Here is a 56361-nt window from a genome sequence, read left to right as displayed (position 1 = left end):
CTCCCAGGGCGCGCATTCCCCCCATGCCCGCACAGACCCAGCCTCCCCAGGTCGGGCGCTGGCTGTGGACCTGCCGGGCCGGCTTCGAGCCCCACCTCTTCGAGGAGCTGGCCTGGGCGGGCATGGCCCCTCGCCTGCTTGGCGAGGCGCTGGTGGAGAGCGACTCCCAGCCCGGCCTGGTCCCCGCCTTCGCGCGCGCCGCCTGGCGGGTGGTCGCCGCGCTCCCCCCTGGCACCCCGGAGGCCCACGCCGACGCGGCGGCCCGGGCCATCCTCGCCATGCCAGGGGCGGGCCCCTGGGTCCTCCAGGCCTTCACGCCTGACACTCCCCGGGGCAACACGCTGGCGGCGCCCGCGGAGGCACTGGAGGCGGCGGTGCGCGCGCGACTGCCGGCGGAGCGGCTGCTCGAGGACACGGCGCGGGCCCGGGAGTCCGGCGCCCGGCTGGTGGCGCTGTGCGTGGCCCCCGACGGCGTGACGGCCGTGGGCGCCGTCTCCGCGCGGGAGGCGCTGTCCCTGGCCCCCGGTGGGCGGCGGCGGATGCGCCGGGAGGTGGAGTCCCCCTCCCGAGCCGCCATGAAGCTGGAGGAGGCGCTGGACGGGCTGGCCTTCGAGCCGGGACGAGGCGACGTCTGCGTGGACCTGGGCGCGGCGCCTGGCGGGTGGACGCAGCGACTGGTGGCCCGGGGCGCGAAAGTCGTGGCGGTGGACCCGGCGAAGCTGATGCCCGAGCTGGCCTCGAATGGCCGGGTGAAGCACATCCAGGAGAGCGCCTTCTCCTACGCCCCCGAGGAGAGCGCGGACTGGCTCTTCTGCGACATGGCGTGGCGTCCGCTGGAGGTGGCCCAGTTGCTGGCCAAGTGGGGGCGCCGGGGCTGGGCGAGCCACCTCGTCGCCAACATCAAGCTGCCCATGAAGGACAAGAACCCCGTCCTTCTGCGCGTGCGCCACACGCTCGTCGAGGAGGGCGGCTGGGAGGGGCTCACCGTCCGGCAGCTCTACCATGACCGGGATGAAGTGACGGTGACGGCCCACCGGCTGCGCTGACGGGAAGCCCCTGCGCGAGGACGCGCGACGCGCTAGAGATGCGAGCAAGATGCCCTACCCGCTCGACGACGCCACCGCCACCGCCCTCATCGCCCTCCACCCCTGGGTGCTGACCCGCAGCCCCCAGGCGCCCGTGCAGGCCGCCGTCGAGGTGCTCCTCCAGGCCGAGCAGGCCCGCCGAGGCCACCCGGACCCGAAGACGGGCGCGCTCCAGGTGCCCGCCCTCACCCAGGGCAACCTCCTGAAGGAGGAGTACGACTTGTCCACGCACGCGCACCATGACGGGTGGCGCGTGGGCGCGGTCATCGCCGACGTGAAGGAGATGATCTCCCTCAACGCCCGCTTCGGCTTCGCCACCGGCGACGCGATTCTGCGTGCCACCGTGGAGTCGCTCGCCGCGCAGTACCCGGGCGCCAAGGTGCTTCGCCTCCACCCGGACGCCTTCGCGGCGCTGCTGGTCCCCACCTCCCAGCTCACCGTCAGCGCGGACCTGGCCGGCCCCACCCACGAGCGCCTCTCGCGCGACGTGCGCCGGGTGCTCCCCGAGGGCACGCCCGACGCCGAGGCGCCAAGCTGGACGGTCAGCCTGCTGGAGGTGACGGTGGATTCGCCCTCGCACTGGCAGGTGCTGGGGCCGCTGCTCTGGGCGGAGCTGGAGCGCGCCCACGTCATGCAGCGCAGCGGTCGCGCCGATGGACTCCAGCAGCGACGACTCCGGTTGGATGCATCCATCCCCGGGCCCGCCACGCTCTCACGCTGAAGAAGGGAAGCAGGGCCTCCCAGGGGCGAGCCAGAGCGGCCCGACGTCCCTGGGGTCTGCTGGGACAGCCACGCTCCCGAGCCGGGCTCGGGAGGCACCACACTCCCCGAGGACTACTCCTCGAGGATGAACTTCCGCGGGTTCTGGGGGATGCCGTTGACGCGGACCTCGTAGTGCAGGTGCGGTCCGGTGGAGCGGCCCGTGTTGCCGACCGCGGCGATGAGCGCGCCGCGCTTCACCCTGTCGCCCGCCTTCACCAGCATCTTCGCCAGGTGGCCATAGCGCGTCTTGATGCCATAGCCGTGGTCCACGACGATGACGTTGCCGTAGCCACCCTCCAGGCCCGCGAACACCACCGTGCCGTCCGACGGCGAGAAGACTTCCTTCCCGTGGGGCGCGGCGATATCGAGACCGGCGTGCATGACGCGGTCGGCGGTGTACGGGTCCACGCGCTGACCGAAGTCGCTCGTCACCCAACCACGCGCGGGCCAGACGGACGGCGTGGAGGCCAGGAGCGACTTCTGGTCCTGGAAGTACGCCTGCAGTTCCTGGAGGCTCTGCTCCTGACGGGTGGCCTCCGCGCTCAGCTTGTCCAGGCGGCCCATCAGCAACTTGGGCGTCTCCGTCGTGGTGAGCTGGGTGAACTGGGTGTCCGTCGCCGGCACCTGGGTGCCCGCCTCCGGCTCCGTGGGACCCATGGCCAGGTTGCGCTGCGGATCCGACAGCAGCGTCATCGCCCGGAGCTTCTGGTCGAAGCGCTCCACCCGGTCCAACGTGGAGCCGATGTGCTCGATTCGCTCCCGCACCGACTTGAGCTGCGAGCGCAGCGTCAGGTTCTCCTCGCGGAGGATGCGGTTCTCGGAGGCGTCCGCCGCCACCTGGAAGTAGTGGATGCTCGCACCCGCGCTCAGTCCCACCACCAGCATCAACCCCATCCCCACCTGCATCAGGAACGAGCGTTGGATGGTGTACCGCTTCACCGGCGCGTCATGGTCCGGGATCACCATCAACGTGAAGGACTTTTTCGCCACGGGACAGCTCCCTGCTTGCGTGGGACATCCGGCGCCAGAAGCTAAGTCGCTCCCTGTCGCCCAACACCTCCCCCCACCGCCACACCCCGCCGACTTCGTCTCCGGGCGACGTCTGCCCGGATTGGAAACGTTTGGGCAGCTACCATTCAGTTTCCAAGAGTGTCAAGGTCAACAGTGACCTGACGCGGTGTTTGTCGGCCCCGGGGCCGGGTACCTCAGGGGGCGACCCGCACCACGATGACGGTGATGTTGTCGTCGCCGCCACGCTCGTTGGCGAAGTCGACGAGGCGCTTGGGCACTTCCTCGAAGCTCGGGGCCTGGGCCACCACTTCGTGGATTTCGCGGTCCTCGAGCATGTTGGCGAGGCCGTCCGAGCAGAGCAGGAACACGTCGCCGGGCTCGGAGACGAGACCCATCACGTCCACCTGGACCTCCTCTTCGAAGCCCACGGAGCGGGTGATGATGTTCTTGTACCGGGAGTGCTTGGCCTCCTCGGGGGTAATCATTCCGGCCTTGATCTGCTCGTTGACCAGCGAGTGGTCCTCGGAGATCTGCTGGATGAGGTCGCCCCGGATGAGGTACGCGCGACTGTCGCCCACGTGGGCGAAGAAGGCGTGCTCCTCGCGCACCACGAGCGAAATCACCGTGGTGCCCATGCCCGACAACCGTGGGTCTTCCTGCGCCGCCGTGTAGATGGCGAGACACGCCTTCTCCACGGCCGTGCGCAGGGCCTCCGGTATCGGTGAGTCCTGCAAGTTCGGCACGGAAAGGAACGGGTTGTCCTTGCCCTCCCGAGCTCGTCGGAGCTCCTTGTCGATGGTCTCGACGGCGATGCGCGACGCGGTACCGCCGCCGGCATGGCCGCCCATTCCATCCGCCACGACGTAGAGCTGGAGCTCATCGTCGATGAGGAAGCTGTCCTCGTTGTGATTGCGCTTCCGCCCGACATCCGTCAGGCCAGCGGAAACGACTTTCAGGCGGGAGGCCGCGGTCTGCCCTGCGGTGTTGGACACACTAATGATGCTATGTGAGACCCACCGATGGGGCAAGGACACGGATGACCTTGCAGCGCGTCAAGCCAATCTTCGGAGGCGGCCACGGGGTCCGCCCTCGGGTCCGGACTCCCTCCGAGTCCTCGGCGCCCCCAGGGAACGGTGGGCCGAGCGCACCAGGGCCTCCGCGGCGCCCAGGGCCTCCCGGGTGACCTCCACGCCGGACATCATCCGAGCCAGCTCCCGCGTGCGGTCCGCGCCCGCCGCCAGAACAGTCACCTGGGAGACGGTTCGCTCCGCCTTCACCGCCTTGCGGATGAGCAGGTGGGCGTCCGCGTAGGCCGCCACCTGGGGCAGATGGGTGATGCAGAGCACCTGACGGTGGCCGCTCACCTCCTTGATCATCCGCCCCACCACGTCCGCAATCGCGCCGCTGACGCCCGCGTCGGCCTCGTCCAGCACGTAGCAGCCACACGCGTCGCTGCCCGCCAGGGCCCGCTTCAGGGCCAAGAGCAACCGGCTCGCCTCGCCACCCGAGGCCACCTTCGCCAGGGGCCGCGCCGGCTCGCCGGGGTTCGCGCTGAAGTAGAACTCCACCTCGTCCGCTCCGTCCGGACGCAGCGTCTCCCCGGGCGTCACGCGCACCTCGAAGGCCGCCTTGCCCATGGCCAGGTGCCCCAGGCCCTCGCGCACCTGAGCGGAGAACTCGACGGCGCTCTTCGTGCGGGCCTTCGACAGCGCCCGGGCCGCCTTGCGCGCCCGCTCCTCCACCTTGCGCCGCTCCGAGGCCAGCTCCTCCAGCACCTCCTGGCGGTTCTCCAGCGTGCCCAGCTCGGTCTCGATTTCGCCGCGCTTCTTCAGCACGCCATCCAGCGTGGCGCCGTGCTTGCGGCACAGCCGCTTGAGGCCATCCAGCCGCTCGTCCACGTCCGCCAGCCGCGTCGGGTCAGACTCCAGCCCCTCCACGTACCGGTTGAGCCGCCGCTGCGCCTCCTCCAGCTCCGACAGGGCCGTGCTCAGCGACTGGGCCACCGGCGAAAGCGTCGCGTCGCACTTCACCGCGTCGTGCACCAGGCCCAGGGCCCGGCCCACCGTCTCCAGGGCCGAGGCTTCCTCCCCGGCCACCAGCAGCTCCGCCTCCGCGCCCAGGCGCTTGAGCTTCTCCGCGCTCGACAGCCGCTTGCGCTCGGCGTCCAGCTTCACGTCCTCGCCGGGCTCCGGGTCGATGCGCGTGATTTCGTCGAGCTGGAAGCGCAGGAACTCCGCGCGATCCCGCACCTTGGCCTCGTCCCCACCCAGGGCCTCCATGCGCGCGTCCACCTCCCGCAGCGCGGAGTACTCCCCGAAGTAGGCCGCGAGCGCCTCCTCCACCTCCCCGTACCTGTCGAGCAGCACCCGGTGCAGACCCGAGTCGAAGAGGCTGACGTGCTCGTGCTGCCCCGCGAGGTCCACCGCCCCCCGCGTCAGCTTGGCCAGCACCCCCACCGTGACGAGGGCGCCGTTGACGTAGACCTTGCCCCTTCCGGTGCGCCCCAACACGCGGCGCACCAGCACCTCCTCGCCCAGGTCTGGAAGGCCCAACTCCTCCAGGCGCGCGCCCAGCACCGGCGTGCGCGCGAAGACGCCCTCCACGGACGCCTCCTCGCAGCCGGCGCGGATGACATCCGCGTCCGCCCTGCCTCCCAGCAGCAGGCCCAATGAATCCACGAGGATGGACTTGCCCGCACCTGTCTCACCCGTGAGGACGGTGAGGCCGGCTCCGAACGCCACCTCCACCTCCTCGATCACCGCCACGTTCGAAATCCGCAGACCCAGCAGCACGCGCGCCCTCCAATGTCCGTACGACGGCCCTGGCACTGAACACCCTAGCAGGTCCCACTGACACTGCACAGGCGTTCTGGTCAGCCGCACGGATGGCGGGCGGGGGAGGCGGGGTTCCGTCGGAACCCCAACCATCCCCTCCGTCTCAGGTCTGGCTCTCGGTGAAGAGCTCCTGGATGTCCTGCTCGGTGAGCGTCCTCGCCATCTCGTCACCGTCACCACCGAGCACTCCGGCGGCGAGGTCTCGCTTGCGACGCTGGAGGGAGAGGATCTTCTCCTCCACCGTGCCGCGCGTAATCAGCTTGTAGCTGATGACGGCGCGCGTCTGACCGATGCGGTGCGTACGGTCCGTGGCCTGGTCCTCGACGGCCGGGTTCCACCACGGGTCGAAGTGGATGACGTAGTCGGCCGCGGTGAGGTTGAGGCCGGTGCCACCCGCCTTCAACGAGATGAAGAACAGGGGCGGTCCGTCCGGGCGGTTGTACTCGTCCACCTTGCCCATGCGGTCCTTGGTGCGACCGTCCAGGTAGAGGTAGCGCAGGCCCTTCTTGTCCGCCTCCTGCTTGAGCAGCTCCAGCATCTCCGTGAACTGGCTGAACACCAGGGCCCGGTGGCCTTCCGCCACCAGGTCCTCCACCAGCTCCATGAAGCGCTCGACCTTGGCGCTGGGCGGCAACAGCGTGCCCGGCGGCATCTTGAGCAGGCGCGGATCACAACACACCTGCCGCAGCCGCATCAGCGCGGCGAGAATCGACACGCGGCTGCGCTTGAAGCCGACCTTCTCGATGCTCTCGCTGACCTTGCGGCGGCTCTCCTCCATCACCTCGCGATAGAGGGCGGCCTGACCCGGCTCCATCTCGCACCAGGCGACGCTCTCCGTCTTCGGCGGCAGGTCCTTGGCCACCTCCGTCTTCAGGCGACGCAGGATGAAGGGCTGGATGCGCCGGCGCAGCCTGTCCCTCGCGGAGGCATCGTTCGCCACCTGGATGGGCTGCTCGTACCGGTCGCTGAAGCTGTCCGCGCTGCCGAGGAAGCCCGGCATGAGGAAGTCGAAGATGCTCCACAGCTCCGACAGCCGGTTCTCCAGCGGCGTACCGGTGAGCGCCAGGCGCGTGTCGCTCGGAAGCGACTTGCACGCCTGCGCCGTGGCGCTGTCCGCGTTCTTGATGTTCTGCGCCTCGTCCAGAATCACGAAGCGGAAGCCCACCTGGGACAGCTGATCCAAGTCCCTTCGCACCAGCGCGTAGGACGTGAGGACCAGGTCCATCTCCTTCAGGTCCTCGGCGCGCTCCTTGCGGTCCTGCCCGTGCCACACCATGACCTTGAGGCCCGGCGTGAAGCGCTCCGCCTCGCGCTCCCAGTTGGCGAGCACGCTGGTGGGCGCGACGACGAGCGACGGCTTGCGCCCCTCTTCGTTCGCCATCTTCTGCAGGAGGCTGAGCGACTGGACCGTCTTTCCCAAGCCCATGTCGTCCGCGAGGATGCCGGACAGGCCATGGCGGCGCAGGAACCAGAGCCAGGACAGGCCCGCCTCCTGGTAGTGCCGGAGCGTGGCATGGAGCCCGTCGGGCACCGCCACCTTCGGAACGCCCGCCGTCTCGCGCAGCTCCAGCATCGCCTGCCGCGCCTTCGCCTCCACCTCGGTGAACTCACCCAGGTCCGCGAGCAGGTCCAACGCCACCGCCTGATGCAGCGGCAGCCGCGTGCGAGAGCGCCCTGGCAGCGCACCCGCCTCTTCGAGCAGGTCCGCCACGCGCTTGATTTCGGCCGGGTCCGCTTCGGCGAACGAACCGTCCTTCAGCGGCACGAACTTGCGGCCGGAGTCCAGCCACATGCGCACCGCGCCCAGGTCCACCGCCTGGTCATCCGTGACGAACTCGGCGTCCAGGTCGAACCACTGCACGCCGCTCATGCCCACGCGGATGCGCGGCTTGAGCTTGGGGCGCAGCCGCACCTTGGGCGCCTGCACACCGAAGCGCTCCCACGCCTCCGGCAACGAGGCCAGTCCGCGCGCCCAGAACTCCAGCGCCACGTCGCCCGTCGCGTCGAAGACCTGCGCCTGCGGCTCGAAGCGCAGCCCCAGGTCCAAGAGCAGCTTGCCCGCGGCGCGCTCCAGGTCCTCTCGACGGCGGTACAGCTTGCGGCTGTCCCCGCCCACGCCACTGGCGTAGCCCAGGTGCGTGGCCGTGGGTGACACCGGCGCCGTCGTCTGCCCGTAGCGGGCGGCCAGTTGCACCTTCACGCGCTCCGGAGTGCCCTCGAGCGTCAGCACGAAGTGCGGCTCCACCGCCTCGTCCACCTCGATGTCGTCCGCCTTCAACGACATGCGGAAGCGCGGCAGGTGCGCGGCGAAGAACGTCAGCACCCGATCCAACTGTCCCGAGGGGAAGGACATGCTGGGCTCCAGCAGCCACTTGCGCAGCAGCCGGGGCGGGAAGTCGGGCTCCACGGGGTGGAGGTTCTGCGCCTGGATGACCCAGGTGCGTCGGCCCGACAGGATGATGACGTCCTTGAGCGAGTAGCTCAGCCCGTCCGGGAAGAGCAGCTCGATGCGCGCGGTGGCGCCGTCCGGCCGGGACTCCAGCCGAATCTGCGGACGGATGGGCACTTCCGTGTTGATGAGCGCAGTGCCCCGGTAGATGACCCGCCGCTGGCGCAGCAGGTCCATCGCCTCGCTCAACTCCTCGTCCGACAGGACGATGCGCGAGTCATAGCGATGCTCGTGACGGGACAACGCCATGAAGACGCGCTCGTCGGCCGGGGAGATGCGTCCCCCGGTCTGGAGGGTCCGCTTGACGTGGATGGGACCCTTGGTCTGCGCGTCCTGCCGACGCACGTCCACGACCCACTGGCGACTGCCCGAGTTCGTGTTCGCCGCCGTCAGCCGGTAGAAGAACTCGTAATCCGGCTGAGAGGACAGGCCCAGCCAGCTCTCCACCTTCGCGAGCGCCGGCAGGTTGACGGCGTCCACCGGGGGGCCTTCCGGCTCCACGGGGACTTCGTTGTCCACCACCTCGTTGTTGCCGTTGGGCGCGGTGGGTTCGACAGGCGTCGCCACCACCGGTTGAGGCCGGGGCGGCGGACGGAAGCGCGCGGCGTAGATGAGCGCGGCGGCCACCACATGCTTGCAGTGGGGACCATCGACGTTCCACGACCGACACGTGCAGGTGGACGTGGCTCGACCGTCTCCCAGCGCGAGCACGACTTCATAGCGCTCGCCCGTGGAGCCGGCGACCTGCGCGCGGATGTGGTCCCCTTCACGTTGGAGCCCGAAGACGCGGCGGGACTCAGCCACCTCGCGGCCCTGCTTGAAGATGGTGGGTTGGACTTCAGCCTTCAGGGCCCTGAGCCACTGGGTGTCCTGAGGAGGGAGGGCGTCTCGGATGTCGGCGGTGGATTGCACGGCTGGCACAGGCCCCTGGCTCCTAAGCGCCGGGGAACCCCTGCCACTAGCACAGCAAGAGGGCTCCCGCTCGCGGGAAATTTGGATGAGTCGGCCAGCGGAAGCAGCCACCGACATCAGGCTATGAGACCATCAACGCTCGCCATGGCCCGGACCGTCCGCCCCCGTGTCTTCGTGACCCGCCAGCTCCCTGGAGAGGCCCTCGGCCGACTGAGCAGGCACGTGGACCTGTCCGTCTGGGAGGAGGAACTGCCACCCTCCCGTGACGCCCTGCTGACCCAGGCGGCCCTCGCCGAGGGGCTCGTCACCCTGCTGACGGACCGGGTGGACGCTCGCCTGCTTGACTGCGCTCCAGGGCTCCGCGTGGTCAGCAACGTGGCGGTCGGCTACGACAATATCGACGTTCCGGCCTGTACCGGGCGGCGCGTGGCGGTCGGAAACACCCCGGGCGCCCTCACGGAGACCTCCGCGGACTTCGCCTTCGCCCTGATTCTGGGACTGGCCCGGCGCGTGGCGGAGGCGGACGCCTTCGTCCGGGCAGGCCAGTGGCGGACCTGGAGCCCCACCCTCCTCCTGGGCACGGACGTGTACGGCGCCACCCTGGGTATCGTCGGCCCTGGGGCCATCGGCTCGGCGGTGGCCAGGCGGGCCCGAGGCTTCGGGATGCGCATCCTGTACGCCAGCCGCGAGCCGAAGCCCGCGCTGGAGGCCCAGACGGGCGCCCGCCAGGTGGACAAGGCCACGCTCCTGGCCGAAGCGGACATCCTCACCCTGCATGTCCCCCTGACTCCCGCGACGAAGCACTGGGTGGGACGCGCGGAGCTGGCGGCGATGAAGCCGGGAGCGCTGCTCGTCAACACGGCGCGCGGCGGAATCGTCGACCAGGACGCCCTCGTCGACGCCCTTCGCGAGGGAAGGCTGGGCGGGGCGGCCCTGGACGTGACGGAGCCCGAGCCCCTGCCTCTGGACAGCCCGCTGATGACCCTGCCCAACGTCCTGCTGGCGCCGCACATCGCCAGCGCGTCACATGCCACCCGGGGGCGCATGGCCTCCATGGCGGTGGACAACCTGCTGGCCGCGCTGGAGGGACGGCGGCCACCCCACTGCGTCAACCCGGAGGTCTTCGAATGACCGCGCCCGCCGTGAGCATCCCCGACACCACCCTCGTCGCCGACCTGAACGCCCGCCTGCGAGACGTGCCCGACTTCCCCAAGCCCGGCATCGTCTTCAAGGACATCACCCCCGTGCTCGCCGACCCGCGCCTGTTCGGCCGGGTCATCAACGCCATGGCCGCGCCGTTCCGGGGCGAGCACCTCACCAAGGTCGTCGGAGTGGAGGCCCGCGGGTTCCTCCTGGGCGCCCCCATCGCCCTCGCGCTGGGCGCGGGCTTCGTCCCCGCGCGCAAGCCGGGCAAGCTGCCCCACCGCTCCATCGTCGAGCGCTACTCGCTGGAGTACGGCGCGGACGGCGTGGAGATGCACGAGGACGCCATCCTCCAGGGCGAGCGCGTGCTGGTGGTGGATGACGTGCTCGCCACCGGAGGCACGGCGGAGGCCACCGCGAAGCTGGTGAAGCGACTGGGTGGCGAGCTGGTCGGCTTCAGCTTCCTCATCACCCTCGACTTCCTCCAGGGCTACAAGCGCCTGGGGCACGACAAGGTGACGACGCTGCTGACGTTCTGACGGGGCGCGCCGACGAGCGGATTCGGCAAGTCCGAGCGGCCCGGGCCTCCATCCCTTCCCCGCCCGCCTGCTGCCGCGCCCCGGGCGCATGTCCACCTGAGGATGGAAGCCTCGTTCCACAGGGGGAGACATGCCCGAGGTGCGCTCCGCGGACGGTGCCCGCATTCGCTATGACGACGTCGGCCAGGGAGCGCTCACGCTGCTCTTCATTCCCGGCTGGTGCACCCGCCGCGATGTCTTCACCCCGCTCGTCCCCCTCTGCGCCGAGCGACACCGGGTGCTCAGCGTGGACCTGCGAGGCCACGGAGAGTCCGAACACGGCGAGGCTGACTTCGACAGCGGCACCGTGCTCGAGGACCTGCTCGCGGTGGTGGAGGCCAGCGGCGCGAAGCAGGTGGTGCCGGTGGCCATCTCCCACGCGGGTTTCTGGGCGTTGGACCTGCGGCGCGAGCTGGGAGCCGAGCGAGTCCCCCGGCTCGCCGTGCTGGACTGGATTGTCACCGAGCCTCCCCCTCCCTTCCTCGCGACGCTGCGAGGCCTGATGTCGGAGCGATGGGGACGCACCCGGGACGAGCTGCTCCAGGAGTGGACCCGGGGCGTGGAGAACGAGGCCGTCCTGAGCGCGGTCCACGAGGACATGCTCGAGTTCTCCGAGGAGATGTGGGCCCGGGCCGCGCGCGAAATCGCCGCCGCCTACTCGCGGGAGGGCTCACCCCTGCGCGCGCTCGCTGGACTGAGCCCCTCGACGCCGACCCTGCACCTGTACTCGCAGCCGGACGCGCACGACTACCTGGAGACCCAGGTGGCCTTCGCCGCCACCCATCCGTGGTTCCACGTCATGAAGCTGCCCGCCATCAGCCACCTGCCCACGCTGGAAGTGCCACAGCTCGTCGCCGTCGGAATCGAGGCGCTCGTCTCCGGACGCAGGACGGCCATCAGCACGAGCCACATGGACCTCGGCCCTCCGGGCTGACCTTCCCTCGCCACCCCTGGAGCGATTGACACCACCGCCTCGCCTGTTTATAAGTTGGTCACACAACCAATAAACAAGGCCATCATGCCCCGTCCGTCCAACACCGAGGAGCGCCGACAGCAAATCGTCTCGGGACTGCTGCGCGTCATGTCGGAGCGCGGCTACGAGCGGGCCTCGGTCAACGAAATCGCGAAGGCGGCGGGGCTGAGCCCGGGGCTGGTGCACTACCACTTCAGCGACAAGCAGGAGATCCTGCTCGTCCTGGTGGAGCAGCTCGCGGCGCGCGCTCGGGCGCGGGTGGCGAAGCGCTTTGAGCGACTCGCCGTTGACGACGCGCGCGGCCGCATCGACGCCTTCCTGGATGCGTTCCTCGCGACGGGCGCGGACGCGGACACGAGCGCGGTGGCGGGCTGGGTCACCATCAGCGCGGAGGCGATTCGGCAGCCGGAGGTCCGCGCCGCCTACGAGCAGGTGGTGCGCGCGGACCTGGAGCAGCTCGAGGCGCTGGTGGCGACGCTGGTGGGCAAGCGCAAGGCGCGGGCGCTGGCGGCGGGACTCTTCGCGGCGGTGCAGGGCTACTTCGTCCTCTCGGCCAGCTCGCCCGGACTGGTGCCGGTGGGCTCGGCGGCGAACACCGTGAAGCACATGGCCGCGGGCCTCCTCGACACCTCGGCGGCCCGGGAGGGCGCATGAAGACCTCCACGAAGCTGGGTCTGCTGTCGAGCCTCTATCTCTCGCAGGGCCTGCCGTTCGGCTTCTTCACCCAGGCGCTTCCGGTGCTGCTGCGCCACCAGGGCCTGTCGCTTCCGGCCATCGGCCTGGCCCACCTGCTCGCGTTGCCGTGGGCCCTGAAGTTCCTCTGGGCGCCCTTCATGGACCGGCACGGCTCCGCGCGCTGGGGACTGCGGCGCGGCTACATCCTCCCGTTGCAGTGCCTCAGCGCGGGCCTGTTGCTGTCTCTCGCGCTGCCCGAGTCCACCGTGGACACGCGCCTGCTGCTCGCGGCGGTGCTCGGCGTCAACCTGCTCGCGGCGACGCAGGACGTGGCCACTGATGGGCTCGCGGTGACGCTGCTCTCGCCGTCCGAGCGCGGCTGGGGCAACGGCATCCAGGTGGCCGCTTATCGCGTGGGCATGATTCTGGGCGGCGGCGTCATGCTCGCCGTGTTCGACAAGGCGGGCTGGCGTCCCACGCTCCTCGCCCTCGGACTGGTCTTGCTCGTCGCCACCGTACCCGTGGCCCTCTATCGCGAGCCCCCCACCGAGCCGTCTCCTCGCGCGAGTCTGGGCCTCGCGTGGTGGTGGCGCCAGCCCGGTGCCACGACGTGGCTCCTCCTGCTCGTCGCCTACAAGGCGGGCGAGGCGCTGGCCACGGGCATGCTGCGCACCTTCCTGGTGGACCGGGGCCTGACACTGACGGACATCGCGTGGCTCTTGGGCGGCGTGGGCTTCACGGCGGGCCTCCTCGGCGCGCTCATCGGCGGCAGCCTGGTGGCGCGACTGGGACGACGCCGGGCACTGCTCCTCTTCGGCGTCATCCAGGCCACTGCGGTGCTGCTGTACGCCCTCGTCGCCAGCTTCCCCTCGTCGATGACCTGGCTGACCGCCGTGTGCGCGGTGGAGCACGTGGCCAGCGGCATGGCCACCGCCACCCTCTTCACCGCGATGATGGACGCGTGCCGACCCGAGCACGCCGCCACCGACTACACCGTGCAGGCCTCGCTCGTGGTGCTCGCCACCGGCGCGGCGGCGGCTGTCAGCGGCTTCAGCGCGCAGGCCCTGGGCTACCCCGGCCACTTCGCCCTGTCCGCCCTGCTCTGCCTCGCGGGCACCCTCTACGTGGCACTCGCCTTCCACCCGTCCCGGGAGTTGACGCCCGGGATGCCCGAGGTGTCGTCATGACCATCGCCGTCTACGCAGGCAGCTTCGACCCCGTCACGGCGGGACACCTGTCCGTCGTCCGGCAGGCCGCGCGACTGTTCGGCCACGTCGTCGTCGTCGTCGCCATCAACCCCGCCAAGAACACCCTGCTCACTCAAGACGAGCGCATGGCCCTGGTGCGCGAGGCCGTGGCCATGCACCCCAACGTCACGGTGGCGTGGACCCAAGGGCTCATCGTCGACTACGCGCGGGACATCGGCGCCAGCGTCCTCCTTCGCGGCGTGCGCGGCGCCACCGATGCGCAGTTCGAGACGGAGCTCGCCCAGAACAACCGCGCCCTCGCGCCTGAAATCTCCACCCTCTTCCTTCCCGCCGAAGCCCACCTCGCCGAGGTGAGCAGCAGCGGACTCAAGCAGCGCGTCGCCCGAGGCGAGGACGTTTCGGCCTTCTGTCCTCCCGCCGTCGCGGCGAAGCTGCGCGAGCGACTCGACCCGTCCCTCCGGAGTCAGCCATGAGCCTGTCCTTCACTCCCCTGGGCGTCGGTGACGCCTTCTCCGCCCTCTACTACTCGTCCTGTCTCGCTGTGGAGGCGGAGGACCAGGTCCTCCTGGTCGACTGTCCCCACCCCATCCGGAAGATGATGCGCGAGGCATCGCTGTCCTCCGGCGTCCCGCTCGATGTGGACCGCGTCAGCGCCGTGGCCCTCACGCACCTGCACGCGGACCACGCGTCCGGACTGGAGGGCCTGGGCTACTTCTCCTTCTTCGTGCTCAAGAAGAAGCTGGAGCTGCTCACCCACCCAGACGTGGCCGAGCGCCTCTGGGAGGGCCACCTGGCCGCCGGAATGGAGTGCCTCATCGAGAAGAAGGGCGAGCCTCCCAACCCGAAGCACTTCGAGGACTACTTCGAGCACACGCCGCTCTCCACCGAGTCGGCCGTGCGGCACGGGCCCTTCCTCGTCGAGGCCCGGATGACCTACCACCACGTGCCCACCACCGCGCTGCGCATCCACGCGGGAGGCCGGTGCCTGGGCTACAGCGCGGACACCGCCTTCGACGAGGGCCTCATCGACTGGCTGTCACGCGCGGACCTGGTCATCCACGAGACGAACTATGGCGTGCACACGCCCTACGAGAAGCTCGCCGCACTGCCCGAAGGTCTGCGCGCCCGCATGCGCCTCATCCACTACCCCGACGACTTCGACACCGCGGCCAGCGTCATCGAGCCGCTCCAGCAAGGCCGTCGCTACACCGTCTGAGGACGCAGGCGCCCGCCCCGCGAGGCAACGGGCGCCCACGTCCCTGTCCATCCGCTACTGCGAGAAGATGAGCAGCGAGTACGGACCGATGGCGAAACTGGCGTTCTGGGCCATGCCGTCCTTGGTGCCGCCGTTCGTGGAGGTGTTCGCCGACGCGGTGTTGCCGAAGTCGGACGAGTACCCGTTCCAGTCGCTGTTGAAGCGCAGGTACCACGTCCCCGCCCGGGGGAAGCCGATGTTGTAGCTGGCGTAGTAGGTGCCGCTGAAGTTGGCGACGACGACGACGTCATCCCCGCCACCGCCACTGTCCCAGCGGTGATACGCAATCAGCTTGTTGGTGTTGTTGACGTGGTGGACGTTGACGTTGCCACCGCGCAGGCCGCGCGTGTTGTTGTTCCAGTTGCGGCGCAGGCGGATGAGGTCGCGGTACAGCGTCTTGATGCCGCCGTAGGTGGTCAGCTTGCCCCAGTCCAGCGGGTCGCCGTCCGCGAAGAAACCATCCTCCAGGAACTCCTGGCCCTGGAACATCATCGGGATGCCCGGCGAGGTGAAGGCGATGCCCGCGGCCAGCGTGGAACGCTTCTTCGCAGCCCAGCTCCCCGCGTTGCCCGGCCAGATCTCCTCGGGAACGCGCGCATGGCCGTTGGCCACCTCGTCGTGGCTCTCCGTGTAGATGATGCGCGAGAGGGCCCGGCCGCTGAAGCGCTGGGTAATCGCGTCACGCACCGCGAACATGTTCCGGTTCGCGTCGTTCTGCTCGATGACCGCCGTGCGCACCGGGTGCACGAACTCCGCCGTCCACTGCGCGTCGAAGCCCGCGCCGCCCGCGAAGTCGCTGGTCGCGTCGTTGGTGATGGAGTCACCGCCGCCGAAGTCCTCGGCGATGGAGATCTTCCAGGGCTTGTTCGCGTTGATTTCGCGGTTGATGGAGCGGAACACCTGCCACGCCGACGGGATGTCACCCGAGCCGTCAATCGTGCGCATGTACTTCGTGGCATCCCAGCGCAGACCGTCCGCGCGGAAGTTGTCCGTCAGGTTCATCATCGAGTCGCGGATGTACGCACGCACCTCGGGACGGCCGTAGTCCGGACGCGTGTCACCCCACGGCGTCACCTTGCGGCTGTCCGTGAAGAAGTACTCGCCGCCGTTGCCCAGGCAGTCACCGCTGAAGCACCACATGGGCAGGTCGCTGGGCCCGTAGTGGTTGTGCACCACGTCGAAGATGACGCCGATGCCCCGGTAGTGCGCCTCGTCCACGAAGCGCTTCATGTCGTTGGGCGAGCCGTAGGCGCTCTCCGGCGCGAACGGGAAGGCCGCGTTGTAGCCCCAGGAGAAGTCCCCGGCGAACTCGTACGCCGGCATCACCTGGACCATGTTGATGCCCAAGTCGCGCACGTGGTCGAGCCTGGCGATGGCGCTGTTCCAGTTGCCCGGCCCGAAGCCCGGAGAGTCGTTGAAGGTCCCCACGTGCATCTCGTAGATGACCATGTCGTTGAAGCCCGGCGTGCTGAACTGCTGCGCGTTCCACCAGTACTCGCCCTGGTCGTAGATGATGCTGGCGCCCGTGGAGTTCTCCTGCCACGCCGAACGCGGGTCCGCGCGCCAAGCGTCGCTGCCCCACTGGTTGCGCGTGACGAACTTGTACTTCTGCCCCTTCACCGCGCCCGCGACGTCGGCGGAGAAGTTGCCGTTGAACTCGTTGCCGAGCTCCACCCAGCCCCAACTGCTGAAGTCGCCCGCCACGAAGACGCGACTGGCCAGCGGAGCCCAGGTGCGGAACGTCGTGCCACCCGAATAGACGGTGGCACCCATGCCCGGCCGCGTCGATGACGTGAGCTGCTGGACGACCTGCGCTGTCTCCTGACCGGAGCCCTGTTGCTTCTCGAGCGCGGAGTCGCCGCAGCCGAACAGACCGGCCAGCAGCAACGCGCTCAACACGTTGTATCGCATGGTGACAACCTCCTCTTGGGGTCAAGGCGGGTCCTAGCAACCGCAGTGAAGTGCGAGCAAACCGCCTACGTGTGATTTCTGTAACTTTCAGTCATGACACGGCGCAGCAGCGATTCACGTTTTCCAGAGCTGACCTCGTGTCAGGACGGGCCGTGAAGGCGGGGCGCTCGCCTTCCCCGCGTGAGTGCGCTACTTCCGCGAGCCCCGGCGCCGTGCGGGCGCCCCTGGAGAACGACTCGCGATGACGACCTCGACAGCGCTGGCCCGACGTGGGGTCCTGCTCCTGCCGCTCGCGCTGTTCCTGGCACTGACTCCGAGCCAATCGAGGGCCGCCGTCCCCGCCGCGCCCAAGGGGACGACGCGCCTGACGTTCCTCCACCTGGCGGACGTGTACCAGGTGCAGCCGCAGGAGCATGGCGACCGGGGCGGGCTCGCGAGGGTGGCCACGCTGCGCAAGCAGGTGCTGAACGAGACGCCTGCCCCGCACGTGCTGACGGTGATGGGAGGCGACACGCTGTCGCCGTCGGTGGAGTCGCTGCTCGACGTGGACGGCCAGCAGCTCAAGGGCCGGCACATGGTGGACGCGTGGAACGCGCTGGGCCTGGATGTCGCGGTGCTCGGCAACCACGAGTTCGACTTCGGCGACGAGGTGCTGCGCGAGCGCATCCGCCAGTCGCGCTTCACGTGGCTGGGCGCCAACGTGACGGACGCGAAGACGGGCGCGCTGTTCGAGGGCGTGAAGGCCTACGAGGTCCGCGAGGTGGGAGGCATCCCCGTCGGCCTGTTCGGCGTGGTGCTGACCGAGACGAAGACTTCGACGAAGGCGGGGCCGGACACCCAATTCGGCGACATCTGCGCGGCGGCGAAGGACGCGGTGGCGAAGCTGCGCGAGGCCGGGGCCAAGGTGGTGGTGGGCCTGACGCACCTGCCGCTGGAGCAGGACCGGCAACTGGCGAAGTGCGTGAAGGTCGACGTGATTCTGGGCGGCCATGACCACGTGGGCGCGGCGGACCGCACCACGGGCACGCCCATCTTCAAGGTGCCCTCGGACGCGCTGGAGCTGGGCAGGCTGTCGCTGGACGTGGACCCGGCGACGGGCACCGTTCGCAAGACGTCCTGGACGCGGATTCCCGTCACGAAGAAGGCGCCGGAGGATGCCGGGTTCAACGAGGCCATGAAGGCCTATGGGCCGCTGTTCGCGCGGCTGGCGGAGCCGGTGGGCAAGACGCCGGTGGCGCTGGATGCGCTCACCGCGCACGTGCGCACTCGGGAGACGAACCTGGGCTCGTTCGTCGCGGATGCCTTCCGCGAGGCGGCGGGCTCGGACGTGGCCATCGTCAACGGAGGGGCGCTGCGCGCGGACAGCGTGCTGCCCGCCGGAGTGATGACGCGCAGGGATCTACACTCGCTGATGCCGTACACGGACGAGCTGGTGGTGGCGGAGGTGAAGGGCGCCACGCTGCGCGCGGCCCTGGAGAATGGCGTCAGCCTGGCCCGCGAGGACGCCCGGCCCGGCCGATTCCTCCAGGTGTCGGGCCTGCGCTTCACGTTCGACCCGCGCAAGCCCGCCGGAGCGCGCGTGGTGGACGTGAAGGTGAACGGCAAGCCGCTGGACGCCGAGGCGACGTACCGGCTCGCCACGCTGAACTTCCTCACCAGCGGCAAGGATGGCTACGACGTGCTCAAGGGCCTGCCCACCACGCCCGCGCTGAAGGACGGACGCTCGCCACTGGACGTGCTCGCCGACGCGTTCAAGTCGGGCAAGCCCGCGCCGCGCGCGAAGCCCGAAGGCCGCATCATCCGGTTGGGCGGGAGCACGCTGGCCCCCGACGCGCGCCGACCCGCACCGCCCATGAAGTAGCCCTGGCTGGAATTGACCCGCCCCTCTCATTCACTTCCAGACACTCGGGCCGCTTGAAACCTGGGTGCCTTTTGCCCCGTGTCTGGCAATGAACGCGAGGGATTGCTCCACTGCCGCGCCGGCGGAGCACCCCTTCTTCTGCGACGTGACAAACCCGGCCCGGGCGAGCTCCCCACCACCCCCACGCGGGAGTTCCCATGGCCGAGCTCGAGACGTTTCAGTTGCCGCAATCCGTGAGTGGAAGCGAGTCCGACGTCGCACTCGGGCTCTCCCTGGTTCGAGCCTGGAGGCGCGACGGCATCTTCCAGCTCGGCATGAGTCCCACCCAGGCGGACAAGGCCCGGCGCGCCTTCGAGTCGAGCCGCCGCTTCTTCCGCCAGCCGCTCGACGCCAAGTCCCGCTGCGTGAGTGATTTGACCTACAGCGGCTACGTCGCCTCCGGCGAGGAGCTGACGGCGGGCGAGGCGGACTACTCGGAGGTCTTCACCGTCTGCAAGGACGTGCCCCTCACGGACGCGCGCGTGCAGTCGCGCTGGCCCTGCCACGGCCCCGCGCCCTGGCCGGACGAGGCGTACCGCCACGACATGAAGGAACACACCGACGAGCTGGGCTCCACGGGAGAGCGCCTGCTGCGTCTGGTGGCGCTGGGCCTGGGCCTGGAGGTGGACACGCTCACGGCGCTGACTCGAGACGGGTGGCACCACATGCGCGTGCTGCGCTTCCCGGCCCGCTCCCCCATGGCGACCCGAGGCATCGGCGCGCACACCGACTACGGAATGCTGGTCATCGCCGCGCAGGACGATGTGGGAGGCCTCTACATCCGCCCCCCCGTGGAGGGCGAGAAGCGCCTCCGCAACTGGCTGCCGGGCGAGAGCTCCGCGGGAATGTACGAGCACGAGGAGCCGTGGACCTTCGTGAAGCCCGTGCCCGATGTCCTGACCGTCTTTCCCGGAGACATCCTCCAGTTCCTCACGCGGGGCTATCTCCTCTCGACGCCGCACAAGGTCGCCCTCAACACGCGGGAGCGCTTCGCGATGGCCTACTTCCACGAGCCCCACTTCGAGGCGTGCGTGCGTCCGCTGCGGGAGCCCACGCGTGACGAGTTCATCCACTACGGCTCGCACTTCACCAACATGTTCATGCGCTGCTACCCGGACCGCGTCACCACCCAGCGCATCCTCGACGAGGACCGCCTGACGACGCTGGCCTGGCTGCGCGCGGATGCCGTCCAGCGCACCGCGCCCGTGGAGGAGGTGCCGCTGCGCCGCGCCGCGAGCTGAGGGCCCTCGACGACGGCGCCGACGTCACGGCGTCGTCCAACCCCGGAGTCGATACACGACACGTCCCGCCAGCTCGCGCAGGACGTCCGTGCTCTGCGACAGGGAGGACGCCCGGGGCACCCAGCTCAGTCTCCCCGGGCGCGTGGCGGGCATCCGCGCGTCCACCGGCAGCGTGTCCGGCCGCAGTCCCACGGCGGCGAAGCAGCCCGCGGCGCGAGGCATGTGCGCCGCGCTCGTCACCAGGAGCAGCCGCTTCCAGCCCCGCTCGCGGATGATGCGCTCGGACTCCAGCGCGTTCTCCCGCGTGTTCCGGCTCCGGCCCTCGGTGACGATGCGCTCCGCAGGCACGCCCCACTCTTGAAGCAAGCGCGACAACACGTCCGCCTCCACCACGGCCTCGGGACGCGGGTCCAACGAGCCGCCCGAGATGAAGACGTGGCGAGCGCGCCCCTCGCGCACCAGCTCGAAGCCCTTCAGCACACGCTCCGATGCGGCGTTGAACTCGACGCGCCCAGTGCGCTCCGTGGCGGCCGGGTCCAACCCTCCGCCCAGGACGATGACGGCGTCGTACGTCACGCCCGGCTCGGACGTGTCCTTCGCGCCCGACTCCGCCACGGACGTCAGCAGCGTGGACACCACGTCGGTGGAGAAGAGGTAGAGCACCCCCAGGCCCGCGAGCGTGAGCCCCCGGGAAAGGCGGGGCCTGCGGCGCAGCACCGCGCCTCCGACGACGAGCAGCAGCAACGCCCACGTCAGGGGTGCCAGGAAGAGGTCCAGCACCTTCGAGAGAATCAGGAACACGGGACGCGATGGCCCTTCAGCGCTCGCCCCAGTGGAGCTTCTGGCGAAGGATGGAGAAGTAGGCCACGCGGGGGTTGCGCACCAGGTTGACGCGGTTGGCGGAGCGCACCACCTCGATGCAGTCGCCGCCCTGCAGCCCGTGGCCCGTCTGTCCGTCCAGCGTCAGGTACGTGTCCGCCGTCTCGCTGCGCAGGGTGATTCGGATGACCCGGTCCGCCGGCACGACGATGGAGCGCTGGGTGAGCGCGTGCGAGCAGATGGGCGACAGCACCGTGCAGTCCACCGACGGGTGGACGATGGGTCCGCCGGCCGACAGCGAGTAGGCCGTGGAGCCCGTGGGCGTGGCGAGGATGACGCCGTCCGCCTTGTACGTGGTGATGGGCACCCCATCGATGGACGTCTCGTGGTCGGCGATGCGCGCCAGCGCGCCCTTGTTGATGACCACGTCGTTGAGGATTTCGTCCTCGATGAGCACGCTGCCGTTGCGGATGAGCCGGCACGTCAGCTTCATGCGCGAGTCCACCTGGAAGCGGCCGGCCTGCACCTCCTCCAGCGTGGAGAACAGCTCCTCCACGGGAATCTCCGTCATGAAGCCCAGGCTGCCCAGGTTGACGCCGAGGATGGGCACGCCGCGTCCGCCCAACAGGCGCGCCGCGTAGATGAGGGTGCCGTCGCCTCCCAGCACCACCGTCAGGTCCGCCCGGGCCGCCAGCTCCCGGTCCTCTATCCGAGGCCAGCCCAGGACATGGGCCAGGGAGCGGTCCCCCAGCACGGTGAGGTGCGGGTACGTCTCCCGGATACGCGCCGCCAGCGCCACCGCCTCCGGGTTGTCCTTCTTCGCGACGATGACGAGGGTCTGCACGCGGGGGCTTTTTAATCCAGGCGGGCACCCGGGCGCTCCCCTGATTTGCGCGAGGGCCCGCCCACCAGACAGAGGCCCCGGCGAGGCGGCCTTCGGGGCGCTAGGTTTGGGGCTTCCATGGACCTCTTCGAACATGCCGGCCAGAAGGAGCAGGCCCGCCGGGCGCCGCTCGCGGAGCGGATGCGTCCCCGGGCCCTCGACGAGTTCGTCGGCCAGGAGCACATCACCGGAGAGGGTCGCTTCCTGCGCCGCGCCATCGAAAGCGACCAGGTCCCCAGCCTCATCCTCTGGGGACCTCCGGGCACCGGCAAGACGACGCTCGCGGGGCTGGTGGCCCGCTCCACCGGCGCCGCCTTCGACTCGGTGTCCGCCGTCCTCGCCGGCGTGAAGGACATCCGCGAGACGGTGGCCCGCGCCCAGGACCGGTGGAACCTGAATCGCCAGCGCACCTTCCTGTTCATCGACGAAATCCACCGCTTCAACAAGTCGCAGCAGGACGCCCTGCTGCCCCACGTGGAGAAGGGCACCGTGACGCTCATCGGCGCCACCACGGAGAACCCGTCGTTCGAGGTGAACGCCGCGCTCCTGTCCCGCTGCCGCGTCGTCACCCTGCGCGGGATGGAGGAAGAGGAGCTGGTGCCGCTCTTGCGCCGGGCCGTCGCGGACGCACGAGGCCTGGGCGGCAAGGTGGTGGTGGAGGAGGACGCGCTGAGCTTCCTCGCGAGCACGGCCGGCGGTGACGCGCGCAAGGCCCTCACCGGCCTGGAGGTGGCCGCGGCCCACGGCGGCGAGAAGGTGGACCGGAAGGTCGCGGAGGAGGCGCTCCAGCAGAAGACGCTGCTCTACGACAAGGGCGGCGAGGAGCACTACAACGTCATCAGCGCCTTCATCAAATCCATGCGCGGCAGCGACGTGGACGGCGCGCTGTACTGGATGGTGCGCATGCTGGAGGCGGGCGAGGACCCCCTCTTCGTCCTCCGGCGCATGGTCATCTTCGCCTCGGAGGACATCGGCAACGCGGACCCGCGCGCGCTGAGCGTGGCGGTGGACGCGCTGCAGGCCTTCCAGTTCGTGGGGCTGCCCGAGGGCACCCTGCCCCTCACCCAGGCCGTGACGTACCTGGCCCTGGCGCCCAAGTCGAACGCGGTCATCGCCGCGTACACCGCCGTGCGCGAGGCCGTGACGAAGGAAGGCGCGCTGCCGGTGCCGCTGCACCTGCGCAACGCGCCCACGAAGCTGATGAAGTCGCTGGGCTACGGGGGCGGCTACAAGTACCCGCACAACTTCGAGGGCAACTACGTCCCGGAGGACTACCTGCCGGAGGCCCTGCGCGCCCGGCGCTTCTACACCCCCACCCGGAACGGGCTCGAGGCGGAGCTGGCCGAGCGCTACGAGACGATTCAACGCCAGCTCGCGGAGCGCGTCCGCGAGCCTGGCGAAGAGGGTTGAACTAGGAGGCTGCTTCCAACGGCTCGACTCCGTCGACGTCGTCGTCCTTGAGGACGCGCGGCTTCATGGAGCGGCCGGCCACCTCGTACTGCTTGAGGAGGCGACGGAAGTTGGAGCGGTCCACGCCCGCGGCGCGCGCGGCGCTGGAGACGTTCTGGTTGTTCTTCTCCAGGAGCGCGGACAGGTAGCGGCGCTCGAAGGCGCGCATCGCCAGGCGCTTGGCCTGGGCGTACGGCAGATGCGCCAGCGAGAAGACCTCCACCGCCGAGTCGGCCTGCGGCGCCGACTGGAAGCCGGGCGGCAGGTCCTCCACGTCGATGACCTCGTTGCTGGTGAGCACCACCGCGCGCTCGATGACGTTCTCCAGCTCGCGCACGTTGCCCGTCCACCGGTTGCAGGTGAGGGCCTCCATGGCGCGCGGAGAGATGCCCGCCACCTTCTTGTCCGCCTTGGATGCGTACAGCTTCAGGAAGTGGTGCGCGAGCAGCGGCACGTCCTGCGGCCTGTCGCGCAGGGGCGGCAGGTCGATGGTGATGACGTTGAGGCGGTAGAAGAGGTCCTCGCGGAACTTGCCCTGCTCCTTGGCGCGGGACAGGTCCACGTGCGTGGCGGCGATGACGCGCACGTCCACCTTGACGGGCTCGTTGGCGCCGACCCGCTTCACCTCGCCCTCCTGGAGGACGCGCAGCAGGCGAACCTGGGTGGCGGGAGGCACGTCGCCAATCTCGTCCAGGAAGATGGTGCCGCCGTCGGCCGCTTCAAACAGGCCCTTCTTGTTGCCCGTGGCGCCGGTGAAGCTGCCCTTGATGTGGCCGAACAGCTCGCTCTCCAGCAGCGTCTCCGTGAGCGCCGAGCAGTTGACGGCGACGAAGGGCTTGTCCTTGCGCGAGCTGCGGTAGTGGATGGCGCGCGCCACCAGCTCCTTGCCCGTGCCGCTCTCGCCCTGGATGAGCACCGTGGCCGTGGAGTGGCTGACGGTCTCCACCAGCTTGAAGACCGAGCGCATCTGCGGCGACTGGCCGATGAGGTCCTCGAACTGGCTGCGCACGGTGAGCGCCTCTTCCAGCGCGCGGGTGCGGTCCTTGAGCGCCTTGCGCTCGGCCGCCTTGGCCACCGTGAGGCTCACCTCGTCGATGTTCTCGAAGGGCTTGGTGAGGTAGTCGTACGCCCCCGCCTTCACCGCCTCCACCGCCGTCTCCACGGTGGCGAAGGCCGTCATCATGATGACCTCCACATCCGGACGGTCCGCCTTGATTCCGCGGAGCAGGTCCATGCCGGACAGGTTCGGCATCTTGATGTCGAGGACGACGACGTCGATGGACGGGTCCTTGGCCGCCGTCAGACCTTCCACCGCATCATCAATGGCCACCACCGGGTGGCCCTCGCGCTGGAGAATCTGCGTCACGGCCTTGAGGACGACGGAGTCGTCATCCACGACGAGGACTTTGGCGCGCTTGACTTGGTTCACGGCAACCTCTCGAGCTGCAGGGGAATGGGCAGGAAGACGGTGAAACGGGAGCCGGCGCCCACCTGGGTGTCGACGTGGAAGCTGCCCCCGTGGTCCTGAACGATGCGGTACGCGATGGACAGACCCAGCCCGGTGCCCTCACCGGGGGGTTTGGTGGTGAAGGAAGGCTCGAAGATGCGCGGCAGGTGCCGCTCCTCGATTCCGCAGCCGGTGTCGGACACCGCGAAGAAGCAGCGGTCTCCCTCGCGGCCCGTCTCCAGCGTCAGCTTGCCTTCGCGCTTGGGCAGCGCCTGAAGGCCATTCTGGAGCAGGTTGAGCACCACCTGCGCGAGCGTGCCGGGGTCCCCGTACACCTTGGGGAGCCCTTCCTTCAAACCCAGGGACAGCACCGCGCGAGGCGTCGCCTTGATTTGCGCGCGGAAGAGCACCGCCGCGTCTTCCACGCAGCGCGACAAGTCGAACAGCCGCCGGTCCTCCACGCGGCTGTGCCGGCTGAACTTCAGCAGGCTCTCGACGATGCGCTTGCAGCGAAGCGCGCTCTCTTCAATCAGTCCCAACGATTCCAGGTCCGCGTCGTCGCGGCCCGCGTCGCGCGACATGAGCTGCGCGAACGCGAGGATTCCGCCCAGCGGATTGTTGATTTCATGCGCCACGCCCCCCGCCAGCTGCCCCACCGCCGCCATCTTCTCCGTCTCGATGAGCCGGCGCGTCATCGCCTGCTCCTCGGTGACGTCGCGATAGGTGCACACCACCCGCTCATCCCCCGCCATGGGGTACGCGGCCACCACGTACGTCCGGCCCCCCTGCTGCACCTCACCCCGCGCGCCCTTGCCACTCTCCATCGCCGCCGGCAGCGGGCACCCCGTGCACGGCTCGTTGCGGCCGAAGAGGTAGCGGTAGCAGGCGACGTCCGACGGAATCTGCTCGATGGAGCGCCCGGCCACGTGCGCGTACGCCAGGTTCGCCCGCCGCACCGCGAAGTCGCGACCGCGGACGACACACAGCGGCGTCTCCATGCAGTCGAACGACAGCTCCCACTCGCGCTTGGCCTGGCTGAGCATCCGCGTGCGCTGCGCGACGCGCTCCTCCAGGTCCGCGTTGAGCAGCTTCAGCTCCGCGTTCTGCGCCGTCGTCACCCGGTACAGCCGCTCGTTCTCCGCCTGCAGCGCGTACTGCTCGAACGCGCTCTTCACCGTCAGCACCAGGTGGCTGTCGTTCCAGGGCTTGGAGATGAAGCGGAAGATTTCGGAGCGGTTGATGGCCTCTTCAATGGCCTGCTGGTCCGCCTGACCCGTGAGCATGATGCGCTGGGCGCGCGGCTCCTGCTGCTTCACCCGCGTCAGGAACTCCACCCCGTTCATGCCGGGCATGCGGAAGTCGGAGATGACGACCTCGGGACGGAACTCCTCCACCGTCCTCAGCGCCTGTTCGGCGTCCGTCGCGGTTTCGATATCCCAGTCACCTCGACGCAGCACCCGCCGGATGGACTTGAGGATGTTCTCCTCGTCGTCCACGAGCAGCAGCCGGCCGCGCGGGGCGGCTTCGGGCTTCGGGAGCTGTGCGGCGAGGGGTCCCATGGGATTCTTTCCGTCCCATGACATTTGCAATGCGTTTGCCAGCCGGTGGGGCACTGCAAACCCATGGAATCACGAGATGATTCGACTCCCCGACAATCGGGGGCCGGGGTCACCCTAGACTCATCCCCTATTGCCGGGTCAATATCAACCCAGGGTCTTTGACCCAGGTCAGTCGCCCTGCGACGAGGAGGGCGGCAAGAGGGGCATTTGAGAGTGGAGACAGATGCGATCCCGCCCCTCGTCCTTGGCCCGGTAGAGCGCTTCATCGGCGGTGAGCAGGAGCTGCTCGGGGCTGAGGACGGTGCGGTGGGGAAAACTGGAGACGCCCAGGGAGGCCGTGACTTGAAGTGCTCCATCCGGCCCTACCCGTAAGGTCGCCAAATCGCGGCGCACACGCTCCGCCACCGAGAGGGCCCCCGTCAGGTGGGTACGGGGTAGCAGGACGGCGAACTCCTCGCCCCCGTAGCGAGCCACCAGGTCCGTTTCGCGCACGCTGGCCTGGAGGGTGGCGGCCACCTCCCGGAGCACTCCGTCCCCCGTGGTGTGGCCATGCCTGTCGTTCACCTGCTTGAAGTGGTCCAGGTCCAACAGGATGAGCGCCAGCGGGTCGTCGTAGCGCTGCGCCCGGCGGAACTCCTCGCGCAGCCGCTCCTGGAAATGGCGGTGGTTGTGGACCCCCGTCAAACCATCCGTCGAAGACAGCCGCTGCAGCTCACCCACCTGGTTGGATAGCTGAGTCAGACGGGCCTGGGTCCGCAGACTCTTGCCCACCCGGGCCCGCAGTTCTTCCGCATCCCATGGGTCAAAGACGACCTCGGCACCCAGGGCCAGCGCACCCACCCAAAAGGCCCGGGTTTCCCTATCTGCCAGGACCACCACGGGAGGCCCTGGCGGTCCTTCCAGGGCCAGCAGTTTGTCGAGCCAGTCCCGGGCTGGCGGCTCTCCAGGCGGGCGGGCGACCCACACCACCAGGTCCACCTCCCGCGCCAGCCGACCCACCTCGGGGCCGGGAGAGACGAGCCGGAGGCAGAAGTCGTCCGGCCCGAGCGCCCGCGCCAGCCGGGCCAGGGTTGATTCCGCTTCGTCCACCACCAACAAGGTGCAGGGCCTGATGGTCACAGTATCCCCGGAAAATGGTGACTCCACGGTACCACACAGGTGATTTCAGGTGGGAGTCCCATGATTGATTTAGGACCCGGGGCTTGGTACCGAGCCGCCCGAGCAGTCCCCCCGTACCCCGAGGTCCTCCGTGGCCAAGTACCCCAGCATCAGCCTCTTCCTTCCCGCATGGAACGAGGAGGACTACGTCGAGCGGGCGGTGGGGCGCGCGGTGGAGGCGCTCTCCCAGCTGACGGACGACTTCGAAATCATCGTCGTCAACGACGCGTCGACGGACCGCACGCAGGAGCTGGCGGAGGCGATGACGCAGCGGATTCCGCAGCTGCGGGTCATCAACCATCCGGTGAATCTGAAGCTGGGTGGGGCGATGCGCACGGGGCTGGCGGCGTCGACGAAGGACATCGTCGTCTACTCGGACATCGACCTGCCGTGGGATTTGCGGGAGCTGGAGCGCTCACTGCACCTGATGGACTACCTGGAGGCGGACATGATTTGCGCCTTCCGGTTCGACCGCACGAGCGAGGGGCCCAAGCGCATCGTCTACTCGTTCGTCTACAACATGCTCATCCGGGCGTTGTTCGACATCCAGATCAAGGACGTCAACTTCAGCTTCAAGGTGATGCACCGCCGGGTGCTGGAGTCGATGGAGCTCAAGAGCCAGGGCTCGTTCATCGACGCGGAGCTGGTGGTGAAGGCCATCCGCAAGGGCTTCCGGGTGTTCCAGATGGGTGTGGACTACTTCCCGCGCACGCGTGGCGTGTCCACGCTGGCCTCGCCGTCGGTCATCGTGAAGATGGTGAAGGAGCTGGTGAAGCTGTACCCGGAGACGCGCACGCCAGCGCCGCCGACGCAGCCGGTGCGCCTGCCGCCGTCGGTGCAGCCGCTGCGCACGGTGTCCGGCCGCACGGCGCGGGGCTGAGAGCCCGCCGTGACTTCACGCCCCACGCGCCTCGTGGTGAATGCGGACGACCTGGGGCTGCACCCGTCGCTGGACGCGGGCATCCTCCGCGCGCATCGCGAGGGCATCGTCACCAGCGCCACGCTGCTGGCGATGGGGCCCACGGCGTCGGAGGCGGCGGACCGCGCGAGGGCTCAAGGGCTCGCGGTGGGGCTGCATCTGGCGCTGTCCACCCGGCTGACTCCGGCCGCTCCCGCGCATGCGGTGAGGACGGTGGCGCCCGGGGGAAGGCTGCGCGGGAGCTGGGCGGACTTCGCGAGGGACTGGTTGATGGGGAAGGTCCGGCGCGAGGAGGTGGCGCTGGAGCTGGATGCGCAGCTGCGGCGGGCGCGCGAGCTGGGCGTGGCGGTGGACCACCTGGATGGGCACCAGCACCTGCATGTGCTTCCGGGCATCCGGCCTCTCGTGGAGGCACTGGCCGCGCGGGAGAAGCTGCCGTTGCGCTGGCCGGATGCGTTGCCCCGTATGCGGTGGCTGCGGACGCCTGGGCCCGCGCTGAAGACGACGCTGCTGACGGTGCTGGCGCGCACCGCGCCTCGTGCGGCCCAGGGAGTGCGACGGGTGAGCGCGGGCGGCGTGTTCGAGGCGGGGCGACTGGACGAGGCGGCGTTGCTCGCCGCTCTGGACGCACTGCCCTCGGGAGACTTCGAGCTGGGTTGTCACCCTGGTGAGGGCGCTCCGCATGTGCCGGAGGACCCAGCGTGGCGCTATGGCTGGCAGGCGGAGCTGGCGGCCCTCACCAGCCCTCTCGTGAGGGCGTGCCTCACCGAGCGGGGCATCCAGCTCCATAGCTACGCGACTCTCGCTTCCGCGAATTAGAGCGCACCAGCGGGAGCAGCCCGCATCGCGGCATGACATCCGCGACGCTCGCCGCAGAGACTCAGCGCGCGGTCAACCTGCACCGCGTCGGACGTGACCTCACGACGGAAGGCAGCCACCCTGCTCCGTCGCGGCACGACCTACGGAGCACTCGCCTCCGCGACATAGAGCACATGGGATGTCGTATAGCCTCGCCCCAGGTCCACCACGTCGCGCACGACGAAGCCCGCGTCCTCGAGCAGCACCGTCATCTCCGCGCGAGGCTTGAGCACCATTCCACCACTCGCCTTCGTGCGCCCGAGCAGCGACACCATCACCCACTCCTGCGCCAGCGCCTTGCGGTGCTTCCAGGAGCCATCCCCTTCCACCTCCTTCAGCAGGAAGCGCCCTCCTGGCTTGAGCAGCCCATGCACCGTGCGCAGGAACGCGGGCCACTTCGCCTCGGGCAGCAGGTAGAGCACGTCGCACACCACCGCCGTGTCACACGCTCCCGGCAGCGCGGGCGCCAGCACGTCCTCCACCGTGCCCTCCGACAGCTTTACCTGGGGCACTCCCGCCAGCGCCCGGCGCGCCCACTCCACCTTGCGCGGGTCCGGGTCCACGCCGTGCACCGTACGACTCGGCTCCGCCAACGCCAGCAGCGCGGAGAGCAGACCGTGCCCACAACCGATGTCCGCCACGGTGCCACCCGACACCCGCTCGGCCACCGCGAGCAGCGGCGCGGACGACGCACGCGCATGCACATGAAAACGCTCGGCGGCGGGGAGCCCGGAGTACAGCGCCAAGGCCTGCTCGAGGAGCGTGCTCATGAGATGTAGTAGTCCGCGCCAAAGGCCCAGGACAACACGAGCAGCGACACCGCACCCACCGCCAGCGCGCCCTGGAGCACCCGAGGCCGCTGCCTCAACAACAGCGCTCCCGTGAGAAACACCGGGAACGAGGACAGCAGATATCGCCCCATGCCCATGAAGTCCTTCGTGGACCACGCGGGCAGGCCGACAATCGCCAGCACATACACCGCATAGCCCCACCCCAAGAGCTTGCGCGTGGGCCACACCAGCGCCAGCGCCAGGAAGGTGAAGAACGCGTGCGCCGCCAGTCGGAATGCCTCGCGCTTGTCCGAGGGATTCAGCACCACGCGCTCGAACCAGCTCACCTTGAGCCACGTGTGCCAGCCGGGGGTCTGCTCCCAGCCCTGCGCGCCCTGCACCTTCACGAACGCGAACGGGTCTCCGAACTTGTGCCACAGGAAGAGCATGTAGCAGCCGAAGCCCAACCCCGAGAGCACCGGCATGAAGTCCACCACGCCCCACTTCTCACCCCGGGCGTGCTTCCACTCCAGCCGCCGCACCAACAACCCCAGCACCACCGCGGGGGCCACCGGCCGCGCCGCCGTCGCCACCGCCGCCACCAGCACCGCGGGCGCCAGGTGCCCCTTCTCCAACAACAGGAAGGCCGACACCACCAGCAGGACGAACAGCGCGTCCGAGTACATGGCGCCGTAGAAGTACATGGTGAAGGGATACATCGCCATCAGCAGCCCGGCCTTGAGCGCCGTGTCATCATCCGTCAGCAGCTTCGCCCAGCGCGTGAACATGAGCAGCGCCAGCGGGCCACACAGCAGCGTTATCAGCACCCCGGCCTGATAGACGTTGGGCCCCAGCGTCTCCACCGCGCGGATGAGCAGCGGATAGAGCGGGAAGAAGGCCACCGAGCTCTGCTCGCCCGGCGTGTACTGGTAGCCCTCCTGGGCAATCCGCATGTACCAGCTCGAGTCCCACGCCACCCAACCCATGGTGACGTACTCGTCCAGGCGGACGACGGGGTTCTGCGGATTCTTGTGGAAGTAGCGCCACGCCCCGGCCGCCGCGGCGGCACTGCACAGCAGGACTGCGACGAGGACGACCAGGGCGATGGTGCGAGACGCGGAGCGGGCCATTCGGGCGGCAGGCTGTTCCTAGAACACCGCCCTGGTCAAGCACCGGGGTGGGAAGTCACGCTCCCCCACCCCGGCGGCCACGGGCTCAGCGCGGGTAGAACGTCTTGCCCGCCTTCACCATCTCCACCAGCAACGGCGCCGGCGTGAAGCGCTCACCGAGCTTGTCCTGGTAGTGCTCCAGCTTGCGCAGCACCTCCGCCGGCCCACGGCTGTCGGCGTAGTGGAACGGCCCACCGAGGAACGGCGGGAAGCCCAACCCGAAGATGGCGCCCACGTCACCGTCGCGCGCGCTGCGGAGGATGCCCTCGCCCAGGCAGCGGATGGCCTCGTTCACCATCTGCAACACCAGCCGCTCCGCCATCTCCGAGGCATCGAACGACTTGCGCTCCTTGCCATGCGGCAGGAGGGCATAGACGGTCGGGTCCACTTCCTTCTTCTTGCCGTTCTCGTAGACGTAGAAGCCCTTCTGGCTCTTGCGACCCAGCCGGCCATCGGCCACCACGCCGTCCAGCGACTTCGGCGCCGCCATGCGCTTGCCGAAGGCCGCCTCCATGATGGGCCCGACTTTGTGGGCCACGTCGATGCCCACCTCGTCCAACAGCGTCATCGGCCCCACCGGGAAGCCGAACTCCACCAGCGCCTTGTCCAGCGCGGCGATGTCGGCGCCCTCGGCCAGCAGGTGCGCGGCCTCGTTCATGTACGGCGCGAGGATGCGCGAGGTGTAGAAGCCCGGCCCGTCATTCACCACGATGACCGTCTTGCCCTGCTTGCGCCCCACCTCCACGCACGTGGCCGTCACCCAGTCCGCCGTGCCCGCGTGGGTGATGATCTCCAAGAGCGGCATCTTGTTGACCGGGCTGAAGTAATGCATGCCGATGACCTGCGCCGGCCGCTGGCTGCCCTTGGCCAGCTCCGTAATCGGGATGCTGGAGGTGTTGGACGCGAAGATGGCGTCGGGGCCGGTGACGGCCTCCACCTCCGCGAGGATGCGGTGCTTGAGCTTCAGGTCCTCGAACACCGCCTCGATGACCAGGTCCGCCGCCTTGAAGCCGCTGTAGTCGGTGCCCGCGGTGATTCGCGCCTGCTTCGCCGCCGCCTCGCGCCACGTGAGTGAGCGCCGCTTCACGCGCTCGTCCAGGATGCCCTGCACCTGCTTCAGCGCGCGGCTCGTCCCCGCGTCGTCCTTGTCCTTCACCCGCACCTGCACGCCCTGGAGCACGCCGGCCACGTAGGCGATTCCGCCGCCCATCAACCCGCCGCCCAGCACCGCGACCTTCTTCACCTCGCGCGGCTTCACGCTGGCGTCGGCCGTGCCGTTCTCCTTCTTGAGCGCCGTGGTCGCGAAGAAGACCTCCACCAGCCGCTTCGACACGTCCGACATCACCAGCTCGCCGAACGCCTTCGCCTCCGCCTCCAGGCCCGCCTTGCGCCCGGACTCCAGGCCCGCGCGCACCACCTGCAACGCCTTCTCCGGCGCCGGGTACTTGCCCCGCGTCTTCTTGCGCAGCTGCTTGCGTGCCTGGTCGAAGAGGACCTTGCGGCCCAGCGGGTTGTCCTCCAACGCCACCTCCGCCCACAGCTCCTTGTTCGCCAGCCCCTGGAAGAAGCCCGCGACGCCCTTCTTCTGCCCCACCGCCTTGAAGCCCTGGCCGTGCGTGCGCTCGGGCTTCAGCGTGCCCTCGGCCAGCTCCCGGGCGCGCTGGAGCGCGACCGCGCGGAGGATGGGCGTCGGCACGACTTCGTCGACGATGCCCAGCTTCTTCGCCTTGGACGGCTTGACGTTCTTCCCGGTGAGGATGAGGTCCAGCGCCGCCTGAACACCGATGAGCGCGGGCAGCCGCTGCGTACCACCCGCCCCGGGAATCAGGCCGAGCTGTACCTCCGGCAGGCCGAGCGTCGTCTTGGGGCTGTCCGTGGCGATGCGGTAGTGGCACGCCAGCGCCCACTCCAGGCCTCCGCCCAGACATGCGCCGTGGATGGCCGCGACGACGGGCTTGGGGAACGCCTCCAGCCGGTCGAAGCCCGCCTGCCCCTGCTGGCTCATGAGGGTGGCCTCCTCCGCCGTCTTGAGCGTCTGGAGGTAGTCGATCTTCGCCCCGGCGACGAAGCTGTCCTTCTTGCCGGAGATGAGCACCACCGCCTTCACGTGGGACTCGCGCTCCACCTCTTCCAGCAGGAGCGTGAAGGCCGCGCCCACCTCGGGGGACAGCGTGTTGACGGCCGAGTCCGGCAGGTCGAACGAGACGACGGCGATGCCGTCCTCCACGGAGAGGGAGAAGCCCTGCTTCGCCTCGAGCTCTTCAAGCTTGATGGCCATCACGCACGCTCCAGGACCACCACGGCGCCCAGGCCGCCGGCGGCGCAGACGGTGCACATCACCGTGTTCTTGTTCCGACGCTTCAGCTCGTTCAGGGCCTGGGTGACGATGCGCGCCCCCGTCGCCCCGAAGGGATGACCAATGGCGATGGAGCCTCCCGTGACGTTGAGCCGCTCCCGGTCAATCTCCCCCACCGGCTCGCTCCAGCCCGCCTTCTTCGCGAACGACTTGGACGCCAGCGCCTGGAGGTTGCTGCCCACCTGCGCGGCGAAGGCCTCGTGCATCTCGACGAGGTCGATGTCCGACAGCTTCAGCCCCGCGCGCTTGAGCGCCGTGGGCACCGCGTACACCGGCCCCTGGAGCAGTTGGTCCCCCGGGTCCGTGGCCGCGTATGCGTGCGAGCGCAGGTAGCCCAAGGGCTCGTACCCCAGCGCCCGGGCGCGCTCCTCGCTCATCAACAGCAGCGCCGCGGCGCCATCCGTGAGCGGCGACGCGTTGCCCGCGGTGACGGTGCCGTACTTGCGGTCGAACACCGGCTTGAGCTTGCCCAGCGCCTCCAGCGTGGAGTCCTCGCGGATGATGTTGTCGCGCGTCGCCGTCGTCTCGTACCGGGGCGGCACCGACACGTGCATCACCTCGTCGTCGAAGCGGCCGTCCTTCCACGCCGCCGCCGCGTTCTTGTGCGACGCCAGGGCAATCCGGTCCTGCTCGTCGCGGGAGATGCCGTTCTCCTTGGCCATCTTCTCCGCGCTCTCGCCCATGGACAGGCCCGTGGAGTACTCGGCGATGGCGGGCGGCACGGGAACCAAATCCGTCGCCTTGAGCTTCTGGAAGGGCTTGAGCTTCTCCGGCAGCGAGCGCCCCTTGGAGGCCGCCGCCAGCGCGTGCGCCAGGGGCCGGCTGGTGAACACGGGCGCGTCCGACATCGCCTCGGTGCCACCGGCGATGGCCACGTCCACCTCGCCCACCGCGATTGAGTTGGCCGCCGTCGTCATCGCCTGGATGGACGTCGCGCAGGCCTTCGTCACTGTCGCCGCTTCAATCTTCATCGGCAGGCCCGCGGCGATGACGACTTCGCGGGCGATGGACGGCGCCGTCAGCGAAGGAATCACCGTGCCGAACACCAACTGGTCGATGAGGTTCGGGTCCAGGTCCGAGCGCTGCACCAGCTCCTGGACCACCATGCGGCCCAAATCCAGCGCGGTGAGCCCGGCGAAGACGGTGCCCGCCTTGACGAATGGGGTCCGCAGGCCGCGGACGATGGCCACCCTGCGGTGACCGTTACGCTTCTCGCTTGCCATGTGTGCCTCACCCTCCCAAGACGACGAGTGAGGCCCATCTAACGGGCGGTGATGCGCCGCGTCAACCCGCGATTGACTCAAGAGTCAATCCGCGAGCACTTGGCCGGGGGCACGTCGTCCCCGCAAGCGAACGAGGGGGCGAAGGGCCCATGACGGGCACTTCCACCCCCTCGTCCGGTGACTCACGGGGCCAGGCCCCGCGCACGACTACTTCGGCTGGGTGTTCGCCGGCTGACCCACGGTGATGTCGAAGCGAACACCACCCGCCTCCTCGACCTTGGTCGGGTTCTCCTGGCTGGCCGAGTGCTGGACGAGTTCCACCTCGAACTTGCCCTGGTCTGCATCCGTCACCTGCGCGGAGAAGCGCACACCCACGTGGTGAGCGCCGTCCGGATCCAACGTCAGGCCCTCCAGCCGCGCGCCATTCGGGTTGACGATGCGCACCTGGCGCTCGCCCACCACCTCGAAGCCCGTGCCCTGATGCTGCCAACGGGCCCACAGCTCCTGGGGCAGCGTGAGGATGAGCTGACCGCGCTGCAGGAAGGACGGACCACCGGTGCGCTGGGGGATGCGAACCTCCAGGGCCGCCGTGCCGGGGGCGTCACGCAGCAGGTTGCGCAGGCGGAAGTCGAACTCGCTCGAGGGCGCGAACGACGTCAGGTTCACCACGTTGATGTTCTTCCACGCCAGGTTGTTGTTCCAGCGCGTGTTGTTGAGCGTGTTGGAGCCCGGCAACTCCACCAGCGTCATCGGGTCCTGCGCGGACACCCAGCGCGTCAGCAGGCAGTAGTGGCCCGGCGCCGGCACGGTCGTCCAGGGCACGAAGAACTCCTGCGTGGCACCCGCGGCGAGGCTGACGGGGATGGAGCCGATGGGCGCCCAGTCCGTGGGCCACACAGCCGCGCCGCCGGAGCCGGTGTAATAGACGAGCAGCGTGCCACTCGCCGGGTTGCCCACGGGTACGAGCGGACCGTTGTTGCGCAGCGTCACGTAGACGTAGTTCGGCTGGCCGAACTCGGGGTTCTGGTGGCCGACGCAGCCGAGCGTCTGACAGACGCGAATGTCGGGGCTGACCCAGATGGGGTCCACCGTCGGCGTGTTGCCGACGTCGCTGAGGGTGTCCTTCGAGTACACGTCCACGCGACACTGGGTGACGGTGAGCGAGACGAAGTCCACCGCGGAGTCGTCCTGCACGATGACGTCCACGAAGCCCTGCGCGTTGAGGGTGGGGATGAGGTTGACCGCGCCCGGGAGCGCCGCCAGGTTGAGGTTGATGGTGCCCGTGGCGCCGAAGGCCACGCCCAGGTTCGGCAGGGAGTCGCCCCACCCGGTGGCGAGCGGCGTGCCGCCCGGTCCCATGAACATGAAGCCCATGGAGTCATTGCTGCCCAGGTTGCGCACCGTCATGCGCAGGGTGGCACCACAGATGGGGCCATTGCGGCGCAGGTTGGTGAAGGTGGTGGCGAACCACCGGTCGCCGCTCGCGTCGTCGAAGGGACGCGAGCCGGGGACGCTGTAGACCGACGTGATGTAGCTGAGCATGCCGGCGCTGGGCGACGCCGGCTCGGTGGGCGCGACGAAGTTGTCCGCGATGCCCTGGGTGAAGGTCTGCGCCTGGGCCGTGCCGCTCCAGGTGAAGGCCACCAGGGCCAACAAGGTGATGGCAGAGCTGAAGGTGGTTCGGGGGTGTGATTGACGATGGTGCATACGCTCCTCGTGGTGCCGCGGGTTCAGCCGCACCGGTCCGGGTCGAAGAGGTCAGAATCGAGTTGAGCGAATGAATGGCGGGCTGCTGGCCGGCGACGGAGCAATGCCCGTGCCTGAAACCAAACACAGACAGTACAGGGATGACGCGGCGCCCAATGACTCGCGCAGAGACCTTTCACGCCACAAGAGTCGGGCTCCGTGTGGCGTGAAAGGTTACGGCGGGCCGCGCGCATTCCCAGACGGGCGCGCAGCGGCCCTGAAGCTTTACGGCGTCAGCGTTCCCTGACGGAGGGCGACACCGTGGCGGTGCACGGCCTCCACGGCGAACTTCGCGGCCTCGGGGTCCGTGGGCGGGAGGATGCCGTGGCCCAGGTTGAAGATGTGCCCCACGGGGCCGGCGCGCAGGAGGATGTCTTTGACGCGCCCATCCAATTCCTCACGCGGAAGGAACAGGTGCAGCGGGTCCAGATTGCCCTGGACGGAAACGTCCGGCCCCAGCACGCGGCGGCCTTCGTCCATGGGCATCGTCCAGTCCAGGCCCACCACGTCCGCGCCCGTGCGCTTGAGCAGCGGCAGGTGCGTGGACATGCCCACGCCGAAGACGATGACGGGCACGCCCGTGGCCTTCAGCTCGGACACCATGCGCGTCAGGTAGGGCATGCAGAAGCGCTCGTAGTCCCACGGCGACAGCTCGCCGCCCCACGAGTCGAAAATCTGGACGATGCTCGCGCCCGCCTCCACCTGCATCTTGAGGTAGGGGATGAGCGTGTCGGTGAGCTTGCCGAACAGGCGGTGCGCCAGCTCCGGCTGCTCGAACATCAGCCGCTTGATGAGGATGTAGCTCTTGGAGCCGCCGCCCTCCACCATGTACGCGGCCAGCGTGAAGGGCGCGCCCGCGAAGCCGATGACGGGCACGGAGTCGTTGAGCGCCTTGCGCGTGCGGCGGATGGCCTCCGCCACGAAGCCGGTGCCCTCCACCGGGTCCGGCACGCCCAGCTTGTCGATGTCCGCCGCGGTGCGCACGGGCTGGGGGAAGTGCGGGCCCTTGTCGCCCAGCTCCAGCGTGATTCCCATCGCCTCCACGGGAATCAGGATGTCGGAGAAGATGATGGCCGCGTCCACGCCCAGCCGAGTCACCGGCTGCACCGTCACTTCGGCGGCCAGGTCCGGGTGCTTGCACAGGTCCAGGAAGGCGATGTTGCCGCGGATGGCGCGGTACTCGGGCAGGTAGCGGCCCGCCTGACGCATGAGCCAGACCGGGGTGGTGTCGGTGGGCTGGCGGCGTGCGGCGCGGAGGAGTCGGTCGTTCACTTCGAGCTCTGGGTCAGGGCTCCGGTCGGGAGCGGAGGAGATGAGGGGTGACGAGGGCGGACGGTGCCGCGACGACGGGGCTTTGCTCCCAGGCCACCTCCACGCGGAGGGGACCCTGGCTGTCGAGGCCTGACGCGTCCGGCTCGGGAACGAAGAGCAGCCGGTTCGGGCCGCCTTCCCAGGCGAACTTCCCCGGGCCGTCGTCCCGGACGAGCTTGTACTCGAAGAGGCCGCCCACGGGCAGCGACAGTGTCACGGCGCCCGCCTCCGGGCGCAGCGAGCGCTCGGCCTTCCACCCGCCCAGCTCCGGCCCGCCGCCCACCACGCGCACGGAGGCGTCCCCCGTCGCGAGCACCACCGTGCGCCGTGCGCCTTCTCCGCGCCACCACGCCCGCGCCTTCGTGGCGAGCGCCGCGAAGCCACCCGGCGCGCGGGGCTTCAGCCGACGCAACGTCACCGCTCCAGGCGGCGTCGAGACGTGGAAGTACGGAGACTCGGCGAGCCGGGGCAGCATGCCCTCGGAGCCCGTCAGCGGGTCGGCGGCACGTCCGGCCTCGCCCAGCTCCCTGGGGAGGAACACGTCGCGGGGCTTCGTCCCGGAGTTGATGGCGATGAGCATCGCCTCGTCGGGCGTCACACGGGCGTAGGCGAAGAGGTCCTCCCGGGCGGCGAGCACCAGTGTCTCGCCACGCTGGAGGGCCCCACTGCCCCGCCGCAGCTCCAACAGCCGACCAATCCACGAACGCAGCGGGTGGTCCGGCGTGAAGCGCATGTCACCACGGTTCTCCGGCTCCTTCGCGCCGGTGAGTCCTTCCTCGATGCCGTACGTCAGCGCCGGGACACCCCGCGCGGTGAGCTGCACCGCCAGCGCGCGCTTCACCTTCTCCACATCCCCGCCGCACTCACTCATGACGCGGGGCAAATCGTGGTTGTCCAGCAGCGTCACCAGCGAGCCGGGCGCGGGGTTCAACCTGTCGTTGAAGAGCACCGCGCCCAGGTGCGCCGGCGAGCGGTTGCGACAGAAGACATCCACCAGCGCGAAGGCCAGCGGGAAGTCGAACATCGTCCCGAAGCGCCCCTCCTTCATCACCCGCGCCAGCAGCACCGGGTCGCCGTCCAAGAGCTCGCCCAGGAGGAGGAAGTCGTTGCCCGCGTGCGCGCGCACGTCGTCGTTGTAGCGGGCCCAGAAGTCCATCGGCAGGTGCTTGACGGCATCCAGGCGGAAGCCCGCCGGCTTCACCGCGTCCACCCACTTCAGCGACTTCGACAGCAGGTGCGCGTAGACCTCCTCCTGCTCCACCGCGAGGTCCGGCAGCCCGTGCACGTCGCGCATCACCAGCTCGCGCGAGTCCTCCCAGTTCTTGATGGGACCCAGGCCGTGGAACCACTCGGGCTTCTCACGCGCGAGCCGAGTCTCCGGCCCCACGTGGTTGAGCACCACGTCCAGCACCAGCCGCATGCCCCGGCGCCGCAGCTCCTCCGACAGCCGCGTCAGCAGGGCCGCGTCACCGAAGCGAGGCTCTATCCGGTCGAAGTCCTCCACCCAGTACCCGTGGAAGGCGCCGTAGCCATGGAACTTCTCCGTCCGCATCTGGAAGACGGGTGAAAGCCACACCGTGCGGACACCGAGCGACTTCAGCCCGTCCAGTCGGTCGATGACACCTTGCAGGTCTCCGCCGTGAAAGGCCTGCGCGTCCTTCGCATCCACCGTCCCGTCATTGCCCGCATCCCCGTTGGAGAAGCGGTCCACCAGCGCGAAGTAGATGGCATCGCCCTCCGGCGGCATCCACAGGCCCCGGTACGGCTTGGGCGTGGGAGGCGGCACGGGCGGAGCCTCGGGCCCGGGCGGCGGCAGCTCCGACGGGGTGCTCTTGCCCGGCTCGATTCCCTCGCCCGCCGGCGCGTCCAGGCCGGGCACCACGCCAGGGCCACCCTCCGTGTTCGGCACCAGCATGGGCGAGGCGAGGAACGAGTCGAACAGCGCGGCGGCCTGTCCCGAAATCTGGCGGGACACCTCGTTCTGCGCGTCATCCTCGCGCTGCTGGTCGAACTGGAGCGCGGCGCCGTAGTCCTGCAAGTCGCTGGTCGGCTCCAGCTTGGACGATGCGCGGTTCGCCGTCGTCTTCACGTACACGTCCCAGGAGAAGCGCCCGCCCACCTGGCCGAAGAACGACACCCGCGTCTCCACCAGGAGCAGCAGCGGGGCCTCCGGGGCCTGCTGCTTGAGCATCGCGAAGCGGCGCTGCGAGTCCGTCACCTTCGCGAACTCGGTGGCGTACCGCTCGTAGGGCACCTCCTCCACCTTGAGGTTGCGCCTGGCCAGGGCCTCTTGAATGCGCTGCCGGACACCTTCGGGGACCTGCGCCACGGTGCCACGTCGCTGCGCGTCGTCCCGGATATAGGCCACCGCCACCACCGTGCCCTCGGGCGCCAGCACCGGCGGCCCCTGCCGCTTCAGGCAGCCCGACGCCGTGAGCGCCAGGAGGAGGACGACCATCCACCGCTGTCTCAGAACCATCCTTCGGCCTCGATGGCGACCACCGAGTGCCAGTGGCGCTCGGGGCCGATGTACGTGTTGTACTGGTCCAGGCTATCCACGAACGAATTGCCGAACGCCGCGTGCTGCGAGGAGTGCTGGATGCCGTACAGGAGCCGCAGGCTGGGGCGCGCGTAGATGCCCCGTCCCGTCGGCGTGAGCACGACACCGATTTTTCCCTGCCACGTGTTGCGCGTGTCGCTGTCGCCGTACTCCAAGCCGCGCGAGTCCGGGATGCCCCCGGTGTTGGTGAACACCGAGTCCATGTGGTTGCGATACAGGTTGCCGTTCTGGCTGCGCTCCGTGGCGATGCTCGTCTCCGCCAGGAGGTGCACGCGCTCGGTGAGGAAGTACTGGAGCCGCAGCACCGTGGACGCGATGAAGCGGTCATCGTCGCCGGGCTTGATGGCGTTGTCCTTGTTGTACGCGTACCCCACCCAGACGCCCCACAGGGCCTCCAGCTTGTCGGGGATGATTTTCAGGTACGCCTCGTTGCCCAGCGCCGCCTCGTAGCGCTCGTCCGTCTGGTCCGCGATGAAGACCTGGAACTCCCTGTCGCGCACGAACTCCGTATAGGCCTGGTCGGGGTGCTTGCGCTCGAAGGTGAGGTACAGGTTGTCCCAGATGAGCGGCCCCACGTTGCCGAAGCCCACGTAACCCGCGGCCCGGTACGACAGCGCGCTGCGCGGGGTCAGGCGCCCCACCTCGTAGTCCGCCTGTCCCGGGTTCTGCTCGAAGTAGCGCTGCACGACTTCGCGCCGCACGAAGTCCTCGTAGTTGGTGTTGGGCGACGCGTAGAGCGCGTTGCGATTGCCCCGCACCTTCGGCTCGTAGCCGAGCTGCCCGCGGATGCCCAACTCCAGGTGTCCCGGAATCAGCCGGTAGCGGAAGGACGCGGCGCCGGTGAGCACCGTGTTGTACTTCTGGGGACGCAGCGTGTAGCCGCTGTCACCCACCGCCAGCAGCACGTCGTAGCGCTCCGCCTGGTACGTGCCGGACAGGCCCACCGTGTCCCAGAGCAGCGTCGCCGGGCGCTGGTCGTAGATGTGCAAGTCATTCCACCGGTCCTCGAGCGTGCCGAGCTGCCACGTCACCCTGTCGAGCAGGATGTTGCCGGCGCGCACGAACAGGTAGTCCGCGCGGAAGTTGACGAAGGAGCCGTTGCCCGGGTCCGCCGAGCGGAACGACGTGCCGGAGAAGCGCGTGTGCACCTCCGCCCACGCTTCATCCGTTCCGGGCGCGGACTGGAGCACGTCCAGTCGCAGGTTCAGCTCGCCGTAGGGGCTCTCGTTGAGGAGCCGGCCGTACAGCCAGTAGTAACCGAGCTGACCGGAGCCTCCCGAGAAGTCCGGGCGGGTCATGATGCGGAAGTAGCCCGCTGCGCCGAAGCGATCTCTCGATGCGTCGGCCAGGGTGACGAGCGGGATGAGGAGCAGCAGGAGGGCGCCGAGGCGCGCTGGCAGGACTCGCATGGACGGGCCCTGCTTATAGCGCACCTCGGCTGCCTGCCCCTACTCCGCGCGCAGGACGACGATGGTGCGCTCGGGCACCCCGTAGGTCACCCCCGTCACGGGGGACGGCGCGTCCAGCCAGGAGTTGCCCGTGACACGGGACTCCAGGCCCGTGGCGGACAGGTACTCGGGGCTGTCGAAGTAGGCCTGCGTGTCGATGAGCCGCTTCCACTGGCGCCCCGGCGGCAGGGTGAACTCCACCGCGCGCGGCTCCATGTTGATGAGCACCACCAGCTCCGGGCCGTAGGACGTGTCCGGGTAGTGCATCATCAACTGCTTGGTGTCCCAGCCCACCTCCTCGGTGTTCTGGGCGCTCTTCCACACCAGGGGCGAGCCCTTCTCGTAGTCCGATGGCGCGAAGGCGTAGGCGTGCTCCTTGCGCAGGCGGATGGCCGCCTTGACGAACTCGTACATCCGGTGCCGCTCGTCGCGCGCCAGGTACGCGCCCCACTGGTACCAGTTGAACGGGTTGTCCGCGCGCGTGGAGTAGGCGTTGTTGTTGCCCAGCTGCGTGCGCATCCACTCGTCGCCGCCCAGAATCATCGGCGTGCCGTGGGAGATCATCATCGCCATGAAGGCGTTGCGCATCATCTGCCGGCGCATGCTCTCCCCGCGCGTGTCACCCACCGGGCCCCAGTTGCGCGAGCGGTTGTGGTCCTCGCCGCTCACCTTGTCGCAGAAGGGGCTGTTGGGCGTGTCACAGCACACCGGGTTGAGCGGGCCGCACTTGTTCTGCTTCACCTCGTAGGTGAACAGGTCGTACATCGTGAAGCCGTCGTGCACGGTGATGAAGTTCATCGAGTGATACGGGCGGCGGCCGTTGCGCGAGTACCACTCCTTGCTGCCGTACATCAGGAAGGCGCCGTCCGCCGAGCCCGGCCTGCCGCACAGCGAGCCCTCGTTGGAGTTGAGCTTCCAGTCGTCGCGGTTGATGAACGCGCGCCACCAGTCGCGGAAGCGGCCGTTCCACTCGTACCAGCCGTTGCCCGGCTGCGTCTGCGAGTTGGGGAACTCGCCCATGGGCATGCAGTACCAGCCGCCCGCGCTCCAGGGCTCCGCGATGATGCGCGTGTTGTACTTCTGGAGCACCGGGTCATCGACAATCTCCTGAAGCACCGTGTTCTTCGGGTCGTCCCAGCGGTTGTAGTCCTGATCTCTCTCGCCCAGGATCGGCGCCAGGTCGAAGCGGAAGCCGTCGACGTGCAGCTCCTCGGTGTAGAAGCGCAGGCTGTCGATGATGAGCTTGCGCATGGGCCGGTGGTTGGGCCGGGTCTGGTTGCCCACGCCCGTGTTGTTCCAGTACAGCCGCCGGTCCCCCGTGAGGCCGTAGTACGCCTGATTGTCGATGCCGCGGAACGAGTACACGCCCGCCACTTCCGCCGGGTCCAACGAGTCCAGTGGATCGCCAGGCAGCACGTCATCCGACTCCAGCTTCTCGCGCCAGAGCCCGCCCTCGCCGGTGTGGTTGTAGACGACGTCGACGATGACCTCGATGTCGCGCTTGTGCAGCTCCTCCACCATCCACTTGAACTCGTCGATGACCTCGTTCGGCCGCTTGAAGGCGGCGTAGGACAGCTCGGGCGCGAAGAAGTTGATGGTCTGGTAGCCCCAGTAGCCGCCATCCAGCGGCTTCTCGTGGATGGGGAGCAGCTCCACGGCGGTGATGCCCAGGTCCTTGAAGTAGTCGGCCTTCTCGCCCAGGCCCCGGTAGGTGCCGGGGAAGCGCACGCCGCTGGCGGGGTCCGCGGTGAAGCCCTTGGCGTGGACCTCGTAGACGATGAGGTCCTGCCACTTGTGGCCCGCCCACTGCTCGTTCTGGCGGTTGTCCCGCCACTGCCGCTCCGCCTCGCCCCACTGGTAGCCGCTCTGCACCAGCACGCTCTTGGCGGAGGCCGCGTACGTCACCTCCGTGCGCGCGGGGCCGCTGGCGGTGCTGCCCTTGCTCCAGTCGTGGTCCCGGTGCAGCGCCTGCGAATAGGGGTCCGTCAGGAGCTTGTTCGGGTTGAAGCGGTTGCCGTCCACGTCCGCGTCGGCGCGGAAGCCGTGGATGGAGCCGGGGAACCAGCGCTCGTCGAACTCCCAGTTGGGGCCCCACGCGCGGAAGCCGTAGTGCTGCCCCAGGCCCACGCCCTCCACGTAGACGTTCCACACGTCCCCGTAGCGCGTCAGCGGATACGTGCGCGAGGGCCGGTTGCCTTCCGGGTCATCGAACAGGAGCAGCTCCAGCCGCGTCGCGTTCTCCGAGTAGAGGGCGAAGTTGACCCCCTGGTCGGTGAACGTCGCTCCCATGTGCTTCATCGACTCGACGTCCTCGACGGTGTAGCTCGGGGCGCGGGCCTCGCTGTGGTAGAGCCGGACGTAGTCGCTTTCGCTGCAACCGACGGCGAACAGAAAAGCGACCAGGGTCGCGCCCCTCGGGAGGGACCAACGGGGAGTGCTCATACGGTGGGGTAGACCTCGGCGAACCGGATGTCGTCTTCCATAACAAGCGCCTTCCGGGGCTGACAAGGCGGCCACCCCCGTTGCCACTCTACGGACCCCGGAAACTTCTGGATGGCCCGGCGCGAGAATGACGCACCGCGCCCAACCCGGCGGGTTTGAGGAAAGCGCGAGGCTCCGGGTAATGTGCCCCGCCGTTCCTCCCCTCATTTTCCGAGTGTGTCTTGTCCGAAGTCACCCTGAACGGAATCAAGAAGTCGTTTGGCTCGAATCTCATCGTGAAGGGCGTGGACCTTCAGGTGGGACAGGGCGAGTTCCTGGTCATGGTGGGCCCCTCGGGCTGTGGGAAGACGACGCTCCTGCGGCTCATCGCGGGGCTGGAGCAGGTGGACGCGGGCGAGGTGCGAATCGGCGGAGCGCGCGTCAACGACGTGCCCCCGAGAGACCGCGACGTGGCGATGGTCTTCCAGTCGTACGCGCTCTACCCCCACATGACGGTGCGGGAGAACCTGGCCTTCGGCCTGACGCTGCGGAAGTTCCCCCAGGCGGAGATCGCCTCCCGGGTGGACGAAGTCGCGGCGATGCTGGAGCTGGGCCACCTGTTGGAGCGCAAGCCGAAGGCGTTGTCGGGCGGTCAACGTCAGCGCGTGGCCATGGGGCGCGCCATCGTCCGGCGGCCGAAGGTCTTCCTCTTCGACGAGCCCCTGTCCAACCTGGACACGGCCCTGCGGGTGCAGATGCGCGGGGAGCTGGCGCGGCTGCACCGCCGGCTGGGCGCGACGATGATCTACGTCACCCATGACCAGGTAGAGGCGATGACGCTGGCCACCCGGGTGGCCGTCTTCAACGCGGGCGTGTTGCAGCAGGTGGGGCCCCCGTTGGAGCTGTACAACCGACCGGCGAACCGCTTCGTCGCGGGCTTCCTGGGCTCACCGGCGATGAACTTCCTGGAGGCCCGGCGCGACGGGGCGAACCTGGTGGGCAAGGGCTTCACCCTGCTCTCCCCGGCGGACCTCTCCCCGGGCGCGGCCAACGTCCTGGTGGGGCTGCGTCCCCAGGACCTGCGCGTGGCGGCGCTGGGGCCCCTGGCGGGCACGGTGGACGCGGTGGAGCGGCTGGGGTTCGACGGGTACGCCTTCGTCAACACGGAGTCGGGGCCGGTGGCCGCGCGCTTCGACAAGGGCACCCAGGTGTCGGTGGGCGACAAGGTGTTCCTGGCGCCCATGGCGGACGCGCTGCACGTGTTCACCGAGGACGGCTCCGTGGCCTTGCGCCACCCGGTGGAGCGCGAGTCGCTGGAGGTGGCATCTTGAACAGGCTCGTGGCGCTGGTGCTGCTCGCCATGGCGTGGAGCGCGCACGCGGCGGAAGCCCAGCCCGAGCCCCTCAAGCTGTGGCACGCGTACCGGGGTGGAGAGGAGGCCGCGCTCCTCCAGGCCACCACGCTCTTCACCGAGAAGACGGGCGTGCGGGTGGACATGCTCGCCCTGCCCTATGACGCCTACGCGGCCAAGCTGACCAACGCCATTCCCCACGGCGCGGGCCCCGACGTCTTCATCTTCAACCACGAGCGGCTGCGCAACTTCCAGGGACAGAACCTGCTGGCGCCGACGACGGGCACCCTCGTCCGTGCCGACTACTTCGCCAACACGGTGGCGGCGCTGGAGGTGGATGGCCAGGTGTACGGCTATCCGATGTCGCTCAAGTCGCTGGCGCTCTACGTGAATACGAAGCTGGTGCCGCGCCCGCCCACCACCACCGCGGAGCTGCTGGCGCTGCTGCCCACGCTGTCGAACCCGGCGGAGGGGCGCTTCGGCCTGGCGTACGAGAGCGGGGACTTCTACTTCCACGCGCCGTTCCTCTTCGGCTTCGACGGGCCGCTGTTCGACGCCACGGGCCGCGCGAGCTTCGACACGCCAGGGATGGCGCGCTCGCTGGCCTTCGTGAAGAAGCTCCAGGACGAGCGGATGATGCCCCAGGAGGTGTCGGGGGCGCTGGTGAAGACGCTCTTCAACGACGGCCGCGTGGCGATGACCATCAGCGGCCCCTGGTTCGCGGGAGAAATCGCGCCGTCGGTGCGGTACCGCGTGGTGGCGCTGCCCACGGTGAGCGAGACGGGCACGCCGATGAAGCCCTTCCTCGGCGTGGAGGCGGCGTTCGTCTCCTCGCGCTCGGAGCAGTCCGCGCGGGCGCACGAGCTGGCGCGCTTCCTGTCGCTGGGCGAGTCCTCGCGGGTGCGCACCACGGTGGGCCGGCAGATTCCGGCGAACGTCGCCGCCTACCAGTTCCAGGAGGTGAAGGACGACACGCTCATCTCCTCCTTCCGCGAGGCGGCGAAGGACGCCACGCCCATGCCCAACACGCTGGAGATGGCGCGCGTGTGGGAGCCCATGAAGCTGACCTTGCGCGCGGTGCTCCAGGGCGGAACCCGGCCCGAGGACGCGGGCGCGCTCGCGGACCGTCGCTACCGGGCCCTGCACCGGGAGCGTCCGCCCGAAGCCAGCCCCATGCCCTGGCTCACGCTCGCGGGAGTGATGGCCTTGGGAGGAGGCACCGCGTGGGTGCTGCGGCGGCCGGCACAGAGCCAGACGTTCCGTCAGCGCTATCCGGATGTCTCGCGCGCGGTGACGTACGTCGCGCCCGCGGCGGCGGGCCTGCTGGTGCTGGTGTTCATCCCCTTCGCGGTGGGCCTGACGCTGTCGCTGTTCCACCACGACGCGGGGCAGTACACGTTCGTGGGCCTGGCCAACTTCGTCGACATCCTGGCCAGCCGTGGCTACAGCATCACCGAGCCGCTCTCGTTCTACTTCACGCTCGCGGTGACGCTCTTGTGGGCGGTGGTGAACGTGGTGCTGCACGTGAGCATCGGCCTGGGGCTGGCGCTCATCCTGAAGGACCCGCTGCTCAAGATGCGCGGGGTGTATCGGGTGCTGCTCATCATCCCGTGGGCGGTGCCCAACTACATCACCGCGCTGATGTGGAAGGGCATGTTCCACCGGCAGTTCGGCGCCATCAACGGCCTGCTCGTGGCGTTGGACCTGGAGCCGGTGAGCTGGTTCACCCGCTTCTCCACGGCCTTCGCGGCCAACGTGGCCACCAACACGTGGCTGGGCTTCCCGTTCATGATGGTGGTGGCGCTGGGCGCGCTGCAGTCCATCCCCCCGGAGCTGTACGAGGCCGCGGAGGTGGACGGGGCCAGCAAGTGGACGCAGTTCCGGCGAATCACCCTGCCCCTGCTCAAGCCCGCGATGCTGCCCGCCGTCATCCTGGGCAGCGTGTGGACGTTCAACATGTTCAACATCATCTACCTGGTGTCCGGAGGCGAGCCGGGCGGCGCCACGGACATCCTGGTGTCGGAGGCGTTCCGCTGGGCCTTCCAGCGCAACGAGCAGTACGGCTTCGCGGCGGCGTACTCGGTCCTCATCTTCGTGGTGCTGATGGGCTGGTCGGTCTTCACCCGGCGCCTGATGAAGCCCGAGGAGGCGTCATGAAGAAGCCCTCCGGCTTGAAGATGGCCCTCATCCACATGGGGCTGAGCCTGATGTGCATGGTGACGCTCTACCCGGTGCTGTGGGTGGTGAAGATGGCGCTGTCGCCGTCGGACAGCATGTCGCTCACCGCCAACCCGTTCCCGGACGCGGTGACGTTCGACCACTTCCGGGAGGTGCTGCTCAGCTCGGATGCGCAGGGGAGATGGGTGTTCGGCCGGCAGGTGATGGCGAGCTTCATCGTCTCCGGTGCCACGACGGTGGTGGGGCTGACGCTCGCGGTGACGGCGGCGTATGCGCTGTCGCGCTTCAAGTTCCCGGGCAAGGAGGGCGGCATGCAGGCCCTGCTCGTCACCCAGATGTTCCCGGCGACGCTGATGCTGGTGCCCATCTACGGCATCCTCCAGAGGCTGCGGCTGCTCGACAGCCTCACCGGGCTGGTGCTGGTGTACGCCACCACCGCCCTGCCCTTCTGCATCTGGATGTTGAAGGGCTACTTCGACACGCTGCCGCGCGAGTTGGAGGAGGCGGCGGTGATGGACGGGGCCTCGCCCTTCCAGGTGTTCATCAAGGTGGTATTGCCGCTGGCCCGCCCCGCGCTGGCCGTGACGGCGCTGTTCTCCTTCATGACGGCGTGGAACGAGTTCGTCCTCGCCGCCACGCTGATCAATGACCCGACCCGCTTCACCCTGCCCGTCGCCCTCCAGCGGTACGTGGGCGAGTACAAGGTGGAATGGGGCAAGTTCGCCGCCTGCGCGTTGATTGTCTCCGCGCCGGTCATGGCGTTGTTCTTCGCTCTCCAGAAGCACCTCGTCGGCGGGTTGACCGCCGGCGGCGTCAAGGGGTGATGGCCGATGTCGTCGCGTTGTCCGAGGTCCCTTCTTCTCGTGTTGTCGTTGCTCCTCGCCGCCTGTGGTGATGACCCGGAGGGTGGCCTGCCTCCTTCGGCCACCCCGCCCACCGTGAGGGAAATCACCCCCAACGGCGGCCCCATCGCGGGCAACACGCTCATCAACGTCTATGGCTCCGGCTTCGAGCCGGGCGCGAAGCTCTACCTGGGCAACCAGGAGGCGCTGCGCGTCGTCGTGGTCAACGCCTTCCGCATCTACGGCTACTCGCCCTCGGCGAGCACCGCGCAGGTGGACGTGCGGGTGGTCAATCCGGACGGCGCCTATGGCGTGCTGGTGAGGGGCTTCAACTACGAGGGCCCCCCGGCGGCGAACATCGACCAGGCCGAAATCATCAACGGCAACCTCGACGCGGTGAGCGGCGGGCAGCCGGTGGGCGTGCTGGTGCGCGGCGCAATCACCGTGGCCGGCCTCACCCGGGGCGTGGGCCAGGGCGGCGGCGTGCGCGCGCAGGTGGGCTTCGCGCCGGCGAACGGCGAGCTGCTCATCCAGGACAGCTACACCTGGGAGGAGGCCACGTACGAGGGCGACTCCGACAGCGGCGAGGCGGACATCTACAAGGGCAACGTCCTGCTCCAGCCGGCCATCGGCGGGGAGAGCCGCGAGTGGGTCATCACCATCCGCTTCACCATCGACGGAGGGAAGACGTGGGTGATGGCGGACGGCGACGGCATCGCCAACGGCGTGGCGGAGGACATGCTGCGCCGCGTGTTCATCACCCGGCCGCGCGTGGACTACTGCAAGCTGGGCCCGGACGGGAACCGCGCCAACCCGGAGCTGTTCTACCGTCCCACGGACACCACGCTGCTCAAGGTGGCCGGCCAGGTGTACGCGGCGGGCATCACCCAGGGCGCTGGCGCGGGCTCGGGGCTGGTGGCCCAGTTGGGCATGGGGCCGGTGGACTCGGACCCGCGCGACTCCGCCGCGTGGACCTGGGTCCCCGCCGTCTACAAGGCCGAGCACGGCAACAACGACGAGTGGGAAGCGGACCTGCCCAACCCCGGCACGGTGGGCACGTACAAGCTGGCCTTCCGCTTCAGCATCAGTGAGAACGCGTGGCGCGTGTGTGACGCGGACGGCGTCAACGACAGCGCCGAGGGCGAGCTGGCCTTCAGCCTGGCGAAGCTGGGCACGCTCACCGTCGGCACCGAGGCGCCGAAGCCGCAGGTCAGCTGGTGCAAGATTGGCGAAGACCAGAAGGCCCCCGAGGTCATCAACTACCAGACCACGCAGACGACGGGGCTCAAGACGGTCTTCGCCCAGGTGCACCTGCCGGGCGTGACGGACAAGGTGGGCGCGGGCCCGGGCATCTCCGGTCAGCTCGGCTGGGGTCCCGCGGGTGAGGACCCGCGCACCTCGCCCTTGTGGAACTGGGCCACGCCGCTGGCCTGGAACAAGGACAACTTCGAGGTCAACGACGAGTGGAAGGGCACGCTGCCCAACCCCGGCCTCAATGGCGACTACCGCTACGCGGTGCGCTTCAGCGCCAACGGCGGCCCCCTCCGCGTCTGCGACGGCAACGGCGTGGATGACGGCGGCCAGGAGTTCGAGCTGGCGCAGCTGGGCCAGCTCACCGTCGCGGGTGAAGTCGTGGTCCCCAAGGTCATCGGCTACTGCAAGCTGGGGCCGGATGGGAACACGACGCCGGAGACGGTGACGTACGCGACGGACGCGGTGGCCAACCGCAAGGTGCTGGCGCAGGTCTTCGTGCAGGGCGTGACGAGCGGCGCGGGCGCGGGCACGGGCCTGGTGGGCCAGTTGGGCTGGGGGCCGGCGGCGGCGGCGGATCCGGCCACATCGGCGCAGTGGAACTGGACGACGACCGCTGTGTACAAGGACGAGGTCGGCAACAACGACCAGTTCGAGACGACGCTGCCCAACCCGGGCACGCTGGGCAGCTACCGCTTCGCGTACCGCTTCAAGGTGAACGACGGCGCGTATCTGCTGTGCGACTCGGATGGCAACAGCGGCGGCCCCACGGGCTTCGACACGACGAAGATGGGCACGCTCACCGTGAGCGCGGCGCAGGACATCTCCATCGGCTGGTGCAAGCTCGGCGGTGAGGCCACCGAGACGCCGCCCAGCGAGGTGTACCGCGTGGGCCAGGCGACGAAGGAGATCTACGCCCAGGTCTACATGGAGGGCGTCACGCCGGGCACGGGCGGAGGCACGGGCATCCAGGGTCAGGTGGGTTATGGCCCGGAGGCGGCTGCTCCGGACTCCGCGGGCTGGCAGTGGACCTCCACGGGCACCAGCTTCAACCGGGAGTCGGGCGGCGGGAGCAACGACGAGTGGAAGGCCGCCCTGCCCAACCCGGGCACGGTGGGCCGCTACAAGTTCGCCTTCCGCTTCAATGTGAATGGCGGTGCGTACCGCTACTGCGACGCGGACGGGCTCGGCAACGGCTTCTCGCTGGACCAGGCCGGCGACCTGGAGGTGAAGCCCGTGGCGGTGGACACGTGCCAGCTCGTGGGTCCGGCCACCTTGACCGCGACGCCGGGCGGCGCCACGCAGGTGGTGCACGGCAAGGTGCTGGTGACGACGGTGACGGACGTCACGAGCGGCGCGGCGGGCGCGGGCATCACCTCGGAAGTGGGCCATGGCCCGGCGAACTCGGACCCGGCGACGGGGACGGGCTGGAGCTGGACGGCCGCGAGCTTCTCGGGCGAGACGGACAGCGGGGCGCAGGACTCCTACGAGACGTCGCTGACGGCGCCCTCGACGGAGGGAACCTACGCGGTGGCCGTGCGCTTCCGGTATCAGACCGGGGCCTGGGCCTACTGCGACCGGGATGGCAGCGCCAACGGCTACCAGACGGCGCAGGCGTCGGTCCTGACGGTGGCCGCGGTGGTGCCTCCCCAGGTGGACTGGTGCCGCCTGGGCGGTGAGACGCAAGCGGCGCCCCCTGTCGAGGCCTACGCCATTGGCGAGGCGGCCTCGAAGGTCATCGCGGTGCAGGTGCACGAGGCGGGCGTGACGCCGGGCGCGGGCGCCGGTGCGGGCATCGTCGCGGAGCTGGGCTATGGCCCCGCCGGCAGCCCTCACACGGGCGGAGGCTGGCAGTGGGTGGCGGCGACGCATGGCGCCGACACGGGCAACAACCAGAATGACGAGTACCGGGCCACCCTGCCCAACCCGGGCACGGCGGGCACCTTCCGCTTCGCCTACCGCGTGAAGCTGGACACCGGCCCCTACGTGTATTGCGACGCGGACGGGACGGATGACGACTTCGACATCGCGGACTCGGGCACGTTGACGGTGCAGGCGGCGGCCACGGGCGTCTGCCGGCTCCAGGGCGTGAGCGGGACGACGGTGGGCAGCGGCGACGCCGTCACCGTGACGGGCCGCGTGCGCATCCCCGGTGTCACCAACGGGCCTGGCGCGGGCACGGGGCTCCAGGTGCAGGTCGGCCTGGGCAACGCGGACGTGGACGCCTCCGTCACCCCGGCGTCGTTCTCCTGGAAGCCGGCGACGTACTCCGGCGAGGCCTCGGGGGAGGCGGACACGGACGAGTTCACCACGGAGCTGCGTCCGGCCTACACGACGAGCCGGGCCGTGAGCCTGCGCTACACCACGGACGGCTCCACGTGGACCTACTGCGACAAGGACGGCAGCGACGTGGGCGGCTACACGCAGGGCCAGCAGCACGCCCTCACCGTGGGCAACCACTCGGGCATCGACTACTGCCGGCTCCAGTGGCCGCTGAAGCTCAGCGACCTGGGCGGCGGCAGGACGATGTACGGGTTCATCTACGAGGACGGCGTCACCAACGCCCCTCCCCCGGCCACCACCCTCTCGGCCGAGCTGGGCCATGGCCCCAAGACGCAGGACCCGGGTGTGAGCCCGGCGTGGACCTGGGTCGCCGGCGTGGTGCAGAGCGACACCAACAACGATGACGAGTACCGGGCGGACCTGCCGGCGAACGCCGCCCTGAACGACGGCTACCTGTGGCGATTCCGGGTCGGCACCGGCCCGTACTGCTACGGCGACTGGCAGCCGGATGGGCAGCCGGGTGGCTCGGGTAATGGCGTGGCCCCGGAGAACCTGGGCACGGTGGACGTCGCGCCCGTCCCCTAGGGACCTAAGTCACCGGCCGCACGAGCGTTTTCACGCTCCGCGCGGCCGGTGACGAAGATCCTGGGTCTTCGAAACAGGTGCTTGACAGGGGAGTGGGCCACTTATAAAAGCCCGCTCGTCGCAACGCGGAACACGCCTGCGGGCGGATAGCTCAGCGGCAGAGCGTCGCCCTTACAAGGCGAGGGTCACAGGTTCAATCCCTGTTCCGCCCAAGGTTTATGGGGAGTTAGTTCAGTTGGTTAGAACGCCGGCCTGTCACGCCGGAGGCCACGGGTTCAAGTCCCGTACTCCTCGCCAGGAATTGCCCCAGTAAGTCTCCGGACTTACTGGGGTTTTTTCTTTTCTGGACCCGCGCTGTCACAACCCACTGTCACCACGGACCGGTCCATCGCGGCAGCCTCCTTCATCCCTGAGTGCCGCGGTCTCGGGTCTCGCCACTTCACGGCAGAGGGCCTCCCGCGATGGCACGGAATGCGGCCCATGCGCCGCCCCTGCGTGCCGAACCGCCTGCCCGGAACCGCGGCAGGCTCGCCGCGCGCGGGAGGGAATGGCGGGCTGCTACGCGCTAGGACGCACGCCAGAAGCGGGCCGGTCCTGGAAGGTGGCGGCCGTCGTCGACGCCGACCTCTTTCGCGAGCAGCCGGTTGAGCCTGGCGTTCATCCGCATCACCTGCTCGCGGGCCGCTTCCGGGTTGCTGGCGACGTGGTGGAGCTCGCCGGGGTCGGTTTCGGTGTCGTAGAGCTCCAGGTCGTTCAGCGCCATCAGCGCATCCCAGGTCTCCTGGCGTGTTGTGCTGGGTCGGCGCGAAGTAGCGCGCGAACGTGTACCGGCCGTTGAAGACACCTCGCATCTGCCCGCGCCGGGTCAGCGTTCCGCGGAACTGTGACTTGCCCAGGGAGAACACGCGGGTGGCGCCACCGCTGTGCTTGTGCTCCTCGTCGAACGCCAGCGCCGCGACATGGTCCTGGTACACGAAGCTGGTCCAGTGGAGCAGGCTGCCGTCCCCGTTGGCGCGAGGGTCCGCGTCGTCACGCGCGCGAATCACGCCGCTGAGGGCCCTCTCGACCAGCGCTGGGACCTCGCGAAGGACGGTCTCCATCGGCACACCGGCAAGGCCCAGGAGCGTCGGCGCCATGGCGATGTGGCTGGCCAGCGTCGCCGTCGAGCAGCTTCCCGCATGCAGCGGGTGGCGGACGAGCAGCGGCACCTGGATTGACTCGCGATACGGCAGCACGCCCTTGCCGCGCATCCCGTGGACGCCGAGCATCTCGCCGTGGTCCGAGGTGAAGACGACAATCGTGTCTTCGGTCTGGCCGCTGGCGTCGAGCGCCTCGAGCAGGCGGACGACCTGCGCATCACTCTCGCGGATGCAGTTGTAGTCGCAGTTGATGAACTCGTCGCAGGCCGCCGGGTCCCCAGCGGGGAACTGGCCGAAGCAGGCCGTGTGGTACCCGGTGGCGCCCATGAGCGTCCCCAGCGTGGGCACCTCGCGCTTCATGGAGGGGGCGTACGGCGACAGGATGTTCGCCGTTGTTCTGCGAATGCTGGCCGGTTCACCACAGCTCCCGCTCCTGTTCGCCTTCTATCTAGACCACGGGGCTTGAAATTATACATATGTGTCCAATCCATGAACTCGCCGCCCATCGAGCACCAGATGTGTGACAGTCCGGTTCATGAAGACCGCACGCCGACGCCGCTCCATGAGCGCCGCCCAGCGCCGCATCCAGGAAGCAGCGGTGCAGTTGTTCGCGGAGAAGGGTTCGACGCAGGTATCGATGAGCGAGCTGGCCCAGGCGGCCGGCGTTGCTCGCGGCACCGTCCATAACAATCTCGAGTCGACGGACGTCTTCTTCCGGCAGATCGCGAATGACCTCGCCACCGAGATGTATGACCGGATTACGGCGAGCTGCGTGGGAGTCACGGACCCCGCGCATCGCCTCGCCCTGGGCGTCCGCTTCTACGTGCGCCGTGCCCATGCAGAGCCCCATTGGGGGCGGTTCCTGCTCCGCTTCGCGATGAGCGAACAGTCGATGCAGTCACTGTGGATGGGACAACCCACCCAGGACCTCGTCGACGGCCACAAGAGCGGCAAGTACGACTTCCGCATCGACCAGTTGCCGTCGTCGGTCAGCTTCATGGCCAGCGCCACGCTCGGCGCCATCCTCCTGGTGCTGGAGGGACATCGCACCTGGCGTGACGCGGGCAGTGACGCGGTGGAGTTCTGCTTGAAGTCGTTGGGCGTTCCCCGCGAGGAGGCGCGCAGGCTGGCGACGATGGAACTGCCCGCGCTGCTCGACGCACCCGCCTCCACTCCGCGCGGAGGCAAGCCGAGCGCGGCAACGGCGCGTCGGAAGCGCGGGGAGTAGCAACGTCGTTCGCCGTTCATCTGGCCCACGGGCCCGGTCTGCTACGCCGCCGCCAGCAGCGCCGTCGTCTGGGCAAGGAGCGCGCTCCGAGGCATCACCAGGCTGCCCATGACCCTGGCCAGATCAATCATCGCCCTGGCGTGCGGACACCGTTCGGTGTCGTAGCTGGCGAGGATGCCGGGGACGGCGCGGCCCTGGACGATGGCCGCGAGCTTCCACGCCAGGTTCGCCGCATCGCGCAGGCCGGCCACCAGGCCCTGCTCTCCATCTCCTCGCGCGTCTCCCCTGGCGCCAGCATGAACTCCCAGCGCTCACGTCCACCGGGGCTCGGCATGTGCGGGTCACAGATGAACTCGATGTGGTCGATGGGATTGGGCACGTCGAGCGCGTCGATGATCAACCAGTCCTCCGCGAAGGAGGACGCTCCGTCCGCGCCGACCACGTACGCGGAATGAATCCGGCGCTCACGGCCCTCCACGTCCCGCACCGTCGTGATGACCTCATCGGCGGTCTCCTCGACACGGACCACCTGGAGGCCCAACACGACTTCCACGGAGGGAAGCGTCGCCACCTGTCGACGCAGCGCCGCCTCCAGTTCGGGCTGAGCGAACGTCACCAGCTTCGGATGGCCGTCGAGGCTGCCCGCCGTGTTCACATGCCCGAACTGGCCGAAGAAAGGTGAATGCAGCTTCACACAGGGAATGGCGATTCGGGGAAAGGCATCGTCCGCGAGCCCCGCCATCTGCAGGACGCGCAGCGCCTCGTTGTCGAGGGCGATGGCGCGCGGCTGCGGGAACACCGTGCTCGATTTGTCGATGACGATTGTATGGACGCCAAGCCGACCGAGCAGGCACGCAGTCGCGGCGCCGACAGGCCCGTATCCCACGACAAGGATGGCTGCCTTCATGGAGCGGCTGCTTGCTTCATCGGGTATCACTTCTCACGCTCCCCTTCCGCCATGGACCATAAATTGGACACTCATGTTCAAATCTGGTCAAGTTCGACCCGATTCCCCGGGCACTGAACCGCGGACAAGGCCTGTGCGCCTCGGGCTGTAGCAGCGCGGAAGCTGGCTCTATGAACCACTTCCACGGGACCCACGGGGAAAGGCGCTCTTCGCGATTTGCAATCACGCCAGCGGCGCTCGTCACCTGGAGAGGCTTTGGAGCAAGAGCGCGCCTGCCCCGAGGACCGAGTCTGGATGACCCACCAGGGGAGCGGGCTGGATTCACAATGGTCGAACAACCTGAGCCGTGCTACGCCAAGCGCTACATGCCCAGAGCCCGTCGCGTCACCCCCTCCCCCCGACCCTCCCGCTCTCCTCCCGCGCGCGGCGCTTCCTCGGCGACGCCGTCACTGGATGAGGCCTTCCAAGCCATCGTGCAAGGCGCCGTGCAGGAGTCGTTCGCCCCGCTGATGACGGCCATGCGCCGTCTGTCCGAGCGCCTGAGCGGCCAGCCCTACTCCGCCC

The 56361-nt window shown here is 69.1% G+C and carries 41 protein-coding genes and 2 tRNA genes; 21 read left to right on the top strand and 22 right to left on the bottom strand.

Annotation, left to right across the window (positions count from 1 at the left end; translation table 11 throughout):
* On the top strand, positions 1 to 1046 hold a 1046-nt coding region (rlmM, locus tag HUW62_RS09595), incomplete at its 5' end, for a 23S rRNA (cytidine(2498)-2'-O)-methyltransferase RlmM (RefSeq protein ID WP_255203329.1).
* Between the two features lie 49 nt (positions 1047 to 1095).
* Positions 1096 to 1806, top strand: a complete 711-nt coding sequence (locus tag HUW62_RS09590) for a diguanylate cyclase (RefSeq protein WP_163861378.1) — start codon at positions 1096 to 1098, stop codon at positions 1804 to 1806.
* A 113-nt stretch (positions 1807 to 1919) separates the two neighbouring features.
* Here the strand turns inward: HUW62_RS09590 and HUW62_RS09585 are convergent, their stop codons facing one another.
* The 4 genes from HUW62_RS09585 to HUW62_RS09570 all read right to left on the bottom strand — a co-directional run bounded on the left by HUW62_RS09585 (position 1920) and on the right by HUW62_RS09570 (position 9053).
* Complete coding sequence (locus HUW62_RS09585; RefSeq protein ID WP_163861375.1) at positions 1920 to 2837, bottom strand: M23 family metallopeptidase; 918 nt, start codon at positions 2835 to 2837, stop codon at positions 1920 to 1922.
* A 215-nt stretch (positions 2838 to 3052) separates the two neighbouring features.
* Positions 3053 to 3850 (bottom strand): Stp1/IreP family PP2C-type Ser/Thr phosphatase, encoded by a 798-nt coding sequence (locus HUW62_RS09580; protein ID WP_176434239.1) that lies wholly within the window; start codon positions 3848 to 3850, stop codon positions 3053 to 3055.
* A gap of 60 nt (positions 3851 to 3910) precedes the next feature.
* A complete protein-coding gene (recN, locus tag HUW62_RS09575; protein WP_163861369.1) occupies positions 3911 to 5650 on the bottom strand; it encodes a DNA repair protein RecN in 1740 nt (579 codons plus the stop codon).
* A gap of 145 nt (positions 5651 to 5795) precedes the next feature.
* On the bottom strand, positions 5796 to 9053 hold the full coding sequence (locus HUW62_RS09570) for an SNF2-related protein (protein ID WP_163862736.1): 3258 nt from the start codon (positions 9051 to 9053) through the stop codon (positions 5796 to 5798).
* Positions 9054 to 9197: 144 nt separating this feature from the next.
* Here HUW62_RS09570 and HUW62_RS09565 point away from each other — a divergent pair, with 144 nt between their 5' ends.
* The 7 genes from HUW62_RS09565 (at position 9198) to HUW62_RS09535 (ending at position 14846) form a co-directional block, all read left to right on the top strand.
* Positions 9198 to 10184, top strand: coding sequence for a D-glycerate dehydrogenase (locus tag HUW62_RS09565; RefSeq protein WP_176434238.1), 987 nt, complete (start codon positions 9198 to 9200; stop codon positions 10182 to 10184).
* Entirely contained in the window at positions 10181 to 10735 is a 555-nt protein-coding gene (locus HUW62_RS09560; RefSeq protein ID WP_163861363.1) for an adenine phosphoribosyltransferase, read from the top strand. Before HUW62_RS09565 ends, HUW62_RS09560 begins: the two co-directional genes overlap by 4 nt.
* A gap of 130 nt (positions 10736 to 10865) precedes the next feature.
* Positions 10866 to 11708, top strand: coding sequence for an alpha/beta fold hydrolase (locus HUW62_RS09555; RefSeq protein WP_163861361.1), 843 nt, complete (start codon positions 10866 to 10868; stop codon positions 11706 to 11708).
* An 84-nt stretch (positions 11709 to 11792) separates the two neighbouring features.
* Complete coding sequence (locus tag HUW62_RS09550) at positions 11793 to 12401, top strand: TetR/AcrR family transcriptional regulator (protein WP_163861358.1); 609 nt, start codon at positions 11793 to 11795, stop codon at positions 12399 to 12401.
* Entirely contained in the window at positions 12398 to 13609 is a 1212-nt protein-coding gene (locus HUW62_RS09545) for an MFS transporter (RefSeq protein WP_176434237.1), read from the top strand. The genes HUW62_RS09550 and HUW62_RS09545 overlap by 4 nt, the downstream gene beginning before the upstream one ends.
* Positions 13606 to 14103, top strand: a complete 498-nt coding sequence (gene coaD, locus HUW62_RS09540) for a pantetheine-phosphate adenylyltransferase (protein ID WP_163861352.1) — start codon at positions 13606 to 13608, stop codon at positions 14101 to 14103. The genes HUW62_RS09545 and coaD overlap by 4 nt, the downstream gene beginning before the upstream one ends.
* Positions 14100 to 14846, top strand: coding sequence for an MBL fold metallo-hydrolase (locus HUW62_RS09535; protein WP_163861349.1), 747 nt, complete (start codon positions 14100 to 14102; stop codon positions 14844 to 14846). The genes coaD and HUW62_RS09535 overlap by 4 nt, the downstream gene beginning before the upstream one ends.
* Positions 14847 to 14900: 54 nt before the next feature.
* Here HUW62_RS09535 and HUW62_RS09530 read toward each other — a convergent pair whose 3' ends face one another.
* The gene (locus HUW62_RS09530) at positions 14901 to 16796 is read right to left on the bottom strand and encodes an alpha-amylase family glycosyl hydrolase (protein ID WP_163861346.1); all 1896 of its coding nucleotides are present in this window, start codon (positions 16794 to 16796) and stop codon (positions 14901 to 14903) included.
* Positions 16797 to 17037: 241 nt separating this feature from the next.
* On the opposite strand from HUW62_RS09530, the gene HUW62_RS09525 reads away from it, so the two are divergent.
* Both HUW62_RS09525 and HUW62_RS09520 read left to right on the top strand, forming a co-directional pair.
* Positions 17038 to 18657 carry a bifunctional UDP-sugar hydrolase/5'-nucleotidase gene (locus HUW62_RS09525; protein ID WP_163861344.1) on the top strand — a complete coding sequence of 540 codons (1620 nt, stop codon included), beginning with the start codon at positions 17038 to 17040 and terminating at the stop codon, positions 18655 to 18657.
* A gap of 197 nt (positions 18658 to 18854) precedes the next feature.
* A complete protein-coding gene (locus HUW62_RS09520; protein ID WP_176434236.1) occupies positions 18855 to 19937 on the top strand; it encodes an isopenicillin N synthase family oxygenase in 1083 nt (360 codons plus the stop codon).
* A gap of 24 nt (positions 19938 to 19961) precedes the next feature.
* On the opposite strand, the gene HUW62_RS09515 is transcribed toward HUW62_RS09520, so the two are convergent.
* The gene (locus tag HUW62_RS09515) at positions 19962 to 20738 is read right to left on the bottom strand and encodes a YdcF family protein (protein ID WP_176434235.1); all 777 of its coding nucleotides are present in this window, start codon (positions 20736 to 20738) and stop codon (positions 19962 to 19964) included.
* 16 nt (positions 20739 to 20754) lie between these two features.
* Positions 20755 to 21600: an NAD(+)/NADH kinase gene (locus HUW62_RS09510; RefSeq protein ID WP_163861335.1), complete on the bottom strand. Its 846-nt coding sequence runs from the start codon at positions 21598 to 21600 to the stop codon at positions 20755 to 20757.
* A gap of 117 nt (positions 21601 to 21717) precedes the next feature.
* Here HUW62_RS09510 and HUW62_RS09505 point away from each other — a divergent pair, with 117 nt between their 5' ends.
* Positions 21718 to 23049, top strand: coding sequence for a replication-associated recombination protein A (locus tag HUW62_RS09505; RefSeq protein ID WP_176434234.1), 1332 nt, complete (start codon positions 21718 to 21720; stop codon positions 23047 to 23049).
* A 1-nt stretch (position 23050) separates the two neighbouring features.
* Here HUW62_RS09505 and HUW62_RS09500 read toward each other — a convergent pair whose 3' ends face one another.
* From HUW62_RS09500 to HUW62_RS09490, 3 genes are all read right to left on the bottom strand, one after another.
* Entirely contained in the window at positions 23051 to 24517 is a 1467-nt protein-coding gene (locus HUW62_RS09500) for a sigma-54 dependent transcriptional regulator (protein ID WP_163861329.1), read from the bottom strand.
* A complete protein-coding gene (locus HUW62_RS09495; protein WP_163861326.1) occupies positions 24514 to 26094 on the bottom strand; it encodes an ATP-binding protein in 1581 nt (526 codons plus the stop codon). The genes HUW62_RS09500 and HUW62_RS09495 overlap by 4 nt, the downstream gene beginning before the upstream one ends.
* A gap of 168 nt (positions 26095 to 26262) precedes the next feature.
* On the bottom strand, positions 26263 to 27213 hold the full coding sequence (locus tag HUW62_RS09490; RefSeq protein WP_176434233.1) for a diguanylate cyclase: 951 nt from the start codon (positions 27211 to 27213) through the stop codon (positions 26263 to 26265).
* A gap of 130 nt (positions 27214 to 27343) precedes the next feature.
* Between HUW62_RS09490 and HUW62_RS09485 the strand changes: the two genes are divergently transcribed.
* Positions 27344 to 28132 carry a glycosyltransferase family 2 protein gene (locus tag HUW62_RS09485; RefSeq protein ID WP_163861320.1) on the top strand — a complete coding sequence of 263 codons (789 nt, stop codon included), beginning with the start codon at positions 27344 to 27346 and terminating at the stop codon, positions 28130 to 28132.
* A gap of 9 nt (positions 28133 to 28141) precedes the next feature.
* Positions 28142 to 28990: a ChbG/HpnK family deacetylase gene (locus HUW62_RS09480; protein WP_176434232.1), complete on the top strand. Its 849-nt coding sequence runs from the start codon at positions 28142 to 28144 to the stop codon at positions 28988 to 28990.
* A gap of 140 nt (positions 28991 to 29130) precedes the next feature.
* Here the strand turns inward: HUW62_RS09480 and HUW62_RS09475 are convergent, their stop codons facing one another.
* The 9 genes from HUW62_RS09475 to HUW62_RS09435 form a co-directional block, all read right to left on the bottom strand.
* Positions 29131 to 29799 carry a bifunctional 2-polyprenyl-6-hydroxyphenol methylase/3-demethylubiquinol 3-O-methyltransferase UbiG gene (locus HUW62_RS09475; protein ID WP_176434231.1) on the bottom strand — a complete coding sequence of 223 codons (669 nt, stop codon included), beginning with the start codon at positions 29797 to 29799 and terminating at the stop codon, positions 29131 to 29133.
* Positions 29796 to 30929: a mannosyltransferase family protein gene (locus tag HUW62_RS09470; protein ID WP_163861311.1), complete on the bottom strand. Its 1134-nt coding sequence runs from the start codon at positions 30927 to 30929 to the stop codon at positions 29796 to 29798. Before HUW62_RS09470 ends, HUW62_RS09475 begins: the two co-directional genes overlap by 4 nt.
* 85 nt (positions 30930 to 31014) lie before the next feature.
* Positions 31015 to 33246 (bottom strand): fatty acid oxidation complex subunit alpha FadJ, encoded by a 2232-nt coding sequence (gene fadJ, locus HUW62_RS09465; RefSeq protein WP_176434230.1) that lies wholly within the window; start codon positions 33244 to 33246, stop codon positions 31015 to 31017.
* A complete protein-coding gene (fadI, locus tag HUW62_RS09460; RefSeq protein ID WP_163861305.1) occupies positions 33246 to 34547 on the bottom strand; it encodes an acetyl-CoA C-acyltransferase FadI in 1302 nt (433 codons plus the stop codon). Before fadI ends, fadJ begins: the two co-directional genes overlap by 1 nt.
* A gap of 207 nt (positions 34548 to 34754) precedes the next feature.
* Positions 34755 to 36254, bottom strand: a complete 1500-nt coding sequence (locus HUW62_RS09455) for a hypothetical protein (protein ID WP_176434229.1) — start codon at positions 36252 to 36254, stop codon at positions 34755 to 34757.
* Between the two features lie 264 nt (positions 36255 to 36518).
* Complete coding sequence (hemE, locus tag HUW62_RS09450; RefSeq protein ID WP_163861300.1) at positions 36519 to 37565, bottom strand: uroporphyrinogen decarboxylase; 1047 nt, start codon at positions 37563 to 37565, stop codon at positions 36519 to 36521.
* Positions 37566 to 37578: 13 nt separating this feature from the next.
* Positions 37579 to 40083 carry an alpha-amylase family glycosyl hydrolase gene (locus HUW62_RS09445; RefSeq protein ID WP_163861297.1) on the bottom strand — a complete coding sequence of 835 codons (2505 nt, stop codon included), beginning with the start codon at positions 40081 to 40083 and terminating at the stop codon, positions 37579 to 37581.
* Complete coding sequence (locus HUW62_RS09440) at positions 40074 to 41573, bottom strand: hypothetical protein (RefSeq protein ID WP_163861294.1); 1500 nt, start codon at positions 41571 to 41573, stop codon at positions 40074 to 40076. Before HUW62_RS09440 ends, HUW62_RS09445 begins: the two co-directional genes overlap by 10 nt.
* A gap of 39 nt (positions 41574 to 41612) precedes the next feature.
* Positions 41613 to 44054, bottom strand: coding sequence for a glycogen-debranching protein (locus HUW62_RS09435; protein ID WP_163861291.1), 2442 nt, complete (start codon positions 44052 to 44054; stop codon positions 41613 to 41615).
* Positions 44055 to 44275: 221 nt separating this feature from the next.
* Between HUW62_RS09435 and HUW62_RS09430 the strand changes: the two genes are divergently transcribed.
* The 6 genes from HUW62_RS09430 to HUW62_RS09405 all read left to right on the top strand — a co-directional run bounded on the left by HUW62_RS09430 (position 44276) and on the right by HUW62_RS09405 (position 52820).
* The gene (locus tag HUW62_RS09430; protein ID WP_163861289.1) at positions 44276 to 45364 is read left to right on the top strand and encodes an ABC transporter ATP-binding protein; all 1089 of its coding nucleotides are present in this window, start codon (positions 44276 to 44278) and stop codon (positions 45362 to 45364) included.
* Entirely contained in the window at positions 45361 to 47541 is a 2181-nt protein-coding gene (locus tag HUW62_RS09425) for an extracellular solute-binding protein (RefSeq protein WP_163861287.1), read from the top strand. The genes HUW62_RS09430 and HUW62_RS09425 overlap by 4 nt, the downstream gene beginning before the upstream one ends.
* On the top strand, positions 47538 to 48386 hold the full coding sequence (locus tag HUW62_RS09420; RefSeq protein WP_163861283.1) for a sugar ABC transporter permease: 849 nt from the start codon (positions 47538 to 47540) through the stop codon (positions 48384 to 48386). The genes HUW62_RS09425 and HUW62_RS09420 overlap by 4 nt, the downstream gene beginning before the upstream one ends.
* A gap of 39 nt (positions 48387 to 48425) precedes the next feature.
* Positions 48426 to 52523: an IPT/TIG domain-containing protein gene (locus HUW62_RS09415; protein ID WP_240356079.1), complete on the top strand. Its 4098-nt coding sequence runs from the start codon at positions 48426 to 48428 to the stop codon at positions 52521 to 52523.
* Positions 52524 to 52663: 140 nt separating this feature from the next.
* Positions 52664 to 52735: transfer RNA gene (locus HUW62_RS09410), tRNA-Val, on the top strand.
* An 8-nt stretch (positions 52736 to 52743) separates the two neighbouring features.
* Positions 52744 to 52820, top strand: a tRNA-Asp gene (locus HUW62_RS09405).
* Between the two features lie 26 nt (positions 52821 to 52846).
* Here HUW62_RS09405 and HUW62_RS09400 read toward each other — a convergent pair.
* Positions 52847 to 54022: a sulfatase-like hydrolase/transferase gene (locus HUW62_RS09400; protein WP_176434228.1), complete on the bottom strand. Its 1176-nt coding sequence runs from the start codon at positions 54020 to 54022 to the stop codon at positions 52847 to 52849.
* A gap of 175 nt (positions 54023 to 54197) precedes the next feature.
* Between HUW62_RS09400 and HUW62_RS09395 the strand changes: the two genes are divergently transcribed.
* Positions 54198 to 54890 carry a TetR/AcrR family transcriptional regulator gene (locus HUW62_RS09395; protein ID WP_217911224.1) on the top strand — a complete coding sequence of 231 codons (693 nt, stop codon included), beginning with the start codon at positions 54198 to 54200 and terminating at the stop codon, positions 54888 to 54890.
* 41 nt (positions 54891 to 54931) lie between these two features.
* On the opposite strand, the gene HUW62_RS49910 is transcribed toward HUW62_RS09395, so the two are convergent.
* Both HUW62_RS49910 and HUW62_RS49905 read right to left on the bottom strand, forming a co-directional pair.
* A complete protein-coding gene (locus HUW62_RS49910; protein ID WP_368670377.1) occupies positions 54932 to 55093 on the bottom strand; it encodes a hypothetical protein in 162 nt (53 codons plus the stop codon).
* Complete coding sequence (locus tag HUW62_RS49905; protein ID WP_368670376.1) at positions 55018 to 55797, bottom strand: FAD-dependent monooxygenase; 780 nt, start codon at positions 55795 to 55797, stop codon at positions 55018 to 55020. The genes HUW62_RS49910 and HUW62_RS49905 overlap by 76 nt, the downstream gene beginning before the upstream one ends.
* Between the last annotated feature and the right edge of the window lie 564 nt (positions 55798 to 56361).

The organism is Myxococcus sp. AM011 (assembly GCF_013372595.1).
GTDB classification, from domain to species: domain Bacteria; phylum Myxococcota; class Myxococcia; order Myxococcales; family Myxococcaceae; genus Myxococcus; species Myxococcus eversor.
The sequence above is the reverse complement of the archived record's forward strand: the minus strand, read 5'-3'. Positions and strand labels throughout refer to the sequence as shown.

Coding starts and splice junctions, on each gene's coding strand:
- HUW62_RS49905 (WP_368670376.1), bottom strand. CDS start 55,797: ATGAAGGCAGCCATCCTTGTCGTGGGATACGGGCCTGTCGGCGCCGCG.
- HUW62_RS09475 (WP_176434231.1), bottom strand. CDS start 29,799: ATGAGCACGCTCCTCGAGCAGGCCTTGGCGCTGTACTCCGGGCTCCCC.
- HUW62_RS09545 (WP_176434237.1), top strand. CDS start 12,398: ATGAAGACCTCCACGAAGCTGGGTCTGCTGTCGAGCCTCTATCTCTCG.
- HUW62_RS09435 (WP_163861291.1), bottom strand. CDS start 44,054: ATGAGCACTCCCCGTTGGTCCCTCCCGAGGGGCGCGACCCTGGTCGCT.
- HUW62_RS09520 (WP_176434236.1), top strand. CDS start 18,855: ATGGCCGAGCTCGAGACGTTTCAGTTGCCGCAATCCGTGAGTGGAAGC.
- HUW62_RS09440 (WP_163861294.1), bottom strand. CDS start 41,573: ATGCGAGTCCTGCCAGCGCGCCTCGGCGCCCTCCTGCTGCTCCTCATC.
- HUW62_RS09395 (WP_217911224.1), top strand. CDS start 54,198: ATGAAGACCGCACGCCGACGCCGCTCCATGAGCGCCGCCCAGCGCCGC.
- HUW62_RS09590 (WP_163861378.1), top strand. CDS start 1,096: ATGCCCTACCCGCTCGACGACGCCACCGCCACCGCCCTCATCGCCCTC.
- HUW62_RS09470 (WP_163861311.1), bottom strand. CDS start 30,929: ATGGCCCGCTCCGCGTCTCGCACCATCGCCCTGGTCGTCCTCGTCGCA.
- fadJ (WP_176434230.1), bottom strand. CDS start 33,246: ATGGCCATCAAGCTTGAAGAGCTCGAGGCGAAGCAGGGCTTCTCCCTC.
- HUW62_RS09445 (WP_163861297.1), bottom strand. CDS start 40,083: ATGGTTCTGAGACAGCGGTGGATGGTCGTCCTCCTCCTGGCGCTCACG.
- HUW62_RS09455 (WP_176434229.1), bottom strand. CDS start 36,254: ATGCACCATCGTCAATCACACCCCCGAACCACCTTCAGCTCTGCCATC.
- HUW62_RS09495 (WP_163861326.1), bottom strand. CDS start 26,094: ATGGGACCCCTCGCCGCACAGCTCCCGAAGCCCGAAGCCGCCCCGCGC.
- HUW62_RS09565 (WP_176434238.1), top strand. CDS start 9,198: ATGGCCCGGACCGTCCGCCCCCGTGTCTTCGTGACCCGCCAGCTCCCT.
- HUW62_RS09525 (WP_163861344.1), top strand. CDS start 17,038: ATGACGACCTCGACAGCGCTGGCCCGACGTGGGGTCCTGCTCCTGCCG.
- HUW62_RS09400 (WP_176434228.1), bottom strand. CDS start 54,022: ATGAAGCGCGAGGTGCCCACGCTGGGGACGCTCATGGGCGCCACCGGG.
- HUW62_RS09535 (WP_163861349.1), top strand. CDS start 14,100: ATGAGCCTGTCCTTCACTCCCCTGGGCGTCGGTGACGCCTTCTCCGCC.
- HUW62_RS09550 (WP_163861358.1), top strand. CDS start 11,793: ATGCCCCGTCCGTCCAACACCGAGGAGCGCCGACAGCAAATCGTCTCG.
- HUW62_RS09555 (WP_163861361.1), top strand. CDS start 10,866: ATGCCCGAGGTGCGCTCCGCGGACGGTGCCCGCATTCGCTATGACGAC.
- HUW62_RS09505 (WP_176434234.1), top strand. CDS start 21,718: ATGGACCTCTTCGAACATGCCGGCCAGAAGGAGCAGGCCCGCCGGGCG.
- HUW62_RS09560 (WP_163861363.1), top strand. CDS start 10,181: ATGACCGCGCCCGCCGTGAGCATCCCCGACACCACCCTCGTCGCCGAC.
- fadI (WP_163861305.1), bottom strand. CDS start 34,547: ATGGCAAGCGAGAAGCGTAACGGTCACCGCAGGGTGGCCATCGTCCGC.
- HUW62_RS09530 (WP_163861346.1), bottom strand. CDS start 16,796: ATGCGATACAACGTGTTGAGCGCGTTGCTGCTGGCCGGTCTGTTCGGC.
- HUW62_RS09420 (WP_163861283.1), top strand. CDS start 47,538: ATGAAGAAGCCCTCCGGCTTGAAGATGGCCCTCATCCACATGGGGCTG.
- coaD (WP_163861352.1), top strand. CDS start 13,606: ATGACCATCGCCGTCTACGCAGGCAGCTTCGACCCCGTCACGGCGGGA.